The 57,671-nt window shown below is 55.4% G+C and carries 57 protein-coding genes (2 of these 57 only partly in view); 16 read left to right on the forward strand and 41 right to left on the reverse strand.

Annotated elements, in window-relative coordinates:
- The 6 genes from nuoF to lrhA all read right to left on the reverse strand — a co-directional run.
- Positions 1-1,079 carry the 5' portion of an NADH-quinone oxidoreductase subunit NuoF gene (gene nuoF / locus V6944_RS02995; protein WP_115073851.1) on the reverse strand. Its footprint begins 259 nt before the window's first position, so the window shows 1,079 of its 1,338 coding nt (coding positions 1-1,079); the start codon lies at positions 1,077-1,079; its stop codon lies off the left edge, out of view.
- Complete coding sequence (gene nuoE, locus V6944_RS03000; RefSeq protein WP_035892483.1) at positions 1,079-1,579, reverse strand: NADH-quinone oxidoreductase subunit NuoE; 501 nt, start codon at positions 1,577-1,579, stop codon at positions 1,079-1,081. The genes nuoF and nuoE overlap by 1 nt, the downstream gene beginning before the upstream one ends.
- Positions 1,580-1,581: 2 nt before the next feature.
- Entirely contained in the window at positions 1,582-3,387 is a 1,806-nt protein-coding gene (gene nuoC / locus V6944_RS03005) for an NADH-quinone oxidoreductase subunit C/D (RefSeq protein ID WP_115073849.1), read from the reverse strand.
- A gap of 91 nt (positions 3,388-3,478) precedes the next feature.
- The gene (nuoB, locus tag V6944_RS03010) at positions 3,479-4,153 is read right to left on the reverse strand and encodes an NADH-quinone oxidoreductase subunit NuoB (RefSeq protein WP_002913178.1); all 675 of its coding nucleotides are present in this window, start codon (positions 4,151-4,153) and stop codon (positions 3,479-3,481) included.
- 15 nt (positions 4,154-4,168) lie between these two features.
- Positions 4,169-4,615 (reverse strand): NADH-quinone oxidoreductase subunit NuoA, encoded by a 447-nt coding sequence (nuoA, locus tag V6944_RS03015; protein ID WP_185666810.1) that lies wholly within the window; start codon positions 4,613-4,615, stop codon positions 4,169-4,171.
- A gap of 626 nt (positions 4,616-5,241) precedes the next feature.
- The gene (gene lrhA, locus V6944_RS03020) at positions 5,242-6,183 is read right to left on the reverse strand and encodes a transcriptional regulator LrhA (protein WP_333497825.1); all 942 of its coding nucleotides are present in this window, start codon (positions 6,181-6,183) and stop codon (positions 5,242-5,244) included.
- A 907-nt stretch (positions 6,184-7,090) separates the two neighbouring features.
- On the opposite strand from lrhA, the gene alaA reads away from it, so the two are divergent.
- The gene (alaA, locus tag V6944_RS03025; RefSeq protein WP_185666808.1) at positions 7,091-8,308 is read left to right on the forward strand and encodes an alanine transaminase AlaA; all 1,218 of its coding nucleotides are present in this window, start codon (positions 7,091-7,093) and stop codon (positions 8,306-8,308) included.
- An 84-nt stretch (positions 8,309-8,392) separates the two neighbouring features.
- Positions 8,393-8,992 (forward strand): 5'-deoxynucleotidase, encoded by a 600-nt coding sequence (yfbR, locus tag V6944_RS03030; protein WP_035892488.1) that lies wholly within the window; start codon positions 8,393-8,395, stop codon positions 8,990-8,992.
- Positions 8,993-9,078: 86 nt separating this feature from the next.
- Here the strand turns inward: yfbR and V6944_RS03035 are convergent, their stop codons facing one another.
- The 4 genes from V6944_RS03035 to yfbV form a co-directional block, all read right to left on the reverse strand.
- Positions 9,079-10,911, reverse strand: coding sequence for an SLC13 family permease (locus tag V6944_RS03035; protein ID WP_185666806.1), 1,833 nt, complete (start codon positions 10,909-10,911; stop codon positions 9,079-9,081).
- Between the two features lie 100 nt (positions 10,912-11,011).
- Positions 11,012-11,671: a sugar phosphatase gene (locus tag V6944_RS03040; RefSeq protein ID WP_333497826.1), complete on the reverse strand. Its 660-nt coding sequence runs from the start codon at positions 11,669-11,671 to the stop codon at positions 11,012-11,014.
- Between the two features lie 11 nt (positions 11,672-11,682).
- The gene (locus V6944_RS03045; protein WP_333497827.1) at positions 11,683-12,177 is read right to left on the reverse strand and encodes a YfbU family protein; all 495 of its coding nucleotides are present in this window, start codon (positions 12,175-12,177) and stop codon (positions 11,683-11,685) included.
- Between the two features lie 81 nt (positions 12,178-12,258).
- A complete protein-coding gene (gene yfbV, locus V6944_RS03050) occupies positions 12,259-12,714 on the reverse strand; it encodes a terminus macrodomain insulation protein YfbV (RefSeq protein ID WP_333497828.1) in 456 nt (151 codons plus the stop codon).
- A gap of 336 nt (positions 12,715-13,050) precedes the next feature.
- On the opposite strand from yfbV, the gene ackA reads away from it, so the two are divergent.
- Entirely contained in the window at positions 13,051-14,253 is a 1,203-nt protein-coding gene (gene ackA, locus V6944_RS03055) for an acetate kinase (protein WP_333497829.1), read from the forward strand.
- A 76-nt stretch (positions 14,254-14,329) separates the two neighbouring features.
- Positions 14,330-16,474 carry a phosphate acetyltransferase gene (gene pta, locus V6944_RS03060; protein ID WP_333497830.1) on the forward strand — a complete coding sequence of 715 codons (2,145 nt, stop codon included), beginning with the start codon at positions 14,330-14,332 and terminating at the stop codon, positions 16,472-16,474.
- Positions 16,475-16,569: 95 nt separating this feature from the next.
- Here pta and yfcD read toward each other — a convergent pair whose 3' ends face one another.
- The 4 genes from yfcD to V6944_RS03080 all read right to left on the reverse strand — a co-directional run bounded on the left by yfcD (position 16,570) and on the right by V6944_RS03080 (position 19,966).
- Positions 16,570-17,115 carry an NUDIX hydrolase YfcD gene (gene yfcD, locus V6944_RS03065; RefSeq protein ID WP_333497831.1) on the reverse strand — a complete coding sequence of 182 codons (546 nt, stop codon included), beginning with the start codon at positions 17,113-17,115 and terminating at the stop codon, positions 16,570-16,572.
- Between the two features lie 56 nt (positions 17,116-17,171).
- A complete protein-coding gene (gene yfcE / locus V6944_RS03070; protein ID WP_333497832.1) occupies positions 17,172-17,723 on the reverse strand; it encodes a phosphodiesterase in 552 nt (183 codons plus the stop codon).
- 55 nt (positions 17,724-17,778) lie between these two features.
- Positions 17,779-18,423 carry a glutathione transferase gene (gene yfcF, locus V6944_RS03075; RefSeq protein WP_333497833.1) on the reverse strand — a complete coding sequence of 215 codons (645 nt, stop codon included), beginning with the start codon at positions 18,421-18,423 and terminating at the stop codon, positions 17,779-17,781.
- 124 nt (positions 18,424-18,547) lie between these two features.
- Positions 18,548-19,966: an aldehyde dehydrogenase family protein gene (locus V6944_RS03080; RefSeq protein WP_333497834.1), complete on the reverse strand. Its 1,419-nt coding sequence runs from the start codon at positions 19,964-19,966 to the stop codon at positions 18,548-18,550.
- Positions 19,967-20,069: 103 nt separating this feature from the next.
- Here V6944_RS03080 and V6944_RS03085 point away from each other — a divergent pair, with 103 nt between their 5' ends.
- The 6 genes from V6944_RS03085 to V6944_RS03110 all read left to right on the forward strand — a co-directional run bounded on the left by V6944_RS03085 (position 20,070) and on the right by V6944_RS03110 (position 23,930).
- Entirely contained in the window at positions 20,070-20,978 is a 909-nt protein-coding gene (locus V6944_RS03085) for a LysR family transcriptional regulator (protein WP_333497835.1), read from the forward strand.
- A 54-nt stretch (positions 20,979-21,032) separates the two neighbouring features.
- Positions 21,033-21,395, forward strand: a complete 363-nt coding sequence (folX, locus tag V6944_RS03090; RefSeq protein WP_333497836.1) for a dihydroneopterin triphosphate 2'-epimerase — start codon at positions 21,033-21,035, stop codon at positions 21,393-21,395.
- Between the two features lie 21 nt (positions 21,396-21,416).
- Complete coding sequence (locus V6944_RS03095) at positions 21,417-22,313, forward strand: TIGR01777 family oxidoreductase (RefSeq protein ID WP_333497837.1); 897 nt, start codon at positions 21,417-21,419, stop codon at positions 22,311-22,313.
- 231 nt (positions 22,314-22,544) lie between these two features.
- Complete coding sequence (locus tag V6944_RS03100; RefSeq protein WP_333497924.1) at positions 22,545-22,700, forward strand: hypothetical protein; 156 nt, start codon at positions 22,545-22,547, stop codon at positions 22,698-22,700.
- Between the two features lie 92 nt (positions 22,701-22,792).
- On the forward strand, positions 22,793-23,350 hold the full coding sequence (locus V6944_RS03105; RefSeq protein WP_333497838.1) for a helix-turn-helix transcriptional regulator: 558 nt from the start codon (positions 22,793-22,795) through the stop codon (positions 23,348-23,350).
- 67 nt (positions 23,351-23,417) lie between these two features.
- Positions 23,418-23,930, forward strand: a complete 513-nt coding sequence (locus V6944_RS03110) for a GNAT family N-acetyltransferase (RefSeq protein WP_333497839.1) — start codon at positions 23,418-23,420, stop codon at positions 23,928-23,930.
- A gap of 13 nt (positions 23,931-23,943) precedes the next feature.
- Here V6944_RS03110 and hisP read toward each other — a convergent pair whose 3' ends face one another.
- The 7 genes from hisP to V6944_RS03145 form a co-directional block, all read right to left on the reverse strand.
- Positions 23,944-24,717 (reverse strand): histidine ABC transporter ATP-binding protein HisP, encoded by a 774-nt coding sequence (hisP, locus tag V6944_RS03115; RefSeq protein WP_333497840.1) that lies wholly within the window; start codon positions 24,715-24,717, stop codon positions 23,944-23,946.
- 7 nt (positions 24,718-24,724) lie between these two features.
- The gene (locus V6944_RS03120; RefSeq protein ID WP_333497841.1) at positions 24,725-25,441 is read right to left on the reverse strand and encodes an ABC transporter permease; all 717 of its coding nucleotides are present in this window, start codon (positions 25,439-25,441) and stop codon (positions 24,725-24,727) included.
- Positions 25,438-26,124, reverse strand: a complete 687-nt coding sequence (locus V6944_RS03125) for a histidine ABC transporter permease HisQ (protein ID WP_333497842.1) — start codon at positions 26,122-26,124, stop codon at positions 25,438-25,440. The genes V6944_RS03120 and V6944_RS03125 overlap by 4 nt, the downstream gene beginning before the upstream one ends.
- Positions 26,125-26,188: 64 nt before the next feature.
- Complete coding sequence (gene hisJ, locus V6944_RS03130; RefSeq protein WP_035892515.1) at positions 26,189-26,971, reverse strand: histidine ABC transporter substrate-binding protein HisJ; 783 nt, start codon at positions 26,969-26,971, stop codon at positions 26,189-26,191.
- Between the two features lie 221 nt (positions 26,972-27,192).
- Entirely contained in the window at positions 27,193-27,975 is a 783-nt protein-coding gene (argT, locus tag V6944_RS03135; protein ID WP_220439677.1) for a lysine/arginine/ornithine ABC transporter substrate-binding protein ArgT, read from the reverse strand.
- Between the two features lie 292 nt (positions 27,976-28,267).
- Positions 28,268-28,837: a UbiX family flavin prenyltransferase gene (locus V6944_RS03140; protein ID WP_333494408.1), complete on the reverse strand. Its 570-nt coding sequence runs from the start codon at positions 28,835-28,837 to the stop codon at positions 28,268-28,270.
- 41 nt (positions 28,838-28,878) lie between these two features.
- Entirely contained in the window at positions 28,879-29,892 is a 1,014-nt protein-coding gene (locus V6944_RS03145; RefSeq protein WP_333497843.1) for a LacI family DNA-binding transcriptional regulator, read from the reverse strand.
- Positions 29,893-30,234: 342 nt separating this feature from the next.
- Here V6944_RS03145 and V6944_RS03150 point away from each other — a divergent pair, with 342 nt between their 5' ends.
- Positions 30,235-31,638 carry an MFS transporter gene (locus V6944_RS03150; RefSeq protein WP_333494406.1) on the forward strand — a complete coding sequence of 468 codons (1,404 nt, stop codon included), beginning with the start codon at positions 30,235-30,237 and terminating at the stop codon, positions 31,636-31,638.
- 7 nt (positions 31,639-31,645) lie between these two features.
- Positions 31,646-33,613, forward strand: a complete 1,968-nt coding sequence (locus V6944_RS03155) for a glycoside hydrolase family 127 protein (protein ID WP_333497844.1) — start codon at positions 31,646-31,648, stop codon at positions 33,611-33,613.
- Between the two features lie 73 nt (positions 33,614-33,686).
- Here V6944_RS03155 and purF read toward each other — a convergent pair whose 3' ends face one another.
- The 9 genes from purF to pdxB all read right to left on the reverse strand — a co-directional run bounded on the left by purF (position 33,687) and on the right by pdxB (position 42,835).
- Positions 33,687-35,204, reverse strand: a complete 1,518-nt coding sequence (purF, locus tag V6944_RS03160; RefSeq protein WP_185666783.1) for an amidophosphoribosyltransferase — start codon at positions 35,202-35,204, stop codon at positions 33,687-33,689.
- 33 nt (positions 35,205-35,237) lie between these two features.
- The gene (cvpA, locus tag V6944_RS03165) at positions 35,238-35,726 is read right to left on the reverse strand and encodes a colicin V production protein (RefSeq protein WP_185666782.1); all 489 of its coding nucleotides are present in this window, start codon (positions 35,724-35,726) and stop codon (positions 35,238-35,240) included.
- 281 nt (positions 35,727-36,007) lie between these two features.
- Positions 36,008-36,685, reverse strand: coding sequence for a cell division protein DedD (gene dedD, locus V6944_RS03170; protein ID WP_333497845.1), 678 nt, complete (start codon positions 36,683-36,685; stop codon positions 36,008-36,010).
- Positions 36,675-37,943 (reverse strand): bifunctional tetrahydrofolate synthase/dihydrofolate synthase, encoded by a 1,269-nt coding sequence (gene folC, locus V6944_RS03175; protein ID WP_333497846.1) that lies wholly within the window; start codon positions 37,941-37,943, stop codon positions 36,675-36,677. Before folC ends, dedD begins: the two co-directional genes overlap by 11 nt.
- A gap of 80 nt (positions 37,944-38,023) precedes the next feature.
- Complete coding sequence (gene accD, locus V6944_RS03180) at positions 38,024-38,938, reverse strand: acetyl-CoA carboxylase, carboxyltransferase subunit beta (protein WP_333497847.1); 915 nt, start codon at positions 38,936-38,938, stop codon at positions 38,024-38,026.
- 195 nt (positions 38,939-39,133) lie between these two features.
- Positions 39,134-39,793 carry a DedA family protein gene (locus V6944_RS03185; protein WP_220439682.1) on the reverse strand — a complete coding sequence of 220 codons (660 nt, stop codon included), beginning with the start codon at positions 39,791-39,793 and terminating at the stop codon, positions 39,134-39,136.
- Positions 39,794-39,818: 25 nt separating this feature from the next.
- The gene (gene truA, locus V6944_RS03190) at positions 39,819-40,631 is read right to left on the reverse strand and encodes a tRNA pseudouridine(38-40) synthase TruA (protein ID WP_185666777.1); all 813 of its coding nucleotides are present in this window, start codon (positions 40,629-40,631) and stop codon (positions 39,819-39,821) included.
- Complete coding sequence (locus V6944_RS03195; protein ID WP_333497848.1) at positions 40,631-41,644, reverse strand: aspartate-semialdehyde dehydrogenase; 1,014 nt, start codon at positions 41,642-41,644, stop codon at positions 40,631-40,633. Before V6944_RS03195 ends, truA begins: the two co-directional genes overlap by 1 nt.
- Positions 41,645-41,707: 63 nt before the next feature.
- Positions 41,708-42,835 (reverse strand): 4-phosphoerythronate dehydrogenase PdxB, encoded by a 1,128-nt coding sequence (pdxB, locus tag V6944_RS03200; protein WP_333497849.1) that lies wholly within the window; start codon positions 42,833-42,835, stop codon positions 41,708-41,710.
- A gap of 109 nt (positions 42,836-42,944) precedes the next feature.
- On the opposite strand from pdxB, the gene V6944_RS03205 reads away from it, so the two are divergent.
- The gene (locus V6944_RS03205) at positions 42,945-44,054 is read left to right on the forward strand and encodes a flagella biosynthesis regulator (RefSeq protein ID WP_333497850.1); all 1,110 of its coding nucleotides are present in this window, start codon (positions 42,945-42,947) and stop codon (positions 44,052-44,054) included.
- Here V6944_RS03205 and V6944_RS03210 read toward each other — a convergent pair.
- Together V6944_RS03210 and V6944_RS03215 are read right to left on the reverse strand one after the other, a co-directional pair.
- A complete protein-coding gene (locus V6944_RS03210; RefSeq protein ID WP_333497851.1) occupies positions 44,034-44,843 on the reverse strand; it encodes an HAD-IIB family hydrolase in 810 nt (269 codons plus the stop codon). The two genes, V6944_RS03205 and V6944_RS03210, sit on opposite strands and share 21 nt — an antisense overlap.
- 84 nt (positions 44,844-44,927) lie before the next feature.
- Positions 44,928-46,259 carry a PTS sugar transporter subunit IIC gene (locus tag V6944_RS03215; protein ID WP_185666773.1) on the reverse strand — a complete coding sequence of 444 codons (1,332 nt, stop codon included), beginning with the start codon at positions 46,257-46,259 and terminating at the stop codon, positions 44,928-44,930.
- Positions 46,260-46,595: 336 nt separating this feature from the next.
- Between V6944_RS03215 and V6944_RS03220 the strand changes: the two genes are divergently transcribed.
- Positions 46,596-47,333 carry a GntR family transcriptional regulator gene (locus V6944_RS03220; protein ID WP_333497852.1) on the forward strand — a complete coding sequence of 246 codons (738 nt, stop codon included), beginning with the start codon at positions 46,596-46,598 and terminating at the stop codon, positions 47,331-47,333.
- A gap of 3 nt (positions 47,334-47,336) precedes the next feature.
- Here the strand turns inward: V6944_RS03220 and V6944_RS03225 are convergent, their stop codons facing one another.
- Entirely contained in the window at positions 47,337-48,512 is a 1,176-nt protein-coding gene (locus V6944_RS03225; RefSeq protein ID WP_333497853.1) for an MFS transporter, read from the reverse strand.
- Positions 48,513-48,721: 209 nt separating this feature from the next.
- Entirely contained in the window at positions 48,722-49,933 is a 1,212-nt protein-coding gene (fabB, locus tag V6944_RS03230) for a beta-ketoacyl-ACP synthase I (RefSeq protein ID WP_185666770.1), read from the reverse strand.
- Between the two features lie 160 nt (positions 49,934-50,093).
- Here fabB and mnmC point away from each other — a divergent pair, with 160 nt between their 5' ends.
- Positions 50,094-52,094 carry a bifunctional tRNA (5-methylaminomethyl-2-thiouridine)(34)-methyltransferase MnmD/FAD-dependent 5-carboxymethylaminomethyl-2-thiouridine(34) oxidoreductase MnmC gene (gene mnmC, locus V6944_RS03235; protein ID WP_333497854.1) on the forward strand — a complete coding sequence of 667 codons (2,001 nt, stop codon included), beginning with the start codon at positions 50,094-50,096 and terminating at the stop codon, positions 52,092-52,094.
- A 39-nt stretch (positions 52,095-52,133) separates the two neighbouring features.
- Here mnmC and V6944_RS03240 read toward each other — a convergent pair whose 3' ends face one another.
- The 6 genes from V6944_RS03240 to prmB are packed head-to-tail and all read right to left on the reverse strand — an operon-like array spanning position 52,134 to position 56,679.
- Positions 52,134-52,409, reverse strand: coding sequence for a YfcL family protein (locus tag V6944_RS03240; protein WP_333497855.1), 276 nt, complete (start codon positions 52,407-52,409; stop codon positions 52,134-52,136).
- A 27-nt stretch (positions 52,410-52,436) separates the two neighbouring features.
- Positions 52,437-52,982, reverse strand: a complete 546-nt coding sequence (locus V6944_RS03245; protein WP_333497856.1) for an elongation factor P hydroxylase — start codon at positions 52,980-52,982, stop codon at positions 52,437-52,439.
- Positions 52,982-53,791 carry a sulfite exporter TauE/SafE family protein gene (locus V6944_RS03250; protein ID WP_333497857.1) on the reverse strand — a complete coding sequence of 270 codons (810 nt, stop codon included), beginning with the start codon at positions 53,789-53,791 and terminating at the stop codon, positions 52,982-52,984. Before V6944_RS03250 ends, V6944_RS03245 begins: the two co-directional genes overlap by 1 nt.
- Entirely contained in the window at positions 53,791-54,615 is an 825-nt protein-coding gene (gene mepA / locus V6944_RS03255) for a penicillin-insensitive murein endopeptidase (RefSeq protein ID WP_333497858.1), read from the reverse strand. Before mepA ends, V6944_RS03250 begins: the two co-directional genes overlap by 1 nt.
- Positions 54,616-54,617: 2 nt before the next feature.
- Positions 54,618-55,703: a chorismate synthase gene (gene aroC / locus V6944_RS03260; RefSeq protein ID WP_185669533.1), complete on the reverse strand. Its 1,086-nt coding sequence runs from the start codon at positions 55,701-55,703 to the stop codon at positions 54,618-54,620.
- A gap of 43 nt (positions 55,704-55,746) precedes the next feature.
- Positions 55,747-56,679 carry a 50S ribosomal protein L3 N(5)-glutamine methyltransferase gene (prmB, locus tag V6944_RS03265; RefSeq protein ID WP_333497859.1) on the reverse strand — a complete coding sequence of 311 codons (933 nt, stop codon included), beginning with the start codon at positions 56,677-56,679 and terminating at the stop codon, positions 55,747-55,749.
- A 164-nt stretch (positions 56,680-56,843) separates the two neighbouring features.
- Here prmB and smrB point away from each other — a divergent pair, with 164 nt between their 5' ends.
- Positions 56,844-57,395 (forward strand): endonuclease SmrB, encoded by a 552-nt coding sequence (gene smrB / locus V6944_RS03270; protein ID WP_185669531.1) that lies wholly within the window; start codon positions 56,844-56,846, stop codon positions 57,393-57,395.
- 85 nt (positions 57,396-57,480) lie between these two features.
- Here smrB and sixA read toward each other — a convergent pair whose 3' ends face one another.
- Positions 57,481-57,671, reverse strand: the 3' portion of a protein-coding gene (gene sixA / locus V6944_RS03275; protein WP_220438227.1) for a phosphohistidine phosphatase SixA. It continues 295 nt past the right edge of the window; 191 of the gene's 486 nt are visible here — the last part of the coding sequence; the start codon falls outside the window, past its right edge; it ends in the stop codon at positions 57,481-57,483.

A 57,671-nucleotide genomic window follows, 5' to 3' on the forward strand; every position in this document is an offset into this window, starting at 1 on the left:
CCGTCACGGCATGGCGTACACCAGCCGCAGGACTCACGGGCGAAGAACTCTTCCAGGTTACGCACCAGCGGTACCATGCCGATCTCGTGGTCGACGGCCATTGCCAGCGCGGTCCCCAGACGGCTACCCGCTTTACCGATGCTTTCAAACTCCATCGGCAGGTCAAGGTGCGATTCGGTCAGGAAGTCAGTCCCTGCGCCGCCCGGCTGCCAGGCCTTAAATTTCAGGCCATCACGCATGCCGCCAGCGTAGTCTTCAAGGATTTCACGCGCGGTGGTGCCAAACGGCAGTTCCCAGACGCCTGGGTTTTTCACGCGCCCGGAGAAGCCCATCAGCTTGGTGCCGGCATCTTTACTGGTGGAGATGTTCTGATACCACTCCACGCCGTTGGCCAGAATCGCCGGAACGTTGCAGAGGGTTTCCACGTTGTTGACGCAGGTCGGTTTACCCCATACGCCAGAGCTCGCCGGGAATGGCGGCTTAGAACGTGGGTTCGCACGACGGCCTTCAAGGGAGTTAATCAGCGCGGTTTCTTCACCGCAGATGTAGCGCCCTGCCCCGGTGTGCACGAACAGCTCGAAGTCAAAACCGGTGCCGAGAATGTTTTTCCCGAGCAGGCCCGCTTCGGTGGCTTCCGCAATGGCACGACGCAGGTGCTGCGCGGCTTCAATGTATTCGCCGCGCAGGAAGATGTAGCCGCGGTACGCCTTCAGGGCGAACGCGGAGATCAGCATGCCTTCCACCAGCAGGTGCGGCAGCTGTTCCATCAACAGGCGGTCTTTATAGGTGCCCGGCTCCATTTCATCGGCGTTACACAGCAGATAACGGATGTTCATGGATTCGTCTTTCGGCATCAGGCTCCACTTCAGACCGGTGGAAAAGCCCGCGCCGCCGCGCCCTTTCAGGCCAGCGTCTTTGACCTGGTTGACGATTTCGTCCGGGGCCATCCCGGAGAGCGCTTTACGCGCACCGGCATAGCCGTTTTTCGCCTGATACTCTTCCAACCACACCGGCTGCTTGTCGTCGCGAAGACGCCAGGTCAGCGGATGGGTTTCGGGAGTCAGAATAATATTTTTCATTATTTATACTGCTCCAGCAGGTCAGGAATGGCTTCCGGCGTCAGATGGCTGTGAGTGTCCTCATCAATCATCATGGTCGGCCCCTTGTCGCAGTTGCCCAGGCAGCAGGTCGGCAGCAGGGTGAAGCGGCCATCAAAGGTGGTTTGACCCGGTTTGATGTCGAGCTTCTTCTCAATCGCGGCCTGAATGCCCTGATAACCGGTGATGTGACACACCACGCTGTCGCAGTAGCGAATCACGTGACGGCCAACCGGCTGGCGGAAAATCTGGCTGTAGAACGTTGCCACACCTTCTACGTCGCTTGCCGGAATATCCAGAACCTCGGCAATCGCGTAAATCGCACCGTCCGGTACCCAGCCACGCTGTTTCTGAACGATCTTCAGCGCTTCGATGGACGCCGCACGCGGGTCTTCGTAGTGGTGCTTCTCGTGCTCAATAGCTTCACGCTCTGCCGCACTCAGCTCAAAAGCCTCGGTTTGTGGTTGTTGATTCTCGTGCATAATTAGCGGTCCACGTCTGACATAACAAAATCAATACTACCCAGATAGACGATAAGGTCTGATACCAGGCTGCCACGGATCGCCGACGGAATCTGCTGCAGGTGCGCATAGCTCGGCGTACGGATACGGGTGCGGTAGCTCATCGTGCTGCCGTCGCTGGTCAGGTAGTAACTGTTAATACCCTTGGTCGCTTCCACCATCTGGAAGGACTCCTGCGCCGGCATAACCGGGCCCCAGGAAACCTGCAGGAAGTGGGTGATCAGGGTTTCAATGTGCTGCAGCGTGCGCTCTTTCGGTGGCGGCGTGGTCAGCGGGTGATCCGCCTTGAACGGGCCTTCCGGCATGTTGTCGAGGCACTGCTGAAGAATGCGCAGGCTCTGGCGCAGCTCTTCCACTTTCAGCATCACGCGGGTGTAGCAGTCAGAAACGCCACCGCCGGTCGGGATTTCGAAGTCGAAGTTTTCGTAGCCAGAATATGGACGCCATTTACGCACGTCGAAGCCGATACCGGTCGCACGCAGGCCAGCACCGGTGGTGCCCCACTCCAGCGCTTCTTTTGCGGTATAAGCAGCAACGCCGACGGAGCGGCCTTTCAGAATGGTGTTACGCAGCGCGGCTTTCTCGTAGGAGTCCAGACGCTTCGGCATCCACTCGAGGAATTCACGCAGCAGACGATCCCAGCCGCGAGGCAGGTCGTGCGCCACGCCGCCGATGCGGAACCAGGCCGGGTGCATACGGAAACCGGTAATCGCTTCAACGAGGTCATAGATTTTCTGACGGTCGGTGAAGGCGAAGAAGACCGGCGTCATCGCGCCGACGTCCTGAATAAACGTCGAGATGTACAGCAGGTGGCTGTTGATGCGGAACAGTTCGGAGAGCATCACGCGAATCACGTTCACGCGGTCCGGCGTGGTGATACCCGCCAGCTTCTCTACCGCCAGCACGTACGGCATTTCGTTCACGCAGCCGCCGAGGTACTCGATACGGTCAGTGTACGGAATGTAGCTGTGCCAGGATTGACGCTCGCCCATCTTCTCAGCGCCACGGTGGTGGTAGCCGATGTCAGGTACGCAATCGACAATCTCTTCGCCATCAAGCTGCAGAATAATACGGAATGCACCGTGCGCAGACGGGTGGTTCGGGCCGAGGTTGAGGAACATGAAGTCCTCGTTTTCGGTCCCGCGCTTCATGCCCCACTCTTCCGGTTTGAAGGTCAGCGCTTCCATTTCCAGATCCTGCTTGGCTTTCGTCAGCTCAAACGGGTCGAATTCGGTGGCGCGCGCCGGGTAGTCTTTGCGCAGCGGATGGCCTTCCCAGGTTGGCGGCATCATGATGCGGCGCAGGTTCGGGTGGCCGTTAAAGGTAATGCCGAACATTTCCCAGGTTTCACGCTCATACCAGTTGGCGTTCGGGAAAAGTTTGGTGATGGTCGCGACGTTCAGGTCGTTTTCAGACAATGCCACCTTGAGCATGATATCGCGATTGCGGTCTATTGAGATCAGGTGGTAGAAAACGGAAAAGTCCGCGGCAGGTAAACCTTCGCGGTGCGTACGCAGACGTTCGTCCATGCCGTGGAGATCGAAAAGCATGACGTAAGGCTTTGGCAACCTCTTCAGGAAGTCGACAATTTCGAGCAGCTGTTCGCGCTTAACCCAAACAACGGGTATCCCGGTGCGAGTGGCCTGAACGGTAAAAGCATCCGGCCCAAAACGGTTGCGCAGTTCGCCGATGACCGGATCATCAAGGTGATCGCGGGTTTGCCATGCGGCTGCGTCTTGCGCGGTTAAATCGGTCATATTGTTCACCATTGCAAAAGGTCCGTGGTGACTGCGGTGTGGCCTTCGCGCTGTTGTATATTGATTTGCGAAGTCAAAAGATGCCACCGCCCGCAGGCGCAAATTAAATCTCGTCCGGTGTCCGCAGATTCGTCACCGCAATGCGTTCGCCGCGTTTACGCTCGCGCTCCGACTGCATGTTGGCGCGATAAACGCCCTGATCGCCAACAACCCACGACAGTGGGCGACGTTCTTTACCAATGGATTCCTGCAGCAGCATCAGCGCCTGCATGTAAGCTTCCGGGCGCGGAGGGCAGCCAGGAATGTACACGTCGACAGGAATGAATTTATCCACGCCCTGCACCACAGAGTAGATGTCATACATACCACCGGAGTTTGCACAGGCGCCCATTGAGATAACCCATTTTGGTTCCAGCATCTGGTCGTACAGGCGCTGAATAACCGGAGCCATCTTGGTGAAGCAGGTACCGGCTACCACCATCAGGTCAGCCTGACGTGGGGATGCACGCAGTACTTCCGCACCAAAACGCGCAACGTCATGCACCGCAGTGAATGACGTCACCATTTCAACGTAGCAGCAAGAAAGGCCGAAGTTGTAAGGCCAGATTGAGTTCTTACGGCCCCAGTTGACCATGTCGTGAAGCGCGTGTTCGAGTTTCCCCATGTACACGCTTTTGTTCACCTCTTGCTCCAGGGGATCGGTAACAATCTCCTGTTTTTGCAGGGGGTAACGGTCGTTCTCACCGTTAGGATCTATGCGGGTGAGCGTATAATCCATCTTATTGCCTCGCTTTTACTGCGTATTACGGTTAGTGACGCTGTCGGTTTCTGGGTTAGCCAGCGTGCGGCGAGAACGCGCAGGCGTCCAATCAAGCGCGCCAATGCGAACGAGGTAAACCAGACCGGCCAGCAGCACAAATATGAAAATGGCGGCTTCGATAAAGCCAACCCAACCGCTTTCGCGAATGGACGTTGACCAGGCGTAGAGGTATAGCGCTTCAACGTCGAAGATGACGAAGAACATGGCGACCAGATAGAACTTAGCCGACAGACGCAAACGGGCGGAGCCAACGGAGTCGATACCCGATTCAAACGGGGTGTTTTTGCTTCTTGCGCGTGCGCGACCACCAAGGTACCAGCCGCCGATTAACATCAGGCAGCACAGGCCAATGGCAATGATCAGAAAGATAGCGAATGCCCAGTGATGAGCGATGATTTCAGTGGATGTTGACATACGCAAAGCTTTACCAAATAGGTAGCATTACCACCTCTGCTCTTACCGGCAGATGGACGCTACATCGATTCATGGGGAGGATTAAAAAACCAACAAACAGCCCAATTCGAAACATAGACCGCAAAATGTGGAGGTTTTTTACTCCTTTCTATAACCTTTTGTCAACTTTAACAAAAGTTTCCTCACATTAATTTACATCAAAAGCATTTCATTAACATTACGTGCCCTTTGATTTGATTCAGCTCAATAGACCCTGCGGTTTACCTGTTGTTGAATCGTGTCCGTTTTGTAGCGATAACAAGAATAACCCTTCTATTTTGACAGGATTTTCTAATGATTCCTCCCCCCAATGAGGAGTATTTTCTTGATCTAAGACACGCTTTTGTTAATTCGACCCGCAAAACGGCAACAATCTATCCGTTTTTTTAACATTAGCAGGTGATATGACGTTGCGTTTGATGGTATGCCGTTTGAAGAGGAAAATAATTCTAATTACATGATTATTATCACATTATCAGATTTATTTTTTTTCTGACCACGTAGAAGTACGAAAAAAGAACCGCAAACTGAATTTTCTTCGTCTACGATTCTTTTTTGCATTTACATTTTGTTACTACATTTCGAGCGACTTGTTAATCAAAGTCCCTTTCATGAATAAGGGAATTATCTCCCCCTTCCGGGGTATAGCTGCCGCCATTCGGCCACGGATCGTAACGCTGTTCCTGAGACTGGAAAATCATCTGCGCCAGCTCGTTTTCGCTCTCAACGTTGTAGCTGAGCATATACTCCGTTTCCGGCAGATCCGGCATCCCCTCTCCTTTGCCAAGGGCGCGGAGATCCGGGCTCATCATTTCAGCCGGACGACCGGTGACGCCAAGGCCTGCTTTAACCGCTGCACGAACGGCGGAGAGCGTCGAGGCAACGTACGCCAGACGCCAGGCGATACCTGCGGCATCCAGCGTGTGGATAATCATGTCGCGGAACGGGCTTGGATCGTCAAGCAGTACCAACGGCACCGGCTCTTCCGAGCGCAGGGTAAATTCCGCCGCACAGTACCAAAGCGTAGGCGACGTACGCAAAATCGTCGACTCAAAGCCTTCCAGCGGATGCGTGGTCAGTGCCAGATCGACCTCTTTGCTTTTCAGCATCTCGGCCATGACGCAGTGACGTTTAACCCGCACATCCAGCGCTAGCTTTGGATAGGCGGAACTAATGCGGTTCAAGAGGAAGGGAAGAATAGTATCAGAAGATTCATCTGATGAGCCGAGCGTTAGCTGCCCCTGCAGGGAGCTAAACATTAGCGATGTGCATGCTTCATCGTTGAAGCGCAGAATTTTTCGCGCATAGCCCAGCAGCTGGATGCCATGTTCGGTGAGGAGCTTATTACGCCCATGGCGGGCAAAAAGCTCTTTCCCCACCAATTGTTCGAGGCGTTGCATTTGTTGGCTTACGGCGGATTGAGTACGGCACACTGCCGCCGCCGCCGCCGCGAAGGTGCTCAGGTCAGCGACAGCAACAAAGGTTCTCAGCAGATCGAGATCGAGATTCAGTATCGGACGATTGGCATTTATCATATTAATCCACTTACAGGTTCGGGGTTCCGACCTGCCTAATTGATGCTGCACTCAAAAGTTCAGGCTAATCCTTTAAATCATCTTTCACCAATCATTGACGAATGACTGCCTGATGAGTGTCAGTATTAAATTTTCTGTTACTAACGTGAGTAACAGTTCCTTTTGCAATATATCCTTTGCCCTGAGGCTAATAATCCGCTTCGTTCTACGTTCACTCTCGCGTAAGAAGTTGTAGGGGTGCCACCGCGATAATGCATCAGAATGAAGGTTGTACGTATAAAAGAAGCCAATAAATCCAATGAATAACATCAAGTTATGGAATCAACCTTGATAATCATCAACAAAAACAGCTAATGAGAGTCTGGTGCTCGTCTTCATATTAACCGAAAACCATAGAATTTATAAGCCTTAAATAAGTTCTATCTCAATAAAGAAAAAGGTTTAGATTCAAAACAATTTAAGAAATCTAACAATTCACAGGCATTACTTTTCAAAATATAAGAAAATATTAATTTTCATCATAAGCAATCCTTAACATCAACTTCACAAAAATGGGTATCATCCCTAATCCTTATTCGCCTTTATTTAATTAAAAATTAAAAATGTTGAAGAATGCTTAAAGTATATCGAGTTGTCTTAGCACCTAAGCTAAATCATTTTCTTTTTACCAGATGTAAAACCTATGTATCACTTAAAATGCAGTGATTTAAACTATTGAACAATAAATTAACAAAACATCCCACAACGATAGCCCGCATCAAGCAGTAAAAAACAATGTAACGGCAACGTAAGATGCACAAAATCTTCTACTGTTAACCCTTCAAAACCCCGGGGATGCGGAGTACATTGTTCCGTGCTGACTTCCACGGCAGGGAGTGGCAATAACAGCTAAAAAGGTCAACGATTCATGTCCCCCATTGAAAAATCCAGCAAGTTAGACAACGTCTGTTACGACATTCGTGGCCCGGTTCTTAAAGAGGCGAAACGCCTTGAAGAAGAAGGCAATAAGGTCCTTAAACTTAACATCGGTAACCCGGCACCTTTCGGGTTTGACGCGCCGGATGAGATTCTGGTTGACGTGATCCGTAACCTGCCTACCGCCCAGGGCTACTGCGACTCCAAAGGGCTGTACTCCGCCCGTAAAGCCATCATGCAGCACTACCAGGCGCGCGGCATGCGCGACGTGACGGTAGAAGATATTTATATCGGCAACGGCGTGTCCGAGCTTATCGTTCAGGCCATGCAGGCGCTGCTGAACAGCGGCGATGAGATGCTGGTCCCCGCGCCGGACTATCCGCTGTGGACCGCGGCCGTTTCGCTCTCCAGCGGTAAAGCGGTGCACTATCTGTGCGACGAGTCCGCCGACTGGTTCCCGGACTTAGACGATATCCGCGCCAAAATTACCCCACGCACCCGCGGGATTGTTATCATTAACCCGAACAACCCAACCGGTGCGGTCTATTCCAAAGAGCTGCTGCTGGAGATTGTTGAGATCGCCCGCGAGCACAATCTGATCATCTTCGCCGATGAAATCTACGACAAGATCCTCTACGACGAAGCACAGCACCATTCGATCGCCGCACTGGCGCCAGATCTGCTGACCATTACCTTTAACGGTCTGTCCAAAACCTATCGCGTTGCCGGTTTCCGTCAGGGCTGGATGGTGCTGAACGGGCCGAAAAAGCACGCCAAAGGCTATATTGAAGGGCTGGAAATGCTGGCCTCCATGCGCCTGTGCGCTAACGTTCCGGCGCAGCACGCTATTCAGACCGCGCTGGGCGGCTATCAGAGCATCAGCGAATTCATCACGCCGGGCGGCCGCCTGTATGAACAGCGCAACCGCGCGTGGGAGCTTATCAACGAGATCCCAGGCGTCTCCTGCGTGAAGCCGAAAGGCGCGCTGTATATGTTCCCAAAAATTGATGCTAAGCGCTTTAACATCCATGACGATCAGCGCATGGTGCTCGACTTCCTGCTGCAAGAGAAAGTACTACTGGTTCAGGGAACCGCCTTTAACTGGCCGTGGCCGGATCACGTGCGTATCGTGACTCTGCCGCGTGAAGATGACCTGGAGATGGCGATTACCCGCTTTGGTCGCTTCCTGTCGGGCTATCACCAGCTCTGATGCTGCGTATGGCCGCTGGTATTTGCATCCAGCGGCCATCTCAGCGCACAATGCCTTTACTGTTGTTAACGCGTAAGGGTCGTTATGAATCAGAGTCATTTTTTTGCCCACCTCTCCCGCCTCAAGTTAATCAACCGCTGGCCGCTGATGCGCAACGTGCGCACCGAAAACGTCTCTGAACACAGTTTGCAGGTCGCGATGGTCGCCCATGCGCTCGCTGCCATTAAAAATCGTAAGTTCAACGGTCAGGTCAATGCCGAGCGTATCGCGCTGCTGGCGATGTATCACGACGCCTCTGAAGTGTTAACCGGGGATTTACCTACGCCGGTGAAGTATTTCAACTCACAGATTGCGCAGGAATATAAAGCAATTGAGAAAATCGCCCAGCAGAAGCTCATTGATATGGTGCCGGAAGAGCTACACGATATTTTTGCGCCGCTGATCGACGAGCATCAGAGCAGCGATGAAGAAAAAGCGATTGTGAAACAGGCTGATGCGCTATGTGCTTATTTGAAGTGTCTGGAGGAGCTGTCGGCGGGCAACAATGAATTCCTGCTGGCGAAGGGCCGTCTGGAGAAGACGCTGGCCTCGCGCCGCAGCGAAGAGATGGACTATTTTATGGCGGTGTTTGTGCCAAGCTTCCATCTTTCGCTCGATGAAATAAGCCAGGATTCACCGCTGTAGCTGTCTGTATCCCCGGCGTCGCATTCGCTCGGCCGGGCTACAACATTGAACGTAGCCCGGCCGAGCGCAGCGACGCCGGAGAAGCATCAGAACGGGAACAAAATCGGCACCAGCACGACGCAGACAATCATCACCAGGACGGTAAACGGCACGCCGATTTTCACGAAGTCGCTAAAGCTGTACTTCCCAGGCCCCAGCACCAGCGTATTCACCGGTGAAGAGACCGGCGTCATAAACGCCGCGGACGCCGCCATCGCCACTATCATCGCAAACGGATAGGGTGATACCCCCATCGATTTCGCCGTCGCCAGCGCAATTGGTGCCATCAGCACCGCCGTGGCGGTGTTGGAGATAAACAGACCGATTGCCGCGCACATCACAAACAGACAGCCCAGCATCAGATAAGGCCCCTGCCCGCCGCCGATATCCATCAGCCCTTTCACCACCAGGTCAACCCCGCCGGTCTTTTGCAGCGCCAGCGCGAACGGCATCATGCCGACAATCAAAATAATGCTCGGCCAGTGAATAGACTTGTAGGCGCTCTGAGCGTCAATACAGCGGAATTTCCCCATCAGCAGACAGGCAATGATCGCCGCAATCGGATTCGGGATTTCATCGGTCAGCATCAGCGCAACCATCAGCACCAGGCAGAAGATAGCGTGAGGGGCCTGGCTGTGTGCCGGTGAAGCATCGCTCACTTCCACCGGCAGATTCAGCACCACGAAGTCACGGCCGTTTTGCGCCAGCTGGCTAATCAGCTTCCAGTTGCCCACCACCAGCACGATATCGCCCAACTGCAGCGGTTCATCCACCACCGAGCCGTCCAGCGCCTCGCCGTCGCGCTTCATGCCAACCACGTTGAGGCCATAGCGGGTACGAAAGCCCATTTCACGCACGCTTTTGCCAAGCAGTTCAGATTCCGGGATCAGCGACACCTCCGCCATCCCCACGTCCAGCGCCTGGTCGGAGAAGTATTCACCGCGCAGTACCATCGGCTCCAGCATCTGCTCACTGCAGAACTGGCGCAGGTCAATTTCCGCCGCCGACATATCGATCAGCAACACATCGCGGGCGCGGAATTCCGACACCCCGTTCACGTTCACAATCACCCGACGGAAACGACGCCAGCGCTCAACGCCGATAATGTTAGCGCCGTAACGTTCACGCAGCTTCATGTCGTCCAGACGCTGACCAATCATCGGCGAGCCGGGGCGAATCGCCAGACGACGGGCACGCCCGGTAAGGTGATAATCGCGGATAAGGTCACGGAAGGTGCTGCGTTTGCGGCCATCGCGCGACGTATTACCGTCATCGCCTTTCAGCATAAAACGCATCACCAGCATGTAGAAGATGCCAAGTACCAGCACCACAAGGCCAATCGGCGTCACGCTGAAGAAACTAAATCCTTCCAGCCCTTCGCGAATAAGCTCACTGTTAATCACCAGATTTGGCGGCGTGGCGACCAGCGTCATCATGCCGCTGATAAGCCCGGCAAAACTGAGCGGCATCATCAGGCGTGAAGGCGAAATATTCATGCGCGCAGAGACGCTGAGCACCACCGGAATGAAGATGGCCACGACCCCGGTGGAGCTCATAAACGCCCCCAGTCCGGCGACCGTCAGCATCAGGAAAACCAGCATTTTGGTTTCGCTGCTTCCTGCGGCCTGCACCAGCCAGGAGCCCATGTTGGTTGCTACGCCGGTTCGCACCAGGCCATCGCCGATGATAAACAGCGCGGCAATCAGAATAACGTTAGGATCGCTAAAACCGGAAAACGCTTCGCTGAGCGTCAATGTACCGCTGAGAACAAAAGCGACAATAATGCCCAAAGCGATCGCATCCATGCGTACTTTGCCGGTGGCAAAAAGGACAACCGCAATCGCTAACAGACAGAGCACCCAAATCAGTTCACCGTTCACAACACTTCCTTGTCATCAGATAAGCGGTAAGGACTTCAACTAAAGGTATTCACCATAGTGACAGAAAAAAGCCCCAACGGTGTGGGGCTAAATCATAAGATCAGGCATTCTGCGTGACGTTGACCGTGCCATCCGGCAACTTCTCAACGCGAAGCGCCGAGAGCGTGGAGAGCACAAAATCAACCTCAAGCAGTTCCGGCGTTTCCGGCGGTACGTTAACGGCAGCCACGTGACAGCCTGCCGCGAGGCCAGACTGCACGCCCGCGGGCGCATCTTCCACCACCAGACATGCCTGCGGTGGTAGCGCCAACTGTTCAGCCCCCAGCAGATAAGCATCTGGCTGCGGTTTACCGCGCTTCACCTGTTCGGCGGTCACAAAGGCGTTCGGCTGCGGAAGCCCGGCCGCGCGGTGGCGCGCATAGGCCACCGGAATCGACCCCGAAGTCACAATCGCCCACGGAATCGCGTTGGCCTCCAGATGCTCCAGCAGTTCAACGGCCCCCGGCAGCGCGCGGATACCGTTAAGATCTCCCGCTTCTATCTGCTCCAGCCGTAAGAACTCCGCCTGAATTTCCGCTTCCGATTTACCCGGCATAAAGTGGCGCAGCGTAGTGATAGCCTGTTTGCCGTGGATGTAGTCCAGCACCGCTTCCGGATCAACGCCGTAGCTGTCGGCCCAGAAGCGCCAGGAGCGTTCAATCACCGCCAGTGAGTCCACCAGCGTGCCGTCTAAATCAAAGAGGAAACCTCGACACTGCACGGTAGCCTCCATCAGGCGTTAATGATTTGGTTAATTTCGTTGCTGCTCAGGTGATACTGACGCGGACAGCCGTGCCAGACGTTCAGCATGCGCTGGTATTTGTCCCACATTGGGGTTTGCGCGTTAAAACCGTGAGTACCGGCATCAAAGTGGGTGTAGCGACCTTCAATGTTGACCATAAAGCGGACGTAACCAAGGAAGCGCGCTTCGGTAGCGGCATCAAAGCCGAGGAAGGTGACGCGGCGTTCGTCGATAGTGTTAGCGTCTTTCAGGTTAGTCCAGGAGACGTGCAGCGCGTGGTACATCTCCATGATGTCGATAACAATACGGCAGGTCTCTTCTTTGAGTTCCCCAAATTCCCTGTCCAGTTCACGCATCTGTAAACCATAACCCCGTTCGATGATGGTTTGCAGGCGGCGGTAGCGCTCAGCGTTGTCGGGATCAAGCATGGTCATCATTTTGTATTGGTTAGACAAAATCAGACGTTGAGCATGGGTCATTTCCATTTTTCGACTCCTGTTGCGCTTTGCAGCATAAAAAAAGACACAATGATTGTGTCTTCTTTTATATGCGTTTTTCGCCCTCAATTACAAATCATCGAGGAAAGTTTTATCCAGTTGTTTGAAGGCGCGCTTAAGCGTGTCAGCCAACGCCTGGTAATCCGGCTTGCCTTCGACCGGTGCCAGCGCCTGCCCTGACTCCTGCAATTTACCGCGCACTTCATAAAACCACTGCAATATAGAAGGGGGTAACGGCGTCACCGAACGTTTACCCAGCCACCATAGCCCCTGCATTGGCAGGCTCAGCGCAAACAGCGCGGTAGCAACCGCGGGGCCAAGTTGGCCGCCAAGTGCGATTTGCCAGCACAGCGTAAAGATGGCCAGCGGCGGCATCAGACGGATGGCGTGACGCGTTGCACGGATCACGCGGTTTTCAACAAACACCGGTGCGAGCCGTTTTTCCAGCGGCCACGTCTTTGCATAAAACTGCCCCCGGCTAAACAAACTGAAGAAACTGACCGGGCGTTGTTCGGGTGTCGACATGGCTTACCTCAACTTCACATATAAAAATTAAAATTTTTTTTAAAACAACAACTGAGTATGACATCGTTCAAAAAATTTTGGCATAGACCCTGCAATCGGGTATTCTGTGCCAGCTTGGGATAACGCGATTCTATACGCTCCAGCACTTCAAATTATCGCATATTCTGCCATTGGCGGAAAATTATGCAAAATGACTTAGAATCAATATGTATTTCTTAGATCATGCCTGAAAAGTGTCTCGGGCATGATGTTAATCATAAATGTCGGTGTCATCCTGCGCTACGCTTTATGACTCATTGACGTTTTTTTAGCCACGTATCATAAATAGGTACTTCCATGTCGAGTAAGTTAGTACTGGTTCTGAACTGCGGTAGCTCCTCCCTGAAATTTGCCATCATTGATGCAGTTAACGGTGAAGAATACCTCTCTGGTTTAGCCGAGTGTTTCCATCTTCCAGAAGCACGTATCAAGTGGAAAATGGATGGCGGTAAACAAGAGGCCGCTTTAGGTGCAGGCGCCGCTCACAGTGAAGCGCTGAACTTCATCGTTAATACTATTCTGGCACAAAAACCAGAACTGTCCGCTCAGCTGACCGCTATCGGCCACCGTATCGTACACGGCGGCGAGAAGTACACTAGCTCCGTGGTGATCGACGAATCCGTCATCCAGGGCATCAAAGACTCTGCGTCCTTCGCACCGTTGCACAACCCGGCTCACCTGATCGGTATCGCTGAAGCGCTGAAATCCTTCCCTAACCTGAAAGACAAGAACGTTGCCGTATTCGACACCGCGTTCCATCAGACCATGCCGGAAGAATCTTACCTTTATGCTCTGCCATACAGCCTGTACAAAGAGCACGGCATCCGTCGTTACGGCGCACACGGCACCAGCCACTTCTATGTGACTCAGGAAGCCGCTAAAGCGCTGAACAAGCCGGTTGAAGAACTGAACATCATCACTTGCCACCTGGGCAACGGTGGTTCCGTTTCTGCAATCCGCAACGGCGTGTGCGTAGATACTTCTATGGGTCTGACCCCGCTGGAAGGCCTGGTAATGGGTACTCGCTCTGGCGACATCGACCCAGCCATCATTTTCCATCTGCATGACACTCTGGGCATGAGCATCGACCAGATCAACAAGATGCTGACCAAAGAGTCTGGCCTGCTGGGTCTGACCGAAGTGACCAGCGACTGCCGTTATGTAGAAGATAACTACAAAGAAAAAGCTGACGCTAAACGTGCAATGGACGTTTACTGCCACCGCCTGGCGAAATACATCGGCTCCTACGCTGCGCTGATGGAAGGCCGTCTGGACGCGGTTATCTTCACCGGTGGTATCGGTGAAAACGCGGCAATGGTTCGTGAACTGTCCCTGGGCAAACTGGGCGTTATGGGCTTCGAAGTTGATCACGAACGCAACCTGGCTGCCCGTTTCGGCAAGTCTGGCTTCATCAACAAAGAAGGCACCCGTCCTGCCATCGTTATCCCGACCAACGAAGAACTGGTCATCGCACAAGACGCGAGCCGTCTGACTGCCTAATATCACACCGCCAGCCTAGCTGGCGGTGCTGTTTTGTATCCCGCCTGAAACTGGCGGTAACGAAAGAGGATAAACCGTGTCCCGTATTATTATGCTGATCCCTACCGGAACCAGCGTCGGCCTGACCAGCGTCAGCCTTGGCGTTATCCGTGCTATGGAACGCAAAGGCGTTCGTCTGAGCGTCTTTAAGCCAATCGCTCAGCCACGCACCGGTGGCGATGCGCCTGACCAGACTACCACTATCGTTCGCGCTAACTCATCTACCACAACGGCCGCTGAGCCGATGAAGATGAGCCACGTAGAAGCCCTGCTCTCCAGCAATCAGAAAGATGTGCTGATGGAAGAGATCATCGCTAACTACCACGCGAACACCAAAGATGCTGAAGTGGTTCTGGTTGAAGGCCTGGTCCCGACCCGTAAGCACCAGTTTGCTCAGTCTCTGAACTACGAAATCGCGAAAACGCTGAACGCGGAAATCGTCTTCGTTATGTCTCAGGGTACCGACACCCCAGAGCAGCTGAACGAGCGTATTGAACTGACTCGTAACAGCTTCGGCGGCGCGAAAAACACCAACATTACCGGCGTTATCGTTAACAAACTGAACGCGCCGGTTGATGAACAGGGCCGTACTCGCCCAGACCTGTCTGAGATCTTCGACGATTCTTCCAAAGCGAAAGTCGTTAAAATCGATGCCGACCAGCTGAAAACCTCCAGCACCCTGCCTATTCTCGGCGCGGTACCGTGGAGCTTCGATCTGATCGCCACTCGTGCTATCGATATGGCGCATCACCTGAATGCGACCGTGATCAACGAAGGCGACATCAACACTCGCCGCGTGAAATCCGTCACCTTCTGCGCACGTAGCATCCCGCACATGCTGGAGCACTTCCGTGCAGGTTCCCTGCTGGTCACTTCCGCAGACCGTCCTGACGTTCTGGTTGCTGCGTGCCTCGCCGCAATGAACGGCGTAGAGATCGGTGCCCTGCTGCTGACCGGCGGCTACGAAATGGACGCGCGCATCACTAAGCTGTGCGAACGTGCATTCGAAACCGGCCTGCCGGTATTCATGGTGAACACCAACACCTGGCAGACCTCTCTGAGCCTGCAGAGCTTCAACCTGGAAGTTCCAGTTGATGACCGCGAGCGCATCGAGAAAGTTCAGGAATACGTGGCGAACTTCATCAATCCAGAGTGGATCGACTCCCTGACTGCGACTTCTGAACACAGCCGTCGTCTGTCTCCACCTGCGTTCCGCTACCAGCTGACCGAGCTGGCACGTAAAGCCGGCAAACGCGTCGTTCTGCCAGAAGGCGACGAACCACGTACCGTTAAAGCGGCGGCGATCTGTGCTGAACGTGGTATTGCGACCTGCGTGCTGCTGGGTAACCCAGACGAGATCACCCGTGTTGCTGCGTCTCAGGGCGTTGAACTGGGCGCTGGCGTTGAAATCGTTGACCCAGAAGTGGTTCGCGAAAGCTACGTGGCTCGCCTGGTCGAACTGCGTAAGAACAAAGGCATGACCGAAACCGTTGCCCGCGAACAGCTGGAAGACAACGTGGTTCTCGGTACCCTGATGCTGGAACAGGACGACGTTGACGGTCTGGTTTCCGGTGCGGTTCACACCACTGCGAACACCATTCGTCCACCGCTGCAGTTGATTAAAACTGCACCGGGCAGCTCTCTGGTGTCCTCCGTGTTCTTCATGCTGCTGCCAGAACAGGTTTATGTTTACGGCGACTGCGCGATTAACCCGGATCCAACAGCAGAGCAGCTGGCAGAAATCGCGATTCAGTCCGCTGATTCCGCGATTGCCTTCGGTATCGAACCACGCGTTGCGATGCTCTCCTACTCCACCGGTACCTCTGGTGCAGGTAGTGACGTAGAGAAAGTGCGTGAAGCCACTCGTCTGGCGCAGGAAAAACGTCCTGACCTGATGATTGACGGCCCACTGCAGTACGATGCTGCGGTAATGGCTGACGTAGCGAAATCCAAAGCACCGAACTCTCCGGTTGCAGGTCGCGCTACCGTGTTCATCTTCCCGGATCTGAACACCGGTAACACCACCTACAAAGCGGTACAGCGTTCTGCCGACCTGATCTCCATCGGGCCGATGCTGCAGGGTATGCGCAAGCCGGTGAACGACCTGTCTCGTGGCGCGCTGGTAGACGATATCGTCTACACCATCGCTCTGACCGCGATCCAGTCTTCACAGCAGCAGTAATCCTTAGGCCACCCGTTCGCGGGTGGTTTAAAGGCAAAAAAAATCCGGAGACGGGAAACCGCTCCGGATTTTTTGTATCTGGTGTTTAGCCGCGCTTATTCCGCTTCTTCTTCAACGTGAGCTTCGTTGTTAGCATTGCGGGTCATCCACAGCGCCAGCGCCTTCAGCGAGTCGTCGGTAAACTCATCGCAGCGCGCGGTGATCTCTTCCGGCGTCATCCAGCGAACTTCGCTCACTTCTTCTTCCTGTAGCGCAAACGGCCCGTGAGAAACGCAGCTGAACAGGCTTCCCCAGACGCGACAGTGCTTATCTTCAAAGTAGAACTGCCCGTGATCGGCAAACGGTACGCCAGCAATACCCAACTCTTCTTCCGCTTCGCGGCGAGCAGACTCCAGTAGCGGTTCATCAGCCTGAACGACACCCCCAGCGGTGGCGTCCAGCATACCCGGCTGGTAATCTTTCGTCTCCGTACGGCGCTGTACCAGAATTTTCCCCATTCCGTCGTGGACGACGATATAGGTTGCCCGGTGCCGCAGACACTGCGCGCGCATCTGCTCACGGCTCGCTTGCGCGATGACCTCATTGTCTTCATTGACAATATCGACCCATTCCGTGCTTGCCAAATGATTCTGCTCGACCATCCGTAAACCTTAAATTGAAAGCGCTCTTACGGCGCGTTTTATGATTGATGGGTAACTTACGGGTTAATGGCAACCTCTGCAATAACCTGTTGATCATTGAGTGCGAAAACCTGCAGCCTACCCTCGTCAAGCATCCCATAGCTTGCGGCAAAACCGCCTTTAGGAATGCTAACCGAACCGGGATTAAATAAGAATATATCGCCGCGTTTTTCTGCCACCGGCAGGTGCGTATGGCCGTAAATCAGCACGTCTCCTGCCGACAGCGGCGGGAGATTATCAGGATGATAAAGATGGCCGTGGGTCAGAAACAGGCGCTGCGAATCGGTGAGCACCTGCTGCCAGGACGCGGTGATGGGAAACGAAAGCAGCATCTGGTCAACTTCGCTATCGCAGTTGCCACGCACCGCAATAATGCGATCGGCGATGGTGTTCAGCCGCTCTGCCACCTGCGCCGGGGCGTAACCTTCCGGCAACGCATTACGCGGCCCGTGGTTGAGTACATCACCCAGAATAACCAGCCAGCGAGCGCCGCTCTCAGCAAACCGCGCCAGCACGCGTTCGGTAGCCGGTAGCGAGCCGTGAATATCCGATGCAAACATCAGTTTCATGAATCAATTCCCCACAATGATAACCTTGCCATCATAATGGATTTCCACACTTTTTTCAGCCTGTGCGTTTTGCCGAAAGTGCAACATAGCGCTGCACAGAAGCTCGCTGCCACTGGAATGTGGCGTAGTCGGCGAGGCGTTCTGGAACGTCATCGCCGTTCAGCACCAGGCGGTTAAGCATTAGCGCCAGGTCTGTATCGGCAAGACACCACTCACCAAACAAATTAGGCCGACCGTCGGCCAGTAATGCACTGGCAGTGTCAAACAGTTTAGCCGCGCTTTTGCGCCCTGCTTCGGTCAAAGGTGCTTTTTTCTCTCCGGCGAAAATGACCGCCGTGGATCGCTCTTCGCGAATGGGCATCAGGTCGCTGCGTAACCACGCCTGAATCTGCCGCGCACGGGCACGTTTTTGCAGGTCGTGAGGGTACAAACGCTCCCACTCCGGCGGTGCAAAACGTTCATCAAGGTATTCGGTTATGGCGGAAGATTCGCTGAGCTCAAAGCCATCAACATCCAGCAGCGGCACGCGACGGGTAGCAGAGTAACCGCGCCAGCCCGGCTGGAGGTGTTCGCCAAGGCCGAGATTGACGGTTTTGAGGGTAAACGGCAGCCCCTTTTCCTGCAGGGCAACGTAGACGGACATCACGTAAGGCGAGAAAAAATCGGAATCAGACCAAAGCGTTATCACAGGCTGGCTCATAGCGTCCTCAATCACGGGCAGGAGATGCACGAACGATGGACGCAGAACGCGTCCACCCAATATGCTGTCAACATAGCCTGTCTGGCGGGCGATGTCACTTGCCCGCAACATGAGGATTTTGCAATCAGCCGACCACCAGCGTTTTCGGCTCCAGATAGGCCTGCATCCCCCATTTGCCCATCTCACGACCCAGACCTGACTGCTTCACGCCGCCAAACGGTGCCAGTGGCTCATGTTCAAGCGTATTGACCATCACGCGGCCGGATTCAATCCGCAGCGCCAGCGCTTCACCACGCTCGCGTGAGCCACTCAGCACCATGGCGTTGAGACCATAATCAGTATCGTTGGCAATCGCCAGCGCTTCGTCCTCGTCGCGATAAGGAATAATCACCAGCACCGGCCCGAAGATCTCTTCACGGGCGATACGCATCTGGTTGTTCGCATCGGTAAAAATGGTCGGCTTCACGTACCAGCCTTTTTGCTGACCCGCAACGCGTCCTTCTCCGCCTACCAGAATTCGCGCCCCTTCCTGCTGACCCAGTTGAATATAGTTCTGCACGCGCTGCCACTGTTTCTGGCTAACCATCGGGCCAATCACCGTCTCGCTATCACGCGGGTCGCCGGAGGTGAATCCGCTAACCGCCTCGATAAACGCCTGTTCGAACTCTGCCTGACGAGAGGCGGGCACCAGAATGCGCGTCCCGGCGATGCACGCCTGTCCGCTATTCATAAACCCGGCTTCCAGCGCCAGATGTACCGCCGTCTTCACGTCCGCATCATCGAGGATCACGGTCGGCGATTTGCCCCCCAGTTCCAGCGTAACGCGCTTAAGCGTGCGGGCGCCGCTTTCCACAATGTGTTTCCCCACCGCCGTCGAACCTGTAAAGGAGATTTTGGCGATGTCGGGATGGTGATTGATGGTGTCACCCACGACGTCGCCCCGCCCGGTGACAATGTTAAACACCCCCGCCGGAATCTGCGCGGCGTGCAGCGCTTCGGTGACAATCTGCGTCTGCCAGGCGCTCATTTCACTCGGTTTGATAACCGCAGTACATCCAGAAGCCATCGCGGTCGCTAGCTTATTGCAGATAAAACCAGCATCGCTGTTCCACGGCGTAATCAGCCCGGCGACACCGACCGGCGTCATCACCACTTTGGCGCGGCCTACCCTCTCTTCAAAGCTAAATTGTGTCAGCGCATCGATGGCGCAGCGAATGGTCTGCGCCGGCCAGGCCGCCATCCAGAGTGCGCGTGCCGATGGCGCGCCGTACTCGGAGATAAGCGCTTCCAGCAGGTCCGCTTCTCGTGCCTGTACGGCCAGGTACATTCTCTCCAGCACCGCTTTGCGCTCTTCACGAGTGGTCTGCGACCAGGCCGGGAACGCGGCTTTCGCGGCGGCAATGGCGCGCAGGGTGTCCTCTTCATCCGCCAGTCGCACCTGGCCAATCACCGCTTCAGTTGCCGGGTTAAACAGGTCAAAAAGCTCGCTGCCGTGTGGGGTAACAAACTCGCCGTTGATGTAAATCTGGTTGATGTGCAGCATGATTCGGTCCTTTCATCGTGGGATGTCGTGCAGTATAGGAGCGGCGCATCGTTACGATAAGAGGGTATAATATGGACGACCTGTCACGAAAATCGGAACAATCATGCACCGCAGCGGCCTTACCGAACTTGAAATCGTCCTTGCCGTCACCCGCCAGCAAAGCTTTCGCGCCGCCGCGCGCGAGTTGGGAATGTCGGCGACAGCCGTCAGCAACGCCGTCGCCGGGCTGGAGTCACGGCTTAACGTCCGGCTTTTTAACCGTACCACCCGCAGCGTCGCGCTAACGGAGCAGGGCCAGCGCTACGTGGCGCGTATCGCTCCGGCCCTGGCGGAAATACAACGTGCCGCCGAGGAGATTGCCACCGAGCCGGGAAACCCAACGGGGACGCTGCGCATCAACGCCCCGCGCGAGTGCGTGTCGCTGCTGTTCCGGCTGTTTGATACCTATCTGCAGCGCTACCCGCAGATGCGCCTGGATATCACTACCGAGTCACGACTTATCGACATCGTCGCAGAGGGATTTGACGCGGGTATCCGTCTCGCCGAGTCCGTCCCGCAGGATATGATTGCCGTCGCCCTGACGCCAGATGCGCGGATGCTGATTGTCGGCTCGCCGGACTACTTCGCGCGTCACGGTACACCGCGTTCGCCTGACGACCTCCAGCAGCATCAGAGTATCGGCATGCGCATGTCTCATGGCGGCGTTTACCACTGGGAACTGGCGCGCCATCAGCAAAAATTTACCGTGAATATTCCACCGCGGATCGTCGTCAGCGAGATGCAGGCTATTCATCGCGCGGCGCTGGCTGGACTGGGGCTGGCGTTTATTTCAGAATGGTTTATTCAGGACGAACTCCGCAGTGGCAAACTGGTCAGCGTACTGGACGAATGGTGTCCAACCTTTGGCGGCCTGCGTCTGTATTATCCTGGGCACCGGCATGTGCTCCCGGCGCTGCGCACGTTTGTTGAACTGGCGCACGAACTGAACGCGCGCCAGACCCTGCCGCGATAAAGATGCTTTAGTGTATGATGCACTGGAAAATAAAAATTACGGAGAACACCTGCAATGTCTCAGTCTGACGCCATCATTCGCATCAAAAATTTACGCCTGCGTACGTTTATCGGCATTAAGGAAGAGGAGATTGCCAACCGCCAGGACGTGGTTATCAATCTTGAAATTCGCTACCCGGCGGAAAAGTCGCGCAACAGCGAAGATATTAACGATGCCCTGAACTATCGCACCATTACCAAGAACATTATTCGTCACGTTGAGAATAACCGTTTCTCTTTACTGGAAAAATTAACTCAGGATGTGCTCGATATCGCACGCGAACATCACTGGGTCACTTATGCTGAAGTGGAAGTCGATAAAGTTCACGCGCTGCGCTACGCCGATTCGGTATCCATTACCTTGAGCTGGCAACGCTAAGCGCTCCCTTCGGGAGGTGGCATGAAAATTCTGATTACCGGCGGCACCGGGCTGATTGGCCGCCATTTAGTTCCGCGTTTACTGACGCTCGGGCACACGGTCTGCGTGGTGACCCGTTCTCCTGAAAAGGCCCGCCAGACGCTCGACCCGCGCGTTGAGCTTTGGCCTGGACTACAGAATATGTCATCGCTCGAGGGCATTGACGCCGTTATCAATCTTGCCGGCGAACCCATCGCCGACAAGCGCTGGACGGCGCAGCAAAAGCAGAAGCTGTGCGACAGTCGCTGGGGTATCACCCAGCGAATTAGCGAGTTAATTCAGGCGAGCACGACGCCCCCTTCAGTGCTGATTTCGGGTTCGGCCACCGGCTATTATGGCGACCTCGGCGAGGTTGTGGTCACGGAAGAGGAGCCACCGCATAACGAGTTTACCCATAAGCTGTGCGCGCGCTGGGAGCAGATAGCCTGCACCGCACAGAGCGAGCACACCCGCGTCTGTCTGCTGCGCACCGGCGTGGTGCTGGCGCCGAAAGGCGGCATCCTCGCGAAACTCCTGCCGCCTTTCAGACTCGGTCTCGGCGGCCCTATTGGCAACGGTAGACAGTACCTGGCGTGGATCCATATTGACGATATGGTCAACGGCATTCTCTGGCTGCTGGATAACGATTTACGCGGGCCTTTCAACATGGTTTCTCCCTACCCGGTGCACAACGAGCAGTTTTCCCATGCGCTGGGTCAGGCGCTCAATCGCCCGGCCATTCTTCGCGTTCCCGCCACCGTGATACGCCTGCTGATGGGCGAATCCTCAGTGCTGGTATTAGGCGGACAGCGCGCGCTCCCCAAACGGCTTGAAGCCGCTGGGTTCGCGTTTCGCTGGTACGATTTAGACGAAGCGTTGGGTGATATTCTCGCCCACTGATGCCCCACACGATGGTGATGGCGCCGGGCCATCACCATACTTTTCCTGCTTCTCCCACTTCTGGAATCCGCCACGCATTCCTGTTAACGAGAGCATCTCCCTCTGATACAAACGTGAAGCCGATTCCAACGCGTTATCTCCCGCTTTGTCATAACAGCTCAATGCATATTATTGCGTCAGCCCACTGTTGACATTCGTCAACAAAATATCAATACTCTGCGGGATACATTGATGAAGGAACATCCAGATAAGCATATCAGGGCAGCCATTGATTACGCGCTACAACGTGGTTGGTTGTTTATCACCAGCGGTAAAAGCGCCCACTGTTTTGGTCGTTTGCAGTGCGGCGTGGCTGAGCATCGGGATCATATGATGAGCATATGGTAGACACCTGCCGTTCCGCTGCACCACGCCCGGCAAATCATGCGCATGGTCGACCGCTGCCAGCCCAAACATTCGTAGAGCAAGGGAGAAACGAAATGCCGTTATTTAACTTTACGCTAACGCTTTCAGGTGTTAGCCGCAGCACGACAAATCTTGAAGAGGCGTTCTATCATGCACATTGCGATGATGCGCTGATCTGCTTTTACGGGACGGCGGTCTATCTCGATTTTGACCGCGAAAGCGACACGCTGGAGCAGGCCATTCTTTCCGCCATTCGCGACATTGAATCCGCCCCCTCACTCAATGCACGGGTCGAATCGGTCGACTCGACCCTGGTCGGGCTTAGCGATATCGCCGAACTCACCGGCGTCTCCCGCCAGGCGATTTCACTGCTTAAAGATGGCGCTCGCGGCGGCGGTCAGTTTCCCGCCCCCATTCAACGCGTCAAGGGCAACTCCCCGCTCTGGCGGTGGCAGACGGTCGTACAATGGCTGGTGACGGAGGGTCGCATCGCCGAGACTTCGCCGATGGTCGCACATGCCCGCACGTTGGATAACCTGAACCTGGCACTCCAGCTTCGCGCCTCTCAGGAGAGCAAAACGGTACTGCACTATTTTGCACGCCTGGAACGCACGACGGCCTTCAGCGGCTAATTCCGTGCCATTCCATCATCGCCGGTGCTAAAGTACAGCCTCAGATTTGGCTTAATGGCATAGGAAAATGGTAACCCTCACCACCCGGCGACTACGGCTTTCTCCCTTTAATGACAGCGACTGGCCCTTCTTCCTTCAACTGCGACAAAACCATGAGGTGATGCAGTTTATGGGGGAAATGCTGGAGGAAGCAGCGATACGTGCAATTTTTGTCCTACGCTGCAACTCTCCCGCGATCTTTGTTATCCGCGATGAAAACGGTACGCCACTTGGCGATATAGGGCTGCAGATCAGCAGTAAAAATCCCCACGAAGCGGACGTTGGCTACGCGCTGCTGCCAGAGGCGCAAGGAAAAGGGTTTGCCAGCGAGGCGCTCCGTGCAATATGCGATTATGGCTTTCAACAGCTTGGTCTATGGGCCATTAATGCTTGGGTACTGGGCGATAACCAAGGTTCGGCAAGGCTGCTGGAAAAGCACGGTTTTATCCGCACGCAGGTGCTGACAAAAGCCTATAGGCTGAACGGCAAAGATTACGATGACTGGGTCTATCGGCGGGAAAACGCCCCCACGCACGCGTGAGGGCGAGTGAAGCCTACTTTAATGCGCCACTGAGGAACTGCTGCAGACGCGGGCTCTTCGGATTGCCAAACACCGCTTCCGGGTTGCCCTCTTCCTCAATTTTGCCCTGATGCAGGAAAATCACGTGCGATGACACATGGCGAGCAAAGCCCATTTCGTGGGTCACTACCACCATGGTTTTCCCCTCTTCCGCCAGCTGCTGCATAATGCGCAGCACCTCACCCACCAGCTCAGGGTCAAGCGCTGAAGTGGGTTCATCAAACAGCAGCACTTCCGGTTCCATCGCCAGCGCACGGGCGATGGACACACGCTGCTGCTGGCCACCGGACAGGTGCACCGGGTATTTGCCCTGCTGGCGTTCATCAATACCGACTTTCGTCAGGTACTTCACCGCGCGATCGCGCGCTTCCTGCTTGCTCAAGCCGAGGACCTGAATCGGCGCTTCCATGACGTTTTCCAGCACCGTCATGTGGCTCCACAGGTTGAAGTGCTGGAACACCATCGTCAGGCGCGTACGCAGCAGGCGAAGCTGGTTTTTATCCGCCACCTTCAGCTGACCGTCGTTATCACGCACCAGACCAATATTCTCGCCATTGACGATAATGGTGCCTTCACTTGGCTTCTCAAGGAAGTTAATGCAGCGCAAAAAGGTACTCTTGCCGGAACCGGAAGAGCCGATGATGCTTATCACATCCCCAGCGTTAGCCTTCAGCGACACGCCCTTCAGCACCTCGTGCTCGCCATAGCGTTTGTGCAGGTCGATTACGTTTAGTTTTTTATCAGACATCATATTCTCAGTGCGTAGAAGACGGTTTCATGTGCTGTAACCAGCGCTTTTCCGCTTTGCGGAACAGGCGAATCAACACATAAGAGATGGCCAAATAGAGCACCGCCGCAATACCGAAGGCGGTAAAGGGTTGATAGGTCGCCGAGTTAATATCGCGCGCAATCTTGAGCAAGTCAGGCACGGTGGCGGTAAACGCCAGCGCCGTCGAGTGCAGCATCAGGATAACTTCATTGCTGTAGGCTGGTAACGCAATACGTAAGGCCGACGGCAGAATGATGCAGCGATAAAGCTTAAACGACGAGAAACCATAGGCGCGCGCGGCTTCCACTTCTCCCGCCGGTACCGAGCGAATCGCCCCGGCAAAAATTTCGGTGGTGTAGGCGCAGGTATTTAACGTTAAGGCCAGCACTGTACAGTTCAGGCCACTGCGGAAGAAGGCGTTTAACAGCTCGGTGCCTTTAACAATTTCCAGCGTATACATGCCGGAATAGAACACCAGCAGCTGCACATAGAGCGGCGTACCGCGGAAAATATAGGTAAACAGCCAGACCGGGAATTTGATGTATTTATTGCTGGAGACGCGGGCAATGGCCAGAAACAGCGCCATCACACCGCCCATCACCACCGACAGCACCAGCAGCCATAGGGTAATCGCCACGCCGGTAAAACGATAACCGTCGGTCCACAGCAGCGCTTTCCAGTACTCCTGAATGATTTCAATCACAGGTCAGCCCTCTTCACGCCCACGGAGTAGCGGCGTTCGAGCAGCAACAACACGCCATTGGAAACGGTAGTAAACAGCAGATAAATCAAGCCACAGACAATGGCGAAATAGAACGGCTCCCAGGTGCTTTTACCTGCAAGCTGGGTCGCTTTAACGACATCTTCCAGACCCAGCAGCGAGACCAGCGCGGTCGCTTTGAGGATAACCTGCCAGTTATTGCCAATGCCCGGCAGCGCATAGCGCATCATCGCGGGAAACAAAATACGACGGAAGGTTTGTGAACCGGTGAAACCAAAAGCCGTCGCGGCTTCAATATGACCTCTCGGCACCGCCATAAACGCGCCGCGGAAGGTTTCGGTGAAATAGGCCCCGTAGATAAAACCAAGGGTGATGATACCGGCGATCATCGGGTCAATATCAAACTGCGCCAGCCCGAGCGCGTCGGTCAGCACGTTAAGCGCCATCTGCAGCCCGTAGAAAATCAGCAGCATCAGCACCAAGTCTGGCACGCCACGAATCAGCGTGGTGTAGCCTTCAAAAATTAACGCCAGCACGCGATTTCGGGAGAGCTTTGCTCCCGCGCCCACCAGACCTATAAGCACGGCAAGAACCACTGAGCTGATCGCCAGCTCAAGGGTGACAAGAGCGCCCTGAAAAATTACCTGTGAAAACCCGTACAGCATGCTGCCAGTCCTGTCTTTACGCCCACCGTTTTGTGCGTGCAAAACGGTGGGTTACTCGTGATGATTACTCGCCGTAAACGTTAAAATCGAAGTACTTCTTCGCCAGCTTGTCGTAGGTGCCGTCAGCACGCATGTCAGCAAACGCTTTGTTCAGCGCATTCAGCAGCTCGGTATCGTCTTTACGCAGACCCATACCGGTACCCACACCGAACAGCTTCACGTCTTTAATGGACGGGCCGCCGAACTGGTAGTCTTTACCGATTGGCTGTTTCAGGAAACCTTCACTCGCCGCCACTTCGTCCTGGAATGCTGCATCAATACGGCCAGCGGTCAGGTCAGAGTAGATATTGTCCTGCCCCTGATAGGAGACAATTTCAATACCCTTCGGCGCCCAGTGTTCGTTACCGTACGTCTCCTGAGTGGTACCCTGCAGTACACCCACGCGCTTGCCTTTCAGCGTGGCAAGGTCAGGCGTAATTGGGGAACCTTTTTTCACCACCAGACGGGAGTCAGCGGCATAGAGTTTGTCGGTAAAGGCGATTTCCTGCTGACGTTTTTCGGTGATCGACAGCGAGGACATGATGGCATCGATTTTCTTCGCTTTCAGCGAGGGGATCAGGGCGTCCAGCGGGTTTTCCACGAAGGTACATTGTGCCTGGATGCGCTTACACAGCTCTTTTGCCAGATCAATGTCAAAACCCACTAATTCACCCTGTGCATTCTTTGATTCGAACGGTGCATACGTAGGGTCAGTACCGATACGCACTTTTTGCGGGATTGCTGCAAATGCGCTTGATGCAGAAGCAAGCGCTAATACCAGAGAAAAAGACAACGCCAGTTTTTTCATATCATCCTCTACAAGCTGTGATTCTTGTGTGTTTTTTAGAAATAATCTGAGCAGTTATCGTGCCATCTTTCGGCCCTTTAAGGCAAAGCATTCTGCCCTTCAGGCTGGCTTTTTTCTCATTAAAAATGCTTAATTATGCAACCTCGCGCAACTTTCGAACAAAAAACGCACCATCGTGGTGCAAGGGCAAATATATGCACCACGATGATACATGCGACCGCTTAGTCGCCGTAGACGTTGAAGTTAAAATACTTCTTCGCCATCTTGTCGTAGGTGCCGTCCGCGCGCAGTTCCGCTAACGCTTTATCGAACGCCGCTTTCAGCTCGACATCATCTTTACGCAGCCCAACGCCGGTGCCGTCACCGAAGTATTTTTTGTCTTTTACCGACGGGCCAGCAAACTCGAAATCCTTACCGGCAGGCTGTTTCAGGAAGCCTTCGCTGGCGGCGACTTCATCCTGCAATGCCGCATCCAGTCGGCCGGCTGCCAGGTCGGCGTAGATCAGATCCTGGTTTTGATAGGCCACTACGTCCACGCCTTTGCTGCGCCAGTTTTCATTGGCATAAGCTTCCTGCGTAGATCCCTGAAGCACACCAATGTGCTTGCCCTTTAGCCCGTCCAGCGTCGGTTTCACCGAAGAACCTTTGGCGGCAATCAGGCGGGAATCCGCCGCGTACAACTTGTTGGAGAAGGCAATCTCCTGCTGGCGCTTTTCGGTGATCGACAGCGAAGAGATAATCGCGTCAATTTTCTTCGCCTTCAGTGAAGGGATCAGCGCGTCAAAATCGCTGCCAACCCAGGTACACTTGATGCTGGCGCGTTTACACATTTCGTTGCCCAGATCGATATCAAAGCCAATAAAATCGCCTTTGGCATCTTTCGATGAGAACGGTGCGTAGGTGGTATCGGTACCGATGCGGATGCTCTGTGGCAGTGCGGCAAATACGCTGGAGGCGCTGCTGAGACCCAGCAGCAAAGAGAGAGCCAGAACCGTCTTTTTCATACGTTCCCCTATTAAACCGTGATGTCGTTAACTGCTAATAGTTATGTTGTGTTGTGTCTGCAAAACCTACTCTGCATCTTCCGTGCCATTTTTAATGCTGCAAAAACATGTGATGTTAAAAATGTTAACTAAAAGATAACAAGAGATGATCATCAGGAAAGATATCAGCCGCAGCGTATAAATCGAGCACAAAAGTGCAAACGGGATGATTAAATATCGAGGATTTGATCGGTGTTACACAATTGCCCTGAAACAGGGCAAAAGCGACATCATGCACAATGGTGGCGCAGGGTTATGCGCCGGTCCAGCGGGTAAAGAGATCTTCAGGCAGGGTGATATCAAACAGATCGAGTACGCGGTTAACCGTCTGGTTAATCACATCGTCCAGCGTTTGTGGGCGATGATAAAACGCCGGCACCGGCGGCATGATCACCGCGCCAATTTCCGCCGCCTGGGTCATCAGCCGCAGATGGCCTAAATGCAGCGGCGTTTCGCGCACGCACAGCACCAATGGGCGACGCTCTTTCAGCACCACGTCGGCGGCGCGGGTCAGCAGGCCGTCGGTATAGCTGTTGACGATGCCGGAGAGGGTTTTTATCGAGCACGGCAGGATAACCATACCCGCGGTTTTGAACGAGCCGGAAGAGATGCTGGCGGCGATATCTCGCGCGTCGTGTACCACGTCCGCCAGCGCCTGAACCTCACGCAGCGAAAAATCTGTCTCCAGCGCCAGCGTCTGTCTTGCCGCCTGGCTCATCACCAGATGCGTTTCGACGTCCGCCACGGTTTGCAGCACCTGCAACAGCCGCACGCCGTAAATAGCGCCGCTTGCGCCGGAAATACCAATGATGAGTCGTTTCACACGAACCGCCCTGTAGCCATAATGTGGCAAACTTTGCCGGATTACGGCGCCAGACGCAACCGCAACGCGTCGCTATCCGTCACCGAACTGCCGCGCGCCACCAGCCGCACGGGAAGCAGCAGGTTACGTTCGCTTTCGTCGTTCATCAGTAACTGGAAGGCATCGCGCCCCAGTTCACGTTTATCGACCGCCACCGTGGTCAGCGGCGGATGGGCCCAGGCCGCCGCATCGATGTCATCGAAACCGACGATAGCCACCTCTTCCGGCACGCGGATCCCCCGGCGGGCACACTCGCGCATTGCCACCAGCGCAGCCACGTCGTTGTAGGCAAAAATCGCATCCGGCGGCTGCGGTAGCGCCAGCAATCGAGACATTCCTTCGACCAGCACCTGCTCAATCTCTTTAATCGGCGGCACCTCAACGCAGTATTCTGGCGTAAGCGTCAGCCCGGCATCAAACAGCGCCTGCTGATAGCCCTCGACGCGCTGACGAATACTGTAGTGGCGCTGTGACGTCCCCAGAAACGCAATGCGGGTTCTCCCCTGCTCCAGCAGATGACGCGTGGCAATGAAGCCGCCGTGAAAGTTATCCGGGTTAACGCAGGGAAAATCCGCCGCCCATAAATCGACCAGCGCTACCGGCAGCGCGGTCTGGCGCAGTTCGGCCAGCACTTCCGGCTCAAGGTAACCCGCGCACACCAGCGCATCCGGCTGGTGTAGTTGAATCAGTTCAGATACCGAATCCTGCGGGCCAATTGGCTGAAAGCTCATGGCGATGTCATTTTCCCGGCAGGCATCCGCCACGCCCAGCATCACCGTTGAGTAGAACGGCAGCGCACTGGCGATATTGTGCTCCCGATGGAGCAAAAACATCAGCCGCTTGATACGCCCGGTGCGCAAGCGGCTAAAGTCATAGCCTTCCGCCTGGGCAATCGACAAGATACGTTGCCGCGTTTCATCGCTCAGCCCCGGCTGCCCTTTCAGGGCGCGGGAGACCGCCGCAATGGAAACGCCGCACGCCGTGGCAATATCTTTGATTCTAATTTTCTTCGCCATTCCGTTCGCTTCCGCCTGTTAACCACATTGCCGGACAGAGGATACCACGCAGCATAGGGTGTCCGCTTCCCGGATTATATTTACTAAACAAATTATCCAAACCAATCCAATTATTGATGGAAGTGATATTTACCTCGCCATCACTCACAATTTTGTGATCGACATCACCAGTTAAACTTTATTTATAGTAAAAATAAGATCGAATTCACTATTTAAACCGTACGCTATATACCCGCATTTCGCTCAGGATCTATGCTCAGCGCCGTTAGTTATTTACTAAAAATCGTCAGAGATACGCCGTAATGACTTTTTGAATCATCACACCCTGTTCGAGGATTGGTTATGACCATTGCTGATAACCTGGATACTGATGTACAGACCGTTGATGCGGGAGAGACGCTCTCTACCCGCGAAAAGATAGGCTATGGATTAGGCGATGCCGGCGGGCATTGCATCTCAGATTTGATTAGCGGCTTTTTACTCTTTTTCTACACCGACGTTTTTGGGCTAAGCCCCGCCATCGTCGGCGCCATGTTCTTTACCCTGCGTATCTTTGATGCCGTTTCCGATCCCGTGATGGGGGTGATTGCCGACCGTACCCGCAGCCGCTGGGGGCGTTTTCGTCCGTGGCAGTTGTGGACAGCCGTACCGCTTGGCGTGATCGGTATCCTGACGTTTACCGTTCCGGACATGAGCGCGAACATGAAAATCGCGTGGGCGTTCGGCACCTACTTCCTGCTTTCCATCGGCTATACCGCCAACAACGTGCCTTACTGCGCACTGATTAATGCCATCACTAACCGCCACGATCAGGTGATGTCCTGCCAGTCCTGGCGCTTCGTGTTAAGCGGCATTGCCGGTTTCCTCGTCTCCGTCGGCCTGCCGTGGATGGTGGAGTTCTTTGGTCAGGGCAACCTGGCGAAGGGTTATCAGTATGGCGTCACCGTGCTGTGCACCATCGGCATGGTGCTATTTCTGCTGTGCTTCTTCTGGGTGAAAGAGCGTGTGCCGCTATCGCTGGCGGGTAACTTTACCCTGCGCGAACACCTGGCTGGGCTGCGCAAAAATGACCAGCTACTGATGATGCTGATCATGTCCTTCCTGCTGGTGAATATTCTCTGTATTCGCGGCGGCGGCTACATGTACTTCATCTCCTATGCGCTTGAGGGCGGCGCTGGGTATATGTCAATGTTCTTCGGTATCCTCACGATTTCCGGGATTGCCGGGGCAGTGATCGTCAACCCGCTTTCTCGCCGCGTCGATATGGTGCGTCTCTACTACTGGACGAACCTGGTACTGGTCGCGTTCGGGATTGGCATGTACTTTCTCCCGGTTGGCCCGCAATACCAGGTACTGTGGCTGGTCTGCATTGCCGTTAACAGCGTGATTCAGGGCTTCACCCTGCCGCTGCACTTTTCGATTATGGCCTTCGCCGACGACTACGGCGAATGGAAAACCGGCGTACGCTCCTCCGGGATGAACTTCGCCTTTAACCTCTTTTTCATCAAGCTCTCCTGGGCCTCTTCCGGCGGCATTATCAGCCTGATCCTGATTATGGTGGCCTATCAGCCGGGGCTTGGGAACCAGACGCCAGCATCTATCCATGGCATCACCCTGCTGCAAAGCCTGGTGCCAGCCGTGTTCCACTTTGTGCTCGCTATGTGCCTGCTGAAGTGCCGTCTAAACGGCCCAATGATGAAACGTATTTCTACTGACCTTCACCAACGCCATTCACACATTTCCTGAGGTAAACATGATGCAGTCTGATGTGATTGAAGCCGATCTGAACCGAATCACCATTACCGACCCATTTTTAGGGGAATATCAGCGCCTCATCCGCGACGTGGTTATCCCTTATCAGTGGGAAGCGCTGAATGACAATCTTCCGGAGGCGGAACCTAGCCACGCGCTGGCAAACTACCGCATTGCCGCCGGTCTTGAACAGGGTGATTTTTATGGCATGGTCTTTCAGGACAGCGACGTCACCAAATGGCTGGAAGCGGTTGCCTGGTCACTCAGCCAGAAGCCTGACGCCCAACTGGAAAAGACCGCCGATGAGGTGATTGAACTGCTGGCGCAGGCGCAGTGTGAAGATGGTTATCTGAATACCTGGTATACCGTAAAAGAGCCGGGCTTGCGTTGGACCAACGTGGCAGAGTGCCATGAGCTTTACTGCGCCGGGCACCTGTTCGAAGCGGCGGTGGCGTTTTACCACGCCACCGGCAAGCGTCGCCTGCTCGATATCTCCTGTCGCTTTGCCGATCACATCGACACGGTTTTCGGCCCCAACCCCGACCAGCTGCGCGGTTATCCGGGGCATCCGGAAATTGAACTGGCGCTGATGCGTCTGTATGAAGTAACAAAAGAACCGCGCTATCAGGCGCTGGCCCGCTTCTTCGTTGAAGAGCGCGGTCAGCAGCCGTACTACTACGATATTGAGTTTGAAAAACGCGGCGGCACTCGCCACTGGGTGGGCTGGGGCGATGCCTGGCCGGGCATGATTAAGGACAAATCGTACACCCATGCGCACAAGCCGCTTTCCGAACAGCACGAAGCGGTCGGCCACGCCGTCCGCTCGGTGTATCTGATGACCGGGCTGGCGCATATCGCCCGCATGACCCACGACGAAGATAAGCGCCAGACCTGTCTGCGCATCTGGGACAACATGGTGCAGCGCCGCATGTATATCACCGGCGGCATCGGTTCGCAGGGGATTGGCGAAGCGTTTACCAGCGACTACGATCTGCCGAACGACACCGCCTACGGTGAAAGCTGCGCCTCGATTGGCCTGATGATGTTCGCCCGCCGGATGCTGGAAATGGAGGGGGACGCCCACTACGCCGACGTGATGGAGCGCGCGTTCTACAATACGGTGCTCGGCGGGATGGCGCTGGACGGTAAGCACTTCTTCTACGTCAACCCATTGGAGACGCACCCGAAAAGCATTCCACATAATCATATCTACGATCACATTAAACCGGTTCGCCAGCGCTGGTTCGGCTGCGCCTGCTGCCCGCCGAATATTGCGCGTACGCTGGTTGCTATCGGCCATTACATTTTCACTCCGCGTCCGGACGCGCTGTTTATCAACTTCTACGCCGGTAGCGAAGCGCAGTTCACGGTGAACGAGCAGACGCTAGCGCTCAAAATCGAAGGCAACTACCCGTGGGATGAAGAGGTGAACATTCGCTTCGCGCATCCGCAAGCGGTCGAACATACCCTGGCCCTGCGTCTGCCGGAGTGGTGTGAAGCGCCGAAGGTGTTGGTCAACGGTCAGCCAGCGGTGGGTAACACGATCAACGGTTACCTGCATCTGCACCGTGAGTGGCAGGAAGGTGACGTGATTACGCTGCACCTGCCGATGACTATCCGCCGCGTCTACGCCAACCCGCTGGTACGCCATGCGGCAGGCAAAGTGGCGATTCAGCGCGGGCCGCTGGTCTACTGCCTGGAAGAGGCGGATAACGGCAGCGAACTGCATAACCTGTCGCTGCCAAAAGAGAGCGCCTTCCGTGAGATTCAGGGTGTGGGCGTGCTAAAAGGCAAAATTCTGTTGCAGACGGAAGGGTTACGCGTGCTGACCGCGCAGGAGGACAAGCCGCTCTACAGCTTTGATAATCGCCAGACGGCGGTGGAAAAGCAGACGTTAACCTTTATTCCGTGGTTTAGCTGGGCCAACCGTGGCGAAGGCGAAATGCGGATTTGGGTGGACGAGGTGTAAAACGCCTCGGCCGGGCTACGCACTCCACGTAGCCCGGCCGAGCGAAAGCGACGCCGGGAAAATACCGTCGTACTTACCCTTCGTTATGCATCTCTAAATTTTCCACTTCATTCTGCAGCTGTACCGCTTTCGCGTCGTCATTGCGCAGAGAGTCGAGGAAATCAAGATAGGTCTGGTCAACATCTTTGGTCACATACACACCGTTGAATACCGAGCATTCAAATTGCTGAATATCCGGGTTCTCCGCGCGAACTGCGTCAATCAGATCGTCCAGATCCTGGAAGATAAGACCGTCGGCGCCGATGATCTGGCGAATCTCATCCACTTCACGCCCGTGAGCAATCAGCTCGGTGGCGGTTGGCATGTCGATACCGTAGACGTTCGGGAAACGAATTTCCGGTGCCGCAGAGGCCAGATAAACCTTCTTCGCCCCGGCTTCACGCGCCATTTCAATAATCTGCTCAGAAGTGGTACCGCGCACGATGGAGTCATCCACCAGCAGCACGTTCTTATCGCGGAATTCAGCGCGGTTAGCGTTAAGCTTGCGGCGAACGGACTTACGACGCAGCTGCTGGCCCGGCATGATAAAGGTACGGCCAACGTAGCGGTTTTTCACAAACCCCTGACGGTACGGTTTGCCGAGAATGCGGGCGATTTCCAGCGCGATATCGCAGGAGGTTTCCGGAATTGGAATCACCACATCGATATCCAGATCTTCCCATTCACGCGCAATCTTCTCGCCGAGCTTGGTACCCATGTTCACACGGGCGCTGTAGACGGAAATTTTGTCGATAAAGGAGTCTGGACGCGCGAAGTAGACGTATTCGAACAGGCACGGGTTGCTTACCGGGTTGTCAGCGCACTGACGGGTGAACAGCTGGCCGTTTTCGGTGATGTAGACCGCCTCGCCCGGCGCAACGTCGCGCAGGAATTCAAAGCCGAGGGTGTCCAGCGCCACGCTTTCGGAGGCCACCATATATTCGGTGCGACCGTCGCCAATATCACGCTTGCCCAGCACCAGCGGACGAATACCGTTCGGGTCGCGGAAGGCCACCATGCCGTGGCCGATAATCATCGCGACGCAGGCATACGCACCGCGAATCTGGCGATTGGTTGCGGCGATAGCAGCGAAGATATTGTCGGCTTCCAGCGGGTAATGACGGAAGTTATCCAGCTCGCTTGCGAAGATATTGAGCAGGATTTCAGAATCGGAGGTGGTGTTGATGTGGCGGCGTTTTTCTTCAAACAGTTTTTGACGTAACTCGTGCGCATTGGTCAGGTTACCGTTATGCGCCAGCGTAATGCCGTACGGGGAGTTGACGTAAAAAGGCTGGGCCTCAGAGGCACTGGAGCTGCCCGCCGTTGGGTAACGCACGTGGCCAATACCCATGTTGCCCTGCATACGCTGCATGTGGCGGGCTTCAAAGACATCGCTCACCAGACCGTTCGCTTTACGCAAGCGGAAGCAGTTGTTGGCATCAATGGTGATGATGCCAGCGGCATCCTGTCCACGGTGCTGCAGCACCGTTAGCGCATCATAAATCGACTGGTTTACCGGCATGACACCGGCGATACCGACAATACCGCACATACGTCTTTTCCTCGTTAAGCAACGACCCAAAGCTTATACTTTGGGCAAGAAACTTGACGAGCTTTGAAGGTATTCAAAAAACCATCTGATAACCGGTGAGAAATAGGGAATAAACTGCGAATGCTGCCAGTCATCGCTTTTGGCCATCCCGGTAAAGGTGTCAAGGAAGAACAAGATAGCGGCGATAATCAGCACCCCACGTAATGCGCCGAAGCAGATCCCCAATACCCTGTCTGTACCCGACAGACCGGTCTTTTCCACCAGTTGGCCTATCACAAAGTTGACGATAGCGCCGACGATGAGCGTCGCGATGAACAGCGCCGCAATAGCAATCCCATTTCGAACCCGTTCGTCCTCAAAGCCCGTAAACCAGACTGACAGGTCAGTGTAGTAATGGCTGGCAACGTAGAAGGCACAGCCCCATGTTACCAACGATAATGCTTCACGAACAAAGCCGCGGATGAGGCTCACCAAGCAAGATAAGCCCAGCACCGCGATAATGGCGTAATCAATCCAGACCATATATGTCCCACGATTTTACGCCCTGTCATCCAGTTCGGGCGCATTCTAACAGAAAAAGAAAACGTTTGCGTAGGGATTTCCTTCCCCGGCGTAAATAAAAAATGGCGCTGAAAAAATATTCAACGCCATCGTTTTTTGGTCGTTTTAGGCGTTATTCAGCACCCCTAACCCTCTCCCCCGAGGGGAGAGGGGACCGTTGGGAGACGTCGACAAGCCCAGCACCGACTTTCTCCCTCGGCCCTCTGGGAAGAGGGCCGGGGTGAGGGGAAAAGACCCACACCTTAGTTCGGCGTATATCCCATCACCACGCCGCTGAGCCCCGACAACCGATTCAGTTCACCAAGTGAACCTTTCAGCTTATCTTTCGAGGCATCCGGGCCGACCAGAATACGGGTGATTTTACCCTGAACGGGCGTCGAAGGCGACGTGTAGGCGTGATATCCCGCACCGCGCAGACTCGCCACAATTTCGTTCACCTTATCCGCATTCTTCAATGCACCAAGCTGCACCACGTACGCTTTACCTACCGGTGCCGGTTTCTCTTCCGGCGCGGCTTTCGGCGGTGGCGTCGCTGCCGCGACCTGTTCAGCAACAGGCTGCGGTTTTGGCTTCGGTTTTTCTACTGGTTTTGGCTTCGGCAGTTCGGCGGCCGGCGGGATCTGTTCGAGATCGCCGTTGCCGTTCACTGCCAGACGGCTGGAGTCCAGCGACGGTGCTGCCGCGTCACCTGCCCTCACCTCTTCTGCCGCCCCTTCAGGCGGCTGAGCAGGCAGCGCCTGCGTTGCCGTCGGCAGCATATCAGGTTCATCACGGTCCCCCGGTTTTGGCACCAGCGGAATCGCCGCGAACTCATCCTGATAATGCTTTTTTTGCCCGTCAAGCAGCCCTGGCAGCACAATGACCCCCAGCGCAACTAATACTATCGTCCCGACGAGACGGTTTTGAAACTTACTTGCCACCGGCACTCCCCGCGTCCAACGCTTCCATCACATGCGCTACCGTGTGGAACGAACCACACACCAGCACCGTATCTTCGGGCGCTGCGTCAGCCATGGCGGCGTGCCACGCCTGCACGACGCTGGTAAAAACGGTCCCTGCGCGCAGATGCTCGCGCAGCTGTTCCGCCGTGGCACCGCGAGGTCCCTCGAGCGGCGCACAGTACCAGCTATCCACAACGTCCTCCAGACACGCCAGCGTACCGGCGATGTCCTTATCATGCAGCATACCAATAACCGCCAGCACTCGCCCAGTTTTCGGCAACGATTTGAGACGCCCGGCAAGATAGGCCGCGGCGTGCGGGTTATGTGCAACATCGAGGATCACGCGTGGCTCAAGCTGGATGGTCTGGAAACGGCCCGGCAGAATCGCGCTGGCGATGCCTTCACGGATCACCGCTTCACTTACCTCAAGCCCGCTGGCGCGCAGCGCGGCAAGCGCCGTGGCGGCATTAGGCTGCGGCACGTTTGGCAACGGCAGGTTACGCAGTTCGCCCTGGGCGTCGCTGAAGGTCCAGCTATCGCCTTCGACGGTATAGCGCCAGTCAACGTTACGCTGCAGCAGCAACGCGCCTTTTTCATGGGCCACGTCGGCAATGGTGTGCGGCATATCCGGTTCACCAACCACCGCAGGGCGGTTAGCGCGGAAAACGCCCGCTTTCTCACGACCAATGCTTTCACGATCCGGCCCCAGCCAGTCGGTGTGGTCCAGCGCGATGCTGGTCACCACGGCGACGTTGGCATCAACGATGTTCGTGGCATCAAGACGGCCGCCTAAGCCCACTTCCAGAATCACCACGTCGAGTTTTGCCTGCTTAAACAGCCACAACGCCGACAGGGTGCCGTATTCGAAATAGGTCAGCGAGGTATCACCGCGCCCAGCTTCAATCGCCGCGAATGAGGCGGTGTGGGCGCTTTCTGCAAGCTCTGCGCCCTGCACGCGTACCCGTTCGGTGTAGCGCACCAGATGTGGAGAGCTGTAAACCCCTACCTTATAGCCCGCCGCCATCAGGATAGTTTCCAGCGTGCGGCAGGTGGTGCCTTTGCCGTTGGTTCCGGCGACGGTAAAGACGAACGGCGCAGGCTGCAGCACGTCTAACTGACCGGCAACGCGGCTAACACGTTCAAGGCCGAGGTCGATGGTTTTTGAGTGGAGGTTTTCCAGATAAGAAAGCCACGTAGCCAGGGGCGACGTGGCCTGAGGAATAAGATTTTTGTCCATAGTGCCCGCAACGTCCAACAACGGTGAATCGGTGAATAAAAGTAAAAAGGGCAGAGCCACCCGGCCCTGCCCTTACACTATCAGGCCTCTGGTGCCTGATCCGGTACCGGTGGCACCACCACGCTTTCGCGCGGCTCGTCCGGGTTCGGTGCCGGGAGATTCATCAGCTTCGCCAGAATGCTGGCAAGCTTCAGACGCATTTCCGGGCGACGCACGATCATGTCGATGGCGCCCTTCTCGATGAGGAACTCACTACGCTGGAAGCCCGGCGGCAGTTTCTCACGAACGGTCTGTTCGATAACGCGCGGGCCGGCAAAGCCAATCAGCGCTTTCGGCTCTGCGATGTTCAGGTCGCCCAGCATCGCGAAGCTCGCGGAGACACCACCCATGGTTGGGTCGGTCAGCACGGAGATATACGGTAAACCGCGTTCCTGCATTTTCGCCAGCGCCGCAGAGGTCTTCGCCATCTGCATCAGGGACATCAGCGCTTCCTGCATACGCGCACCGCCGGAAGCGGAGAAGCAGATCAGCGGGCAGTTGTCTTCCAGCGCCTGTTCAACGGCACGGACAAAACGCGCACCGACAACAGAACCCATTGAGCCGCCCATAAAGGAGAACTCAAAGGCCGCACCGACAACCGGCATCCCGTGCAGGGTGCCTTTCATCACGATCAGCGCATCTTTTTCACCCGTCTCTTTCTGAGCGGATGCCAGACGATCTTTGTATTTTTTAGAGTCACGGAACTTCAGCACGTCTTTTGGCTCAAGCTCACTTCCCAGTTCTACCAGGGACCCTTCATCTAACAGGCTATGCAGGCGATTACGCGCTGACATACGCATGTGATGATCGCACTTCGGGCAAACCTCGAGGTTACGCTCCAGCTCGGCGCGATACAGAACCTGACCACAGCTATCGCATTTGGTCCACACCCCTTCAGGGATGCTCGCCTTACGGGTAGGTGTGATATTGCTTTTAATTCGTTCAATCCAGCTCATTGATAACCTTTCTGCCTGAACCTGGTCGATGCCAGTTTTGCCATAAGGGGGCGCGCATAATGCCACTTTTGCCCCTCATAGACCATGAATGTTGCACATTAAAACATAACAGCCCGAAACTTGGCATAAAAAAGTGGTCGAACCGCGAAACATGTCGTAACAGGGCACGGCTGAATCGTGCCCCGTGTGCAGGGTTTATTTTGCCGCTTTTGCCGCCTTACGACGGTGGCGAATCACTTCAATTACGCCCGGCAATATCGACAGCACAATGATAGCGACAATCAGCAGCTTCAGATTTTCCTGAACCACCGGTAGATCGCCAAACAAGTAGCCCGCGTAGGTGAACAACAGCACCCACAGCAGCCCGCCGGTCACGTTGTAGAGCGCAAAATGACGATAGGACATATGGCCCATTCCCGCCACAAATGGCGCAAATGTTCTGACGATAGGCACAAATCGCGCCAGAATAATGGTCTTTCCGCCATGCTTATCGTAGAACGCATGGGTCTTATCGAGGTAGCTGCGACGGAAGATTTTCGAGTTTGGATTGCTAAACAGCTTCTCGCCGAACAGCCGCCCAATGGTGTAGTTCACCGCATCCCCGACAATCGCCGCAATCACCATCAGCACCACCATCAGATGGACGTTGAGGTCGTTGGTTGGCAGCGCCGACAGCGCACCGGCAACAAACAGCAGCGAGTCGCCCGGCAGGAACGGTGTCACCACCAGCCCCGTTTCGCAGAACAAAATCAGGAACAGAATGGCGTAGACCCAGATGCCGTACTGCGCAACCAGTTCCGCCAGGTGCACATCAATGTGCAGGATGAAATCAATCAAAAAACGGATGAGATCCATATTGTCTTAGCCCTAAATGACTTCGTTAGTCCGCCAGGAAAAGCGGGCCCATCGGCGCGGCGGGCAGTGCAAAGTGCGCGGGGTAATCTACCGCCACCAGGTACAACCCTTCCGCTTTTGCCGTTGCGGCGGCAAGCGTCCTGTCTTTTGCCGCCAGCAGTTCTGCAATCCAGCTCTCCGGCTGGTTTCCTGCGCCAACTTCCATCAGGCTGCCAACAATATTCCTTACCATGTGGTGCACAAAGGCGTTTGCTTTAATGTCCACCACAATATAGTTGCCATAGCGCGTCACGTTGATATGCATAACGTTACGCCACGGCGTACGCGACTGGCACTGCACCGCACGAAACGAGGTGAAGTCATTCTCGCCCAGCAGACTCTGCGCGGCGCGGTGCATCCGCTCCGCGTCCAGCGGCTGGTGATAATGGGTCACCCCCTGGCTCAACACCGCCGGACGCAGCCGGTGGTTGTAGATAACGTAGCGATAGCGGCGCGCCGTCGCGCTAAAGCGCGCGTGAAAATCGTCGGGAACAGCTTTCACCCAACGTACCGCGATGTCACCAGGTAAATTCGCATTTACACCCAGCGTCCATGCGGCGTCTTTACGCAGCGCACGCGTTTCAAAGTGCACCACCTGACCCGTGCCGTGAACGCCAGCGTCGGTACGCCCGGCGCAGTACACGTTGATAGGTTCGTTTGCCACCTGCGAGAGCGCTTTTTCAAGCTTCTCCTGCACGCTGCGCACTTCGTTTTGCCGCTGCCAGCCGTAGTATTTGCTGCCGTCGTACTCAATGCCCAGCGCAATTCGATAGACCGGCAGCAGCTCCTTGTCAGACATTAGTACAGATACTCCTGTACCAGTTTCTCAGCGGTTTTGACCGCCATCAGCGCGCCGCCGAAGCGGACGTTGTCGGCGACGGACCAGAACTGAACCTGCTCCGGCATGCCGTAATCGTTACGGACGCAGCCGATGGAGAGATGCGCGCTGCCGGTGGCATCGCCAACCTGAGTCGGGAATTCACCCTCTTCAGACAGCACGATATCTTCGCCGCGGGAGAAAGCATCACGCGCTTCTTCCGCAGACAGCGGGCGCATGGCTTCAAAGCTCACCATCTGCGCGTGGCCGTAGAATACCGGCGATTGCACGCAGCTTGCAGAAATCATCAGGCCTTCGTCCTGCAGGATTTTGCGCACCTGGTCGACGATACGACGCTCTTCACGCACGCTACCTTCGCGGTCTGGCAGCAGCGGCAGCATGTTGAATGCCAGCTGGCGACCAAAGAAATCATCTTCATCAATCGGAATACCGTTCAGCAGCTTGGCGCTCTGCCCTGCCAGCGCATCAACGGCTTTCTTGCCGTGCGCGGAGGCGGAGATCAGGCTGGTCACGTTGATACGTGACAGGCCACCATCATCAATCAGCGGCTTCAGCGCGGCCAGCAGTTGGCTGGTCTGGCTGTCGGCCACGGCAATCAGGTTACGGTTGCGGTAGTCGGCCATGACGAACGGATTCACGTCCGGCACTACCAGCGGAACGTCCGGCTCCAGCGCAAACAGACCGCTAAGGTCGAGAACCAAACAGCCTGCGTTGGTGGCTTCTTCAGCGTAGCTCGCCGACGCTTCCTGACCGGCGGCAAAGAACGCCAGTTGGGCCTGAGTCCAGTCGAACTCTGCGGCGTCCTGTACTCTGACCGATTTACCGTTAAAACGCAGATGTTCGCCCGCGCTGTCGGTGCGCGCCAGCGCATAGATATCACCCACCGGGAACTGACGTTCAGCAAGGGTTTCAAGCAGGGCTTCGCCTACGGCGCCGGTTGCGCCCAGGATGGCAATATTCCAGCCTTCAGACATGGTGATTTACTCCAGAAAAAATGCGACTCTGCCGGAGTATCCAGCAGAGTGATTAAGAAGACATTAACAGTGTACGGCGTTAAACCCGAGTTTTTGCAGCAGCTCGGCCGCATCGGCATCATCACACTCAACGGTCAATGATGACCATTCACGACGCTCGAGATAGTTCTTGCGCAGTTTGTCGAATTCGCCGGGGATACCCGCCACTTTTCGCAGCGGCGCGTCATCGCGGCGCACATCATACACCAAATGGACCAGTCTTTTCAGCGTAGGCTGATCGAGCGGGCCATGCAGGCTAATGCGGCCAAATTCCGGCGCCGGCAGCAGCGTCGAGAGCGCCACTTCCTGTGGTTGACCAATAAACTGGCTGTAGGCTTCAAACACCTTGGTGGTGCCGCGCGCTTTCCCTTCCAGCGTGTAGCCGGCGATATGCGAGGTGCCCAGATCGACGTTATTGAGCAGCGCCAGGTTGAGATCCGGCTCGGGCTCCCAGACGTCCAGCACCACGCTCAGTTTCTGCCCCGCTTCCAGACATTTCAGCAGCGCGGCGTTATCCACCACCGGGCCACGGCAGGCGTTGATCAGAACCGTCCCCGGCTTCAGGCGGCGAATCAGGGCCTCGTCGGCAAGATGCAGCGACTTATACTGGCCTTCTTTATACAGCGGCGTGTGGAAGGTAATAACGTCAGCCTCAGCGACCAGGTCGTCGAGCGAGCGGAAATCGCCTTCGTCGCCGTTGTCCGCACGTGGCGGATCGCAGAGCAGCGTTTTAATACCCAGCGCTTCAAGACGCTTTTGCAGACGGCCGCCGACGTTACCCACGCCGACGATACCGACGGTGCGGTCAGCCAGCGCAAAACCGTCGCGCTCGGCCAGCATCAGCAGCGCTGAGAAGACATACTCCACCACCGCAATGGCGTTACAGCCCGGCGCGGCAGAAAAACCGATGCCCGCCTGCGCCAGCCACGGCTGGTCGACGTGGTCGGTGCCCGCGGTGGCGGTACCGACAAACTTAATCGCCTTGTCGCCAAGCAGCGCTTCATTCACCTTCGTTACCGAGCGCACCATCAGCGCATCGGCATCAGTTAGCGCGTCGGTCGGGATCGGGCGGCCAGGAACAGCCCTCACTTCGCCCAGACGACTAAAAAGCTCACGGGCGTAGGGCATATTTTCATCAACAAGGATTTTCACGGTTCAGTACCTGTCTGAGAACGAGAGTAAACCGGGGAAGTGTGCCATAATCTTGCCGCCAGGAATACTCGCGCCTGGCATCAGTACCGCTTTACAGAAAGGATGAATCATGACGCAACCCATCTCAGGTATGCCTGCGCGCCCTCCGGGGGCCGGTCCCACTCCGCTTTCCAGTGCCGGAGAGCAGCCGCTTAACCTTCAGCAACGCACCGTGCTGGAGCGTTTGATCACGCGCCTTATCACCATGACGTCGCAGCAAAATGCCGAAGTGTGGGCGGGCGTGAAACACGATCTGGGACTGAAAGGTGATACGCCGCTGCTGGCGCGTCATTTCCCGGCGGCGGAACAGAATCTGAACCAGCGCATCGGCACCGCCGAGCAGAACCTGAGCATGAGGCAGACGCTCTCACAGCTCACCGAACTGCTGGGCCAGGGCAATAACCGCCAGGCCGTCAGTGATTTTATCCGTCAACAGTACGGGCACACCGCCCTGAACCAGCTTACCCAGCCGCAGCTTAATAATGTGCTGCAACTGCTCCAGCGCGGCCAGCTGTCGATTCCTCAGCCACAGCAGCGCCCGGCGACCGACCGTCCGCTGCTACCGGCGGAGTACACCACGCTCAACCAACTGGTCAGCAAGCTGTCCGCAGCGACCGGCGAGTCGAGCAAGCAAATCTGGCAATCGCTGATTGAGCTTGCCAGCGTGAAGCCCGACGCGCTTTACTCCGATAAAGCGCCATCGTCGTCCAGTGACGCCAATAAACCGCTATGGCAGTCGCTACAGGAATTTTCGCCGGTGAAGACCAGCGAGCTGATCCCCGCGAAATATTTCACCTCGCTGGTGACGTTATTGCAGGCGCGGCTGACGCTGAGCACGCACCCGGCCCCTACGTTTAACGTGCTTCAGGCCGCGCTTAAGCAGCCGTTGGGCGATCAGGAGCTTCAGGTACTGCGTGATTACGGGCAGCAGAACTGGAATATGACGCCGCAGACGGTGCTCACCCCCGTTCAGGTTCAGGAGTTGCTCAACCTCCTGTTCCTCAAGCGTATTGAGCACGAACGCGTAGCGCATGCCGAGGCGCTGGAGGCGCGGAACATTCAGCCGATTTACGCACCGTTCGCACCGATAATTACCTCAATGAAGTCGCTGTCGGCACGCCCTGGACTGGCCTTTGTGGTGCTGATCGTGGTGGCGATACTACTTTGGGTGCTGCTGTAAACTCAGCACCTGGGCAATGGTCGTCATGACCGCATCGTCATCATTGGTGCCGGTAATAAACCGCGCGGCCTGCTTGGTTTCGTCAAACGCATTGCGCATGGCGAAGCTCCAGGTGGCGCGGGTCATCAGTTCGATATCGTTCAGCCCATCGCCAAAGACCATCGTTTCGTCTTTGTTGACGCCCAGCCTCTCCTGCAGAATTTCCACCGTATGGCCTTTGTGCACGCCCACGTCGGCGATATCAATCCACGCGTCTTCTGAGACCACGATATAAGCTTTATCAACGTAATCTGCGAGATGCGGCTTAATCTGCGGACAGCGGCCTTTGATGTCGAAGAGGGATATTTTAACGAAGTCATGGCTAACCTCATCGAACGCCGCAACCTGCACCACATTGGCGTAGGACATCTTCACTTTCTGCAGCATCTCTGGGGCAATGCTGTTTTTGACATACGCCCCGAACGGCGTGCAGGCGATGATCACCGGCTCGCTGTTGACCTCCTCAAGCGTGTGGATGATTTCGCACCCCAGCGCGTTTTTGATCAGCGACTGATAGACATAGTCTCCGTCATGTTTAATCCGCGTGGCGCTGTCGCCCAGGATCCAGAAATCACGCACCTGTTCACCAAACAGCTCCTCAACGCGCTCGCACTGCTTGCCGGTGCACAGCGCAAAGGCGACGCCCTGCTGCTGCATCAATGCCTTAATCTGCGGGAACAACTCGCGGTTGTAATCGCCATGGCGGTTTAAGAAAGTGCCATCGAGGTCGGTAATAATCAGCTTAATCATCTTTATCTCCCGAGAAATGGTGCGCGTATGCCCCCTCGTCCCCTCCCCAATGGGGCGAGGGGACCATTTGTGCCGTTACCTTCGTTAAGCATTCTGTTCCGCTGCGGCCGACATATTGACTTTGTTGGCGGCAATCACGAACGGCAGGTAGATAAGCGTTGCCACGACCAGGCACAGTATGCCGACGAAGAGTGCCATCCAGTTACCGCCCGTGCCGAAGAAGGCGATAAGCGGCCCTGGCGTGGTCCACGGCACCGCGTAGGCAATCGGTGGAATGATTTCCAGGGTAATAAAGAAGTAGCCAATCAGTGAGTTAACAAACGGCACCAGAATAAATGGAATCACCAGAATCGGGTTCAGTACGATAGGCAGACCGAACATCACCGGTTCGTTGATGTTAAACAGGCCAGGTACAAAGGCCATCTTGGCGAGGTCACGGTAATCCTTGCGGCGAGAGGCAATAAAAATAGCCAGCAGCAGACCCAGCGTCATCCCGGAGCCGCCGCAGTTGGCGAAGGCGTCGTTAATACCGGTCCACGTAATCGGGTACGGCGCGCCCCAGGTGGAACCGTGAGAGGCTGCATAGGAGAGGTTCTCCAGATTCGCTTCTGAGAAGATGGTTTCACGAATCGCCGCCACGGTGTTCGGCCCATGAATACCGAGGATCCACAGGAAGTTCGCCACCAGCCCCAGAATCAACACGGTCACGATGTTGGTGCCCATATCCTTCAGCGGCGCCTGAATCAGCGTGTAGATCAGGTCGTTCAGGCCGTTTGGCGAGATTTTTAACAGCAGGTAGTTCAGCACCGAGAAGAAGATCATCACGAAGAAGATCGGCAGCAGCACCTTGAAGGAGCGTGCTACAGCAGGCGGTACTGCGGCTGGCATATTAATGGTCACCTTCGGATTACGCGCCAGGCGACAGAAAATTTCGCTCGCCAGCAGCGCGACAATAACCGCCACAAACAGCCCCTGCGGCCCCAGATATTTGGTGCTCAGGTAAGCCTGGCCGTCGATAATCGTATACGGCGTATAAACCACAAAGAACGCGCCAATAGCGGTCAGGCCACACAGCAGATCATCCTGCTGGTAGCTTATCGCCATATTACGCGCCACGAGGAAGGTAATGAGCACCGCCATAATATTGACCGAGCCGTTCATCACCGGGGTAAATATTTGCTGAGCATCGGCCAGGTTCGGGAATATCGTCCCCAGATGCAGGATGCTAGCGATAAAGCCGTCCGGCGAGAGGATGGCGAAGTTAATGAGAATAATCAGCGAGCTGGCCATGACGATGGGGAATGACAGAATAAAGGCATCGCGAATGGCTGAAACGTGGATCTGCGAGTTTAATTTAATGGCTATCGGAACGAGGATTTTTTCCATCCCGCGTTCAAATGAATTCATTAACCCCATAATGGTCCCTTAATTTTATAAAAAATGACTCATTCAATAATTGGCAAGCCAATTAAAATACCGACTAGTTATCCAGACGCTCCCGGTTTTTTATTCTTGTCGATATTCCCATCGCGCAGTCTAATAATATATTTTGCATCCTATTTCCTTTCTCAAAAAATATGTCATTCATTGACGTTCACTTTAATAATTGTTAATTTTCTTAACCTGCATTGCGATCACAGTTAACGATGCCAAAGTTGTTCAATAATTGACTGATAGCTGAACGTGTTGGTGCATTCTTACGGAAATGGTTTTGTAACCTTTTGTTTGAAAAGGATTTAAGGAGGTTCAAAAGTGGTTTATCAGAACGTCATCAATCTGCTTAAAAACAGATTAAACAGCTCAATCTACAATATCGGCGATCTTCTGCCATCGGAAAAAGAGTTGGCAGAGCATTATGATGTTTCGCGCAATACGTTACGCAAAGCGCTAAAAACGCTGGAAGAGGAAGGGATGATTGAACGGCGGCACGGTTCAGGCACCTATTTGCGAAATAAACATTTTCAGGCCTCCGTGACCCATCTCGATAGCTTTACCGAAATCGCCCGCAACGAGGGTAAAACCCCCACCAGCCAGATCCTGAAGTTTGAGCTACAGACCGCCTCTGAAGAGATTGCCAACAACCTGCGGGTGATGCTCGGCGAACCGGTGTACTACGCTAAACGTCTGCGTTTAATCGACAATATTGCCATGCAGATTGAAGAGACGTGGCTCTCCGCCAGCCGGTTCCCGGACCTGACGCTTGCCCATATGAAGAAATCGAAATTTGCCTATATTGAGAATGAATGCGGCGTGAAAATTCTCGGCTGCTATGAGTCTATTCAACCTATTCTACCGTCACCGGACGTGGCCAACCTGCTGCACATCAGCGCGTTAGACCCAATTATTCGTATGCAAACACAGGCCATTGATGAACAGTCGAACCCTATCGATTACTCGATTCTGTACACCAATATGTTTGAATTTCAGGTGAAATACTTCCTGCCGCGTAAAGCGGTTGCCGGCTCCCAGACGCGCAGAGCCGGGCAATAACGATTACTTTCGGAATGACCAGAGGGTGACCACAATCCCCAGCACGGCGGAAATCGCCCCGCCCAGGAAGACGGACGGGTAGCCGAATGAGGTCGCCAGCATGCCCGCCAGCGGCCCGGATACGCCCAGTGCGATATCCTGGAACGCGGCGTAGCCACCCAGCGCCGTACCACGAACCTGCTGAGGCACACGTTTCACCACTTCCACGCCCAGCGCCGGGAAAATCAGCGAGCAGCCGGCCCCGGTCAGCGCTGCGCCGGAAAGCGCCACCCACGCACTCGGCGCCTGCCACAGCAGCAACAGGCCCACAGTTTCCACCAGTAGCGAGACCACGGCCACCTTCACGCCACCAAAGCGATCCGGCATCCAGCCAAACAGAATACGCACCAGCACGAAGGTGCCGCCAAAGGCCGTCAGCGTGAAGCCCGCCATCGACCAGCCGTTGCTCATAAAATAGAGCGATACGAAGGTGCCAATCACCGCGAAGCCCACGCCCTGAAGCGCCAGCCCCATACCCGGTTTCCAGATAAGGCCAATGACGCTGAATAGCGACGGACGCTCCCCGGCCATCGCGGCGACCTTACGCACCGAGCCATTAAAGGCCCAGGCCAGCAGCGGCAGGGCCATGGTGACCCCGGCCAGCACGGCAAAACCATAGCGCGCATTGATAAACAGCCCCAGTGGTGCCCCCGCGGCCAGCGCACCAAATATCGCCATACCGTTCCAGGACATCACCTTGCCGGACTGCTTAGGCCCCACCAGCCCCATTCCCCAGGTCAGGGTACCGGTTAGCAGTTGGCTTTCACCAAAGCCCAGAATCAAACGCCCGATAATAAGCAGGCCAAATTTGACCATCGCGTCCACCGGCAGCAGCGCCGCACCAAGCCAGGCAGCCCCGGCAAACGCACAGGCGGCCATGCCCTGCAATGCCGAACGCTTACCGCCATACTGGTCCGCCAGACGCCCGGCATAGCCACGCGTCAGAACGGTAGCAAAGAACTGAATGCCCACGGCAATGCCCACCATGGTGTTGCCGTAGCCCAGTTCCTGGTGCACAAAGAGTGGGATGACCGGCAGCGGAATGCCGACGGTGAGATAGGTCAGAAACACCGCAAACGCGATGCGGAATAACGACCCGTTCGAAGAAGATGTTGGTTCAGTTTGAGTGACTGCTGTCATGCTTTACTCCAGAATGCTGAGTAAGGCGAGGTACTGTGGCCACGCCCCCTCTACCTGATCATCAGGATTAAGGTGCGTTGGTTGACGTTGAACGCTTACGCATTATCGTGATGATAATGTTGAGCCAGGAGTTTGCCTGTTATTTCAGGCGATTGTCAACGCATAAAAAAAGGAGCCTGAAGGCTCCTTTTTCTCACCAACTGTAAAAATTACAGCTTACGCATGACCAGCGTGGCGTTAGTACCACCGAAGCCGAAGCTGTTGGACATGACGGTCGTCAGTTCGCGGTCGGTTGGTTCCGTCACGATGTTCAGACCCGCAGCCTGCTCGTCCATCTCGTCGATGTTGATGCTTGGGGCGATAAAGCCGTGTTCCAGCATCAGCAGAGAGTAGATAGCTTCCTGTACGCCAGCGGCGCCCAGAGAGTGACCGGTCATCGCTTTGGTTGCAGAAATTGCTGGGCTGTTGTCGCCGAACACTTCCTGAATAGCGCCCAGTTCTTTCACATCGCCTACCGGCGTAGAAGTACCGTGGGAGTTCAGGTAGTCGATTGGGGTGTCAACGCCGTGCATCGCCATCTTCATGCAGCGCACTGCGCCTTCACCGGATGGAGCCACCATATCTGCGCCATCGGACGTTGCGCCGTAACCAACGATTTCTGCATAAATATGCGCACCACGAGCCAGTGCGTGTTCCAGTTCTTCAACCACAACCATACCGCCGCCGCCTGCGATGATGAAACCATCACGGTGCGCGTCATAGGTACGGGAAGCTTTCTCTGGCGTTTCATTGTATTTGGTAGACAGTGCGCCCATCGCGTCGAACTCACAGGCCATTTCCCAGCCCAGCTCTTCGCCACCGCCGGCAAAGACGATGTCCTGTTTGCCCAGCTGAATCTGCTCTACTGCGTTACCGATGCAGTGTGCGGAGGTAGCACATGCGGAGCTGATGGAGTAGTTCACACCGTGAATTTTGAACGGCGTCGCGAGGCACGCGGAAACCGCAGACCCCATCGCCTTGGTCACAACGTATGGACCCACCGCTTTCAGGCCACGCGGGCTACGCATTGCGTCAGCACCGAATACCTGCGCTTTAGAAGAACCACCGGAGCCGGCAATCAGGCCTACGCGCGGGTTGTTCTGATAATCTTCTGCTTTCAGGCCAGAGTCTTCAACCGCCTGCTGCATGGAGAGATAAGCATAGATAGAGGCATCGTTCATGAAACGGACCACTTTGCGGTCGATAAGACCGGTGGTGTCCAGTTTGACGTTACCCCATACGTGGCTACGCATACCAGAATCTTTGAACTCTTGAGAGAAAGTGATCCCCGAGCGTCCTTCACGCAGAGATGCCAGGACTTCCTGCTGGTTGCTACCGATGCTGGAAACGATACCCAGGCCAGTAATCACTGCACGTTTCATTCAATACCTCTGTAAGTCATCACTATTTTAAAGTTTCGAGTCGCAAGATAGCGTACACTTGTACGCCGAACAAGTCCGATCAGCAATTTTATGCAGAAATTTGCGCCATCGAGCCCGCATCGTTAAGATCCTCAGACTCCTTGCCACACGAGTAACTTACGTGAAACATAACGCCATACAATCTGCCAACCTCGAATTTAACAGTGAGGGTACACCTGTTTCCCGAGATTTTGATGATGTCTACTTCTCCAATGACAACGGCCTGGAAGAGACGCGCTACGTCTTTCTCGGCGGTAATCAACTCGAGGAACGCTTCCCAAACCACCCTCGCCCGCTGTTTGTGGTGGCAGAAAGTGGGTTTGGTACCGGCCTCAATTTCCTGACGCTGTGGCAGGCGTTCGACGCCTTTTGCCGCCAGAATCCTGACGCTACGCTACAAAGATTACATTTCGTCAGTTTTGAAAAATTCCCGCTCAAAGCCGATGACCTGCGTCTGGCGCATCAGCACTGGCCGGAACTGGCACCGTGGGCTGAACAACTCCTAGCACAGTGGCCGCTGCCGCTGGCTGGCTGTCATCGCCTGCTGCTCGACGGGGGTCGCGTCACGCTGGATTTATGGTTTGGCGATATCAACGAGCTCACCGACAAACTCGACGATAGCGTTAATCAGCAGGTCGATGCCTGGTTCCTTGATGGTTTTGCCCCTGCGAAAAACCCGGATATGTGGACCCCAACGCTGTTTGCCGCGATGGCGCGAACCGCCAGACCGGGCGGCACGCTTGCCACCTTCACCTCGGCGGGATTTGTCCGCCGTGGCCTGCAGGAAGCCGGGTTCACCATGCATAAGACCAAGGGCTTTGGCCGTAAACGCGATATGCTGATCGGTGAAATGGCAATCGCCCAACCTAACGAGCAGCGCACACCCTGGTTTGCACGTACCGCGAGCCAAAAGCGCGATGTGGCCATTATTGGCGGCGGCATTGCCAGCGCCCTGCTTTCGCTCGCCCTGCTACGCCGTGGCTGGGCGGTGACGCTCTATTGCGCCGATGAAGCTCCCGCGCAGGGCGCATCCGGCAATCGCCAGGGCGCGCTGTATCCCCTGTTAAGTGCCCACGATGCCGCGCTGGCGCAGTTCTTCCCGGCGGCGTTTCTCTATGCCCGACGCTTCTACGACGCCCTGCCCGTGGCGTTTGATCATCAGTGGTGCGGCGTGACTCAGCTTGGCTTTGATGAAAAAAGCGCGGAGAAAATCGCCAATATGCTGGCAATGGATCTGCCCGTCGAGGTTGCTCATGCGGTAACGGCAGATGAGGTTCACATAAGCGCAGGGCTGACAACCGACTGCGGGGGAATTCAATATCCTTCAGGGGGCTGGCTGTGCCCGGCGCAGCTGACTGCCGGGGCGTTTGAGCTGGCCTGCCAGCAGGGTCTTCAGGTGCACTATGGAAAAACACTGACCTCCCTCACCCGTGTTGTCGATAGCTGGCAGCTTAGCTTTGCCGATGGGCAAACGGCCGCGTCACCTGCCGTGGTGCTGGCAACCGGGCATAATATCAATCAGCTAGCCCAAACCGAGGCGCTACCGGTGTATGCCGTCGGCGGCCAGGTCAGCCATATCCCCACCACTGAGCATCTGGCAAACCTTCGACAGGTGCTGTGCTACGACGGGTATTTAACACCACAAAATCCTCATAATCAGCAGCACTGTATAGGCGCAAGCTACCATCGCGGGCAGCGCGACATGATGTTTAACGAGGAAGACCAGCGGCATAACCGTCAGCGTCTGATTGACTGTTTCCCGCAGCAGCGCTGGGCGCAGGAAGTGGACGTGAGCGCCAATGAAGCCCGCTGCGGCGTGCGATGTGCTACGCGCGATCACCTGCCAATGGTCGGTAACGTGCCGGACTACGCCGCTACGCTTGCCGAGTACGCGACGCTCAACGAGAATCCTCAAGCGGCAGCATCTGCACCGTATTATCAGGACCTGTTTATGCTGGGTGGACTGGGCTCACGTGGGCTGTGTACGGCACCGTTAACAGCGGAAGTACTTGCGGCACAAATGAGTGATGAACCGCTGCCGCTGGATGCGCAGACCCTGGCGGCACTCAATCCAAATCGACTATGGGTCAGAAAACTGCTGAAGGGAAAAGCGGTAAAATAAGCGAGCAAATTGCCCGGCAGCGATACCGGGCAACAGCGATTAGTGGGAAGCCTGCTGGTAGAGGTTATCCCACATTTCTTTCACCAGCGCCTGGTCACGCGGGGAGAGTTCACCGGCGCTGATAGCGGTTTCCAGGCTCTGGGTTACGTTGCGATACAGCGCATCGGCGTTATGGACTTCATCTTCATCCAGGTCCGCCACGGCGAGCGTTAAATGGCCACGCAGATAACCGCTGGCAAACAGCTCATCATCACTGGCGTGCTCCACCATGTCATCAATTAACGCCAGAATGCGTGCTTCAAACTCCGCGATCATCTTCTTTCCTCTTTCGGTAACATGGCCTTAGAGATCTTCCGGCCATGGAAATTGTTCCGCCGTTAGGGCCGGCGTATGGTAATAATTCTGTAGTGCTTTGATGAACGTCGCCGGGCGCGGCGGAATGCCTTCTGCAAGATAGGCCATCACCTGTGCGTGCACACGTCGTTGGAACACAATGCGATCAGGCTCGAAGTCACCTTCCAGGTTGTCGCAGCTGACGTTAAACGGGAACCCCGCCGCCACGCAGAACAACCAATCAAACGCCTGCGGCTTCACCTCTACGTCTTCAAACTGCCCCTGGGTTTTGGCATCGCGCCCGTCCGGGCAGTACCAGTAGCCAAAATCGACCTGTTCACGACGTGCTTTTCCGGCAATACACCAGTGCGAGATTTCGTGCAGCGCGCTGGCGAAAAAGCCGTGCGCGAAAACGATACGGTTATAGGGCACTTCGGCATCAGCCGGAAGATAGATGGGTTCGTCGTCGCCTTTAATCAGACGAGTATTAAACTCATCGGCAAAGCAGCCATCGAAAATCGTCACCAGTTGTTGGTAATCGTGCGTGTTTGTCATTAATTCATCCCTAACCAATGCAGGATTTGCTGTCCATGGCTGTCATATAGTAGCTTCGCGCTCATCACCGCGGAAACCACCACAATCATCGGGCGGATCAGCGTCTGCCCTTTACTTAACACTAAGCGAGAACCCATGCGGGCACCGAAAAATTGCCCAACCATCATGACGAATCCGGTAGCCCAGATAACTTTGCCGCCGATGATAAACAGCAGCAGCCCGCCAACGTTGGAAGTGGCATTCAACACTTTGGCATGCGCAGTAGATTTAGCGAGGTTAAAGCCCATCAACGTCACAAACGCCAGCGCGTAGAACGAACCCGCTCCCGGACCGAAAAAGCCGTCATAGAAACCGACGCAGCCGCCGGCAACCAGTGCAAACGGCAGACCGTAAAGGCGCTGCTGGCGGTCTGCTTCGCCGAGTTTCGGCGTCAGCAGGAAATAGAGGCCAATACCAATTATCAACAGCGGCAGAATCTGACGTAGGATTTCTGACTGCACATGCTGCACTAAAAGCGCACCGATCATCGATCCAATGAAGGTCATCAGAATATTGAGCTTTTGATCCGCAAGGTTCACCACTTTGCGACGAACAAAATAGATAGAGGCGGAAAGCGATCCGCCGCAGGCCTGCAACTTGTTTGTCGCCAGCGCCTGTGCCGGTGGCATACCCGCAGCCATCAGTGCCGGAACGGTGAGCAAACCACCGCCACCCGCCAGTGAATCAATAAACCCTGCCAGAATCGCAGTAAAGAAAAGCGCCACCAGCATAAGTGGCTCAACCATAAAGAGTGTGGAGAAACTGTCCATTAGAGTGCGTGCTCATCCAGTAGCGCCTGACAGGAAGACGGCAACGGAGGAGGCGTCTTCTTCACAGGTTTAGTGGTGCCAGGTTTCGGTGGTTCAAACCAGCTTTGCAGCTCAGCGCCGCAGCCATCTCCGGCCGGAGGCGGTGCCTGCTCCTCACACTCAAGACTATTTGCTGGGCATTTCAGCCGTACGTGCATATGTGCACGATGCTGGAACCACGGACGCACTTTACGCAGCCAGTCGCGGTCGTTACCTGCATCGAGGCAAAGCTGCTGCTTAATCGCTGGGTTGACAAAAATGCGCGTCACTTCGCTATCTTCGGCTGCCAGCTTAATCAACTGACCGATTTCTGGTTTCCATAGCGTCGGAACCACTCGTTTGCCATCCGCACTGACCAAATCCAGCGCCTGGGGCTTCAGCAACTGCGCTGAACTCCAGCGCGCCTTCGGTAGCTGCAGGAAAATATCGACATCCAGCCCGCTCTGGTGGCTGGCGTGCCCGCCGTTAAAGCGCCCGCCGGCAGGCATTCCCATATCACCAATCAGCATCGTACCCATGCCATGCTGCTGTACCTGGTTGCCCAGGCGCTGGATAAACTGCACCAGATCCGGGTGACCAAAGTAGCGGCGCTGGTCGGTACGCATCACCTGATAGGTGTCAGACTGCAGCGGGAGCGGCTGAGCGCCCACGATGCAGCCGTTGGCAAACGCGCCAATAGACTGTGCGCTGCCACTGATAGGCTGGGTGATTTTCTGCCACGGCGTTGCCGCCAGCGCCGTGCCGCTGGCCACCAGAGCCAGCAGCGCAATAACGGTTTTTTTCATGTTTACCAGCGTGGGATCGACGTTGTCACATCAGCATTCTGCGCGCGTTGGCGCATAAAGTGATCCATCAACACAATTGCCAGCATCGCTTCAGCAATGGGCACCGCGCGGATGCCCACGCAAGGGTCGTGACGACCTTTGGTGATCATCTCCACTTCTTCGCCAAAGCGGTTTAGCGTTTTGCCCGGTACGGTGATGCTGGAAGTCGGCTTCAGCGCAATATTCGCCACGATCTGCTGACCACTGCTAATACCGCCCAGAATGCCACCCGCGTGGTTACTCTGGAAACCGGCTTTGGTGATTTCGTCGCGGTTTTCGCTGCCGCGCAGTTTCACCACTTCAAAGCCATCGCCAATCTCCACGCCTTTTACCGCATTGATGCTCATCATCGCATGGGCGATGTCCGCATCCAGACGGTCAAACACCGGTTCGCCAAGACCTGCAGGCACGCCATCCGCCACTACGGTGACCTTGGCACCAATAGAGTCGCCCTCTTTTTTGAGGCCGCGCATCAGTTCGTCCAGCGCCTCGATCTTGTCCGGGTCCGGGCAGAAGAACGGGTTCTGTTCTACCTGATCCCAATCTTTGATCGCCAGCGGAATGTCGCCCATCTGAGTTAAACAACCGCGAATAACGATACCGAATTTCGCCGCAAGAAATTTCTTGGCAATCGCCCCTGCCGCTACGCGCATCGCCGTTTCACGGGCAGAAGAACGGCCGCCGCCGCGATAGTCGCGCAGGCCGTATTTCTGTTCGTAGGTGTAGTCTGCGTGCCCCGGACGGAAGACGTCTTTAATGGCGCCGTAGTCCTGCGAACGTTGATCGGTGTTTTCAATCAGCAGACCAATGCTGGTACCGGTGGTCACCCCCTCGAACACGCCGGAGAGGATTTTCACCTGATCCGGTTCGCGACGCTGGGTGGTGTAACGCGACGTGCCCGGACGACGACGGTCAAGGTCGTGCTGGAGGTCCGCTTCGGTTAACGGGATGCCCGGTGGCACACCGTCAACGATGCAGCCCAGCGCGATGCCGTGCGACTCACCAAAGGTCGTTACACGAAAGAGTTGTCCAATTGTATTTCCTGCCATCACGACTCCGTTATCGTTGTTCTGTTGTTGCGTGCTGGATTAATCAGTCTTTGTACTGGGCGAAGTGATCCTGCGCGGCAATCAGCTGCGCTTTGGTCAGCATAAAGACGCCGTCACCGCCGTTATCAAACTCGAGCCAGGTGAACGGAACATCCGGGTATTGGTCCATCAGATGTACCATGCTGTTACCCACTTCACAAATCAGAATACCGTCGTCGGTGAGGTAATCCGGCGCGCAGCCGAGAATACGACGGGTCAGGTGCAGGCCATCTGCGCCGGAAGCCAGACCCAGCTCCGGTTCGTGGCGATATTCTGACGGCAGGTCAGACATATCTTCTTCATCCACGTACGGTGGGTTGGTGACGATCAAATCGTATTGCAGCTGCGGCGCGTCGCGGAACAGATCGGAACGGATCGGCGTGACGTTGTGGATCATGCCGTGTTCTTCAATGTTGAATTCGGTGACGGCCAGCGCATCCGGGGAGACGTCAATGGCGTCCACTTCCGCTTCCGGGAAGGCGTAGGCGCAAGCAATCGCGATGCAGCCGCTACCGGTGCACATGTCGAGAATATGCTCAGGACGATGGTTAATCAGGCCTGCAAAGCGGTTGTTAATCAGCTCACCAATGGGGGAGCGCGGCACCAGCACGCGATCGTCAACGTAGAATTCGTGGCCGCAGAACCAGGCTTTGTTGGTCAGATAGGCCACCGGAATACGTTCGTTCACGCGACGGATCACGCGTTCAACGATCAGCTGTTTTTCCGTGGTGGTCAGGCGCGCGCTGCGCATATCTTCTGGAATATCCAGCGGCAGGTAGAGCGTCGGCAGCACCAGCTGCACCGCTTCATCCCACGGGTTGTCGGTGCCGTGACCGTACCAGATCTCGGCCGCGCTGAAGCGGCTTACCGCCCAGCGGAGCATGTCCTGAATGGTATGCAGCTCATTGACTGCTTCATCAACAAAAATCTTATCCACATTGTCCTCCAGGGGCATGCGTCGGGGTAAATTCGGCGGCTAGTTTGCCATGAAGGCGGCGATAAATCAGCATTCTTGCGTAGGGTGCGGGGAAAAAAGCGTTTTCGCTGCAGGGAGCAGCGCGAAAAGGTAAACTAAGGGAAAAGACGAATTGAGAAGAATCAATGAAGAACAAAAATTCACTGAGCGAGGAGGATCAGGCGCTCTTCCAGCAGCTAATGACGGGCACCCGCAAAATTAAGCAGGACACCATCGTTCATCGCCCGATACGCAAAAAGATAAGCGAAGTGCCGCCAAAGCGCCTGTTACAGGAGCAGGCAGACAACAGCCACTACTTTTCCGACGAATTTCAGCCACTGCTCAATACCAACGGCCCGGTCAAATACGTGCGCGAAGATGTCAGCCACTTTGAGTTGAAAAAGCTGCGCCGCGGTGACTATTCACCGGAGCTGTTTCTCGACCTGCACGGGTTAACGCAAATGCAGGCCAAACAGGAGTTGGGCGCGCTGATTGCCGCCTGCCGTCGTGAGCATGTGTTCTGCGCCTGCGTGATGCACGGGCACGGCAAACATATTCTGAAGCAGCAAACGCCGCTGTGGCTGGCTCAGCACCCGCACGTGATGGCGTTTCATCAGGCGTCGAAAGAGTACGGTGGAGATGCCGCGCTGCTGGTTCTGATTGAAGTGGAAGAGTGGCTGCCGCCAGAACTCCCCTGACAGATTCCCGGAGTCGGCGTAAACGCCTCGTCCGGGCTACAGGGAAAATTGACATTACCCAGCCATCAAGCTGGGTAAATAACGATTAAATCGCTTTCGCCATTTTCAGATTGCACGGGCTCATTTGCCAGTTCAGGACACCTTGTCCGTTAGCGTCAAGGGTAACGCTGGCAATGGCGGAGGTGGTAAACATCGGCGGAACTTCGCCTGGGCAGAGTTCAGCAACCAGATAGCCCACCAGCGGCAGGTGAGAAATCACCAGCACCGATGAAGTCC

The sequence above is a fragment of the Kluyvera sp. CHPC 1.2972 genome, from assembly GCF_036759925.1.
In the GTDB taxonomy this organism is placed as follows: Bacteria; Pseudomonadota; Gammaproteobacteria; order Enterobacterales; family Enterobacteriaceae; genus Kluyvera.

Bases quoted from the DNA above. Each gene is read 5' to 3' on its own strand.
- V6944_RS03125 (WP_333497842.1), bottom strand. From the start codon at position 26,124: ATGCTGTACGGGTTTTCACAGGTAATTTTTCAGGGCGCTCTTGTCACC.
- V6944_RS03045 (WP_333497827.1), bottom strand. From the start codon at position 12,177: ATGGAAATGACCCATGCTCAACGTCTGATTTTGTCTAACCAATACAAA.
- nuoB (WP_002913178.1), bottom strand. From the start codon at position 4,153: ATGGATTATACGCTCACCCGCATAGATCCTAACGGTGAGAACGACCGT.
- V6944_RS03150 (WP_333494406.1), top strand. From the start codon at position 30,235: ATGACCATTGCTGATAACCTGGATACTGATGTACAGACCGTTGATGCG.
- hisJ (WP_035892515.1), bottom strand. From the start codon at position 26,971: ATGAAAAAACTGGCGTTGTCTTTTTCTCTGGTATTAGCGCTTGCTTCT.
- argT (WP_220439677.1), bottom strand. From the start codon at position 27,975: ATGAAAAAGACGGTTCTGGCTCTCTCTTTGCTGCTGGGTCTCAGCAGC.
- fabB (WP_185666770.1), bottom strand. From the start codon at position 49,933: ATGAAACGTGCAGTGATTACTGGCCTGGGTATCGTTTCCAGCATCGGT.
- V6944_RS03155 (WP_333497844.1), top strand. From the start codon at position 31,646: ATGATGCAGTCTGATGTGATTGAAGCCGATCTGAACCGAATCACCATT.
- V6944_RS03210 (WP_333497851.1), bottom strand. From the start codon at position 44,843: ATGATTAAGCTGATTATTACCGACCTCGATGGCACTTTCTTAAACCGC.
- ackA (WP_333497829.1), top strand. From the start codon at position 13,051: ATGTCGAGTAAGTTAGTACTGGTTCTGAACTGCGGTAGCTCCTCCCTG.
- cvpA (WP_185666782.1), bottom strand. From the start codon at position 35,726: ATGGTCTGGATTGATTACGCCATTATCGCGGTGCTGGGCTTATCTTGC.
- folX (WP_333497836.1), top strand. From the start codon at position 21,033: ATGTCTCAGTCTGACGCCATCATTCGCATCAAAAATTTACGCCTGCGT.
- V6944_RS03095 (WP_333497837.1), top strand. From the start codon at position 21,417: ATGAAAATTCTGATTACCGGCGGCACCGGGCTGATTGGCCGCCATTTA.
- mepA (WP_333497858.1), bottom strand. From the start codon at position 54,615: ATGAAAAAAACCGTTATTGCGCTGCTGGCTCTGGTGGCCAGCGGCACG.
- V6944_RS03240 (WP_333497855.1), bottom strand. From the start codon at position 52,409: ATGATCGCGGAGTTTGAAGCACGCATTCTGGCGTTAATTGATGACATG.
- V6944_RS03145 (WP_333497843.1), bottom strand. From the start codon at position 29,892: ATGGCGAAGAAAATTAGAATCAAAGATATTGCCACGGCGTGCGGCGTT.
- V6944_RS03105 (WP_333497838.1), top strand. From the start codon at position 22,793: ATGCCGTTATTTAACTTTACGCTAACGCTTTCAGGTGTTAGCCGCAGC.
- V6944_RS03085 (WP_333497835.1), top strand. From the start codon at position 20,070: ATGCACCGCAGCGGCCTTACCGAACTTGAAATCGTCCTTGCCGTCACC.
- aroC (WP_185669533.1), bottom strand. From the start codon at position 55,703: ATGGCAGGAAATACAATTGGACAACTCTTTCGTGTAACGACCTTTGGT.
- purF (WP_185666783.1), bottom strand. From the start codon at position 35,204: ATGTGCGGTATTGTCGGTATCGCCGGTGTCATGCCGGTAAACCAGTCG.
- yfcE (WP_333497832.1), bottom strand. From the start codon at position 17,723: ATGAAACTGATGTTTGCATCGGATATTCACGGCTCGCTACCGGCTACC.
- nuoC (WP_115073849.1), bottom strand. From the start codon at position 3,387: ATGGTGAACAATATGACCGATTTAACCGCGCAAGACGCAGCCGCATGG.
- yfbR (WP_035892488.1), top strand. From the start codon at position 8,393: ATGAATCAGAGTCATTTTTTTGCCCACCTCTCCCGCCTCAAGTTAATC.
- yfcD (WP_333497831.1), bottom strand. From the start codon at position 17,115: ATGGTCGAGCAGAATCATTTGGCAAGCACGGAATGGGTCGATATTGTC.
- yfcF (WP_333497833.1), bottom strand. From the start codon at position 18,423: ATGAGCCAGCCTGTGATAACGCTTTGGTCTGATTCCGATTTTTTCTCG.
- yfbV (WP_333497828.1), bottom strand. From the start codon at position 12,714: ATGTCGACACCCGAACAACGCCCGGTCAGTTTCTTCAGTTTGTTTAGC.
- V6944_RS03205 (WP_333497850.1), top strand. From the start codon at position 42,945: ATGACGCAACCCATCTCAGGTATGCCTGCGCGCCCTCCGGGGGCCGGT.
- folC (WP_333497846.1), bottom strand. From the start codon at position 37,943: ATGGACAAAAATCTTATTCCTCAGGCCACGTCGCCCCTGGCTACGTGG.
- alaA (WP_185666808.1), top strand. From the start codon at position 7,091: ATGTCCCCCATTGAAAAATCCAGCAAGTTAGACAACGTCTGTTACGAC.
- accD (WP_333497847.1), bottom strand. From the start codon at position 38,938: ATGAGCTGGATTGAACGAATTAAAAGCAATATCACACCTACCCGTAAG.
- V6944_RS03225 (WP_333497853.1), bottom strand. From the start codon at position 48,512: ATGACAGCAGTCACTCAAACTGAACCAACATCTTCTTCGAACGGGTCG.
- V6944_RS03080 (WP_333497834.1), bottom strand. From the start codon at position 19,966: ATGCTGCACATCAACCAGATTTACATCAACGGCGAGTTTGTTACCCCA.
- lrhA (WP_333497825.1), bottom strand. From the start codon at position 6,183: ATGATAAATGCCAATCGTCCGATACTGAATCTCGATCTCGATCTGCTG.
- V6944_RS03100 (WP_333497924.1), top strand. From the start codon at position 22,545: ATGAAGGAACATCCAGATAAGCATATCAGGGCAGCCATTGATTACGCG.
- V6944_RS03250 (WP_333497857.1), bottom strand. From the start codon at position 53,791: ATGGACAGTTTCTCCACACTCTTTATGGTTGAGCCACTTATGCTGGTG.
- hisP (WP_333497840.1), bottom strand. From the start codon at position 24,717: ATGTCTGATAAAAAACTAAACGTAATCGACCTGCACAAACGCTATGGC.
- V6944_RS03245 (WP_333497856.1), bottom strand. From the start codon at position 52,982: ATGACAAACACGCACGATTACCAACAACTGGTGACGATTTTCGATGGC.
- smrB (WP_185669531.1), top strand. From the start codon at position 56,844: ATGAAGAACAAAAATTCACTGAGCGAGGAGGATCAGGCGCTCTTCCAG.
- V6944_RS03110 (WP_333497839.1), top strand. From the start codon at position 23,418: ATGGTAACCCTCACCACCCGGCGACTACGGCTTTCTCCCTTTAATGAC.
- V6944_RS03185 (WP_220439682.1), bottom strand. From the start codon at position 39,793: ATGGATCTCATCCGTTTTTTGATTGATTTCATCCTGCACATTGATGTG.
- V6944_RS03215 (WP_185666773.1), bottom strand. From the start codon at position 46,259: ATGGGGTTAATGAATTCATTTGAACGCGGGATGGAAAAAATCCTCGTT.
- V6944_RS03195 (WP_333497848.1), bottom strand. From the start codon at position 41,644: ATGTCTGAAGGCTGGAATATTGCCATCCTGGGCGCAACCGGCGCCGTA.
- truA (WP_185666777.1), bottom strand. From the start codon at position 40,631: ATGTCTGACAAGGAGCTGCTGCCGGTCTATCGAATTGCGCTGGGCATT.
- nuoE (WP_035892483.1), bottom strand. From the start codon at position 1,579: ATGCACGAGAATCAACAACCACAAACCGAGGCTTTTGAGCTGAGTGCG.